Source organism: Nocardiopsis mangrovi, from assembly GCF_042653925.1.
Lineage (GTDB): Bacteria > Actinomycetota > Actinomycetes > Streptosporangiales > Streptosporangiaceae > Nocardiopsis_B > Nocardiopsis_B mangrovi.
Genome location: NZ_JBHSFQ010000024.1, coordinates 1 through 57671, shown reverse-complemented (window position 1 = coordinate 57671; position 57671 = coordinate 1). Strand labels below are relative to the sequence as shown.

The following is a 57671-nucleotide window of genomic DNA, read 5'->3' as shown; positions in this document are numbered from 1 at the left end:
TCTGCTGTCTACCTATATAAACCGTTCGCGGGTAGGCTGCCCCATGAGCGCGCTCTGGAGGGGGCGCGGCTCCGGCCGAGCCGAGGGGCGCCGCCCGCACGCGCCCCGCGAGCGGGCGGGAGCACCTTCACCGACGGGTGCCGTCGGTCCGACACAGCCGGAGGACACAGGTGAGCATCGACGTGGCCGCCGAACCGCACCGCATCAGCGATGTCCGCATCACCCCGGTCGCCTTCCGCGACCTGCCCCTGCTCAACACGGTCGGCGTCCACGAACCGCTCGCGCTGCGCGCGATCGTGGAGGTCGTCACCGACTCGGGGCTCACCGGCCTCGGCGAGACCTACGGCGACGCCGGGCACCTCGACCGCCTGCGCGCCGCCGCGTCGGCGATCACCGGCGTGGACGTGTGGCACGTGCACGAGATCGCGTGCCGCATCCGCCGCGCGCTGTCCGGCGACCGCGGCACCGCCGGGCACGGCATGAGCGGGATGGTCACCGGCAGCAGCACCGCCGACCGGGTCCTCTCCCCTTTCGAGGTCGCCTGCCTGGACATCCAGGGCAAGGCGATCGGCCGTCCCGTGAGCGATCTGCTCGGGGGCGCCGTGCGCGACCGCGTCGACTACAGCGCCTACCTCTTCTACAAGTGGGCCGGCCACCCCGGCGCCGAGGACGACGCCTGGGGCGCGGCGCTGGACCCGGACCAGATCGTCGCGCAGGCGCAGCGCATGATCGGCGAATACGGCTTCGGCGCGATCAAGCTCAAGGGCGGCGTCTTCCACCCCGACGAGGAGGCCGAGGCGATCCTCGCCCTCCGCAAGGCGTTCCCCGACCACCCGCTGCGGGTGGACCCCAACGGGGCGTGGAGCGTCGAGACCTCGATCCGCGTAGGCGCCGCGCTCGACGGCGTGATCGAGTACCTGGAGGACCCGACCACCGGCATCGACGGCATGGCCCGGGTCGCCCGCGACGTGGCGATGCCGCTGGCCACGAACATGTGCGTGGTGGCGTTCGACCACGTCAAGCCCGCCGTCGCCCAGGACGCCGTCCAGGTCGTCCTGTCCGACCACCACTTCTGGGGCGGGCTCGGCCGCTCGCGCGCGCTGGGCGACATCTGCGCCACGTTCGGGCTGGGCCTGTCCATGCACTCCAACTCCCACCTGGGTATCAGCCTCGCCGCGATGACCCACCTGGCCGCGGCCACCCCTGACCTGACCTACGCCTGCGACACGCACTGGCCGTGGAAGGACCCCGCCGACGACGTGATCGTCCCCGGCGCGCTCACCTTCTCCGGCGGCGCGGTCGCGGTGCCGACCGCGCCGGGCCTGGGGGTCGAGCTCGACCGCGACGCACTGGCCCGGCTGCACGAGCGCTACCTCGCCGGCGGCATCCGCGAGCGCGACGACACCGGGTACATGCGCCGGTTCGAGCCCGCCTTCGACCCCACCGCCCCGCGGTGGTGACCCGCACACGGGCCCGCCGGACCGGCGGGGGCGGTGCCCGATGAGGATCGTGCTCACCAACCCGCTCCTGATCCCGTTCCGCGACGAGCTGACCCGCAACGGCGGCGACGGCCACGACTGGGAGTTCCTCGCGGGCCGCCCCGACGACGAGGTCGTCGACCGGCTGCGCGAGGCGGACGTGCTGGTGGGCTCCCGGGTGACGCCCGCCATGGCCGCGGCCGCGCGGCGGCTGCGGCTCGTGCACGTGAACGGCGCCGGGGTCGACCGGATCGCGTTCGACGCGCTCGCGCCCGGGGTCATCGTGTGCAACACCTTCCACCACGGGAGCTCGATCGCCGAGCACGTGGTCATGGTGGCGCTGATGCTGTCCCGGCGGGTGCGGCGCGCCGACGCGCTCATGCGCGAGGGGCGGTGGGAGTCCGTCGCGCTGGACCCCGCCGTCCCCCTCGGCGACACGCTCGCGGGCCGCACGGTCGGGGTCATCGGGCTGGGCGAGATCGGCACCGCGGTCGTGCGGGCGACGACGGCGCTGGGCATGCGCGCACGCGCGGTCCGGCGCACCCCCGGAGCCCCGCTGCCCGAGGGCGTCCGGGTGGACCGCGTCGACGGCGACGACGGCCTGCCCGACCTGCTCGCCGGATCCGACGTGGTCGTGGTGACGGTCCCGCTGTCGGCGGCGACCACCGGGCTGATCGGCGCACCGGAACTGGCGCTGATGCGGCCGGACGCGCTGCTCGTCAATGTCGCGCGCGGCCCCATCGTCGACGAGGAGGCCCTCTACGACGCGCTCGCCTCCGGGAGCATCGGGGGCGCGGCGCTGGACGTGTGGTGGAGCCACCCCAACGACGGCGGCGGGGCACGCGGGTACACGCGGCCGTTCGACACGCTCGACAACGTCGTGATGACCCCGCACCACTCCGGGCACACCCGCACGACGTTCGCCGGCCGGGCGGCGGAGATCGCCGCCAACATCGCCCGGCTGGACGAAGGCCGCCCGCTGGTGAACATCGTCACGGCGAGCCGATGAGCGAGCGGAGGCGGTGCTGACACCCGCCGAAGGCCCACCGCAGCACCGCCGAAGCAGAGCGAAGAGGCGAGCGTGACCAAGCGACACCCTCACGGCGAGCCGATGAGCGAGCGGAGGCGGTGCTGACACCCGCCGAAGGCCCACCGCAGCACCGCCCAAGCAGAGCCAAGAGCCGAGCGTGACCAAGCGACACCCTCACGGCGAGCCCGTGAGCGAGCGGAGGCGGCGCTGACACCCGCCGAAGGCCCACCGCAGCACCGCCGAAGCAGAGCGAAGAGGCGAGCGTGACCAAGCGACACCCTCACGGCGAGCCGATGAGCGAGCGGAGGCGGCGCTGACACCCGCCGAAGGCCCACCGCAGCACCGCCCAAGCAGAGCCAAGAGGCGAGCGTGGCCAGGTGGGATGCGCGCGCCGCGGCCTGACTGACGCCCTCCTCCCGCCCGACGCTCGTGGAGCGTCGGGCGGGAGCGGCGGCTGACGGCGTTGGAGACGGCCCCCTGGGCCGTCTCCAACGTCCCCAACGTCCGCGTCGTCCGCCGTGCCGGGCCGCCTCCCCGGAGCTCAGGCGGGGGCGGCGTCCAGCGGGAAGTGGCAGAGCCCTTCGTGCCGCTCCAGCGCGTCGCCGTCGTCGCGGCGGGCCACCGGCGGGGCCTCGGCCGCGCAGCGGTCCGTCGCCTGCCAGCAGCGCGTGCGGAACCTGCACCCCGACGGCGGGTCCAGCGGCGACGGGAGCTCGCCCTCCAGCAGGATGCGGCGCGACCCCGCCTCGGGCGACGCGCCCAGCGACGGCGCCGCCGACATGAGCGCCTTGGTGTAGGGGTGCAGCGGCCGGTCGAAGACGCTCTCGGTGGGCCCGTGCTCGATGACCTTGCCGAGGTACATCACCGAGACCCGGTCGGCCACGTGCCGCACCACCGACAGGTCGTGCGAGATGAACACGTAGGACACGCCCAGGCGCTCCTGGAGGTCGGCGAGGAGATTGAGGACCTGCGCCTGGACGGAGAGGTCCAGCGCCGAGACCGGTTCGTCGCACACGATCAGGTCGGGCCCCAGCGCGAGCGCGCGGGCGATCCCGAGCCGCTGGCGCTGCCCGCCGGAGAACTCGCCTGGGTAGCGGTGGGCGTCCCCGGCGCGCAGGCCGACGAGGTCGAGGAGTTCGCGCACCCGCTTGTCCTTGTCGGCGGGGGCGGCGTCGCGGTGGGTGCGCCACGGCTCGCCGATGATGTCCGATGCCGTCATCCGCGCGTTGAGGGAGGCGAACGGGTCCTGGAACACCATTTGGACGCGGCGCCGCCAGGCGAGGAGGTCGCGGCCGCGCAGCGCGAAGGGGTCGGTCCCCTCGAAGCGGACGGTGCCGTCGTCGGGGCGTTCGAGCATGAGCAGGACGCGCGCGAGCGTCGACTTCCCGCAGCCGGACTCGCCGACGAGGCCGAGGGTCTCCCCGCGGCCGACGCGCAGGTCGACGCCGTCCAGGGCGGTCAGCCGGGCCGACCCGCGGGCGCCGGCCACGCGGAAGGACTTGCGCAGACCGGTCGCCTCCAGCAGCGGCGCGGCCGTGTCCGGTGCGGTGCCCGCGGCTGTGGCGGATGCTGTGTCAGGCACGGGCGAGCTCCTCGGAGAAGTGGCAGGCGGCGGCCCGCGACGGGCCGACGGGCGCGGGTAGCGGACGGCTCTCGGCGCACGCCTCGCGCGCCATCGGGCAGCGGGCCTGGAACACGCAGCCGGCCGGGATCGCGCTGAGTTCGGGCGGGCTGCCCGGGATCGAGCGCAGCGACTGCCCCTTCTCGACGTGCTCGGGGACCGAGTCGAGCAGGCCGCGCGTGTAGGGGTGGCGCGGGTGTGCGAAGACCTCGCCGACGGGCCCCGTCTCGACCACCGTCCCCGCGTACATGACCGCGACGTCGTCGGCGTGCTCGGCGACGACGGCGAGGTCGTGGGTGATGAGCACGACGGCCATCTCGTGCTCGGTCCGCAGGTCGGCGAGCAGCTGCATGACCTGTGCCTGCACGGTGACGTCGAGCGCCGTTGTCGGCTCGTCGGCGATCAGCACATCCGGGCTGAGCGCCACCGCCATGGCGATGAGCAGCCGCTGGCGCATCCCGCCCGAGAACTGGTGCGGGTAGGACCGCGCACGGGCGCGCGGCTCCGGGATGCCGACGGCCGCCATCAGTTCGATCGCCTTCTCCCGGGCGGCGCGGCGGGACAGGCCCCGGTGGATGCGGAAGGGCTCGCCGAGCTGCGCGCCGACGGTCTGCACCGGGTTCATCGCGGTCAGCGCGTCCTGGAACACGATGGACAGCACGGGACCGGCGAGCTTCTTGCGCGCGGCCGGGCCGAGCCGCAGCAGGTCGGTGCCGCCCACCCGGATCGCGCCGCCGGACACGCGGGCGACGGGGTCGAGCAGCCCGGCGACCGCCAGAGCGGTCATGGACTTGCCGCACCCCGACTCGCCGAGCAGCGCCAGCGTCCGCCCTTTGCGGACGGAGAAGCTGATGCCGTCGACGGCGCGGAGCGTGCCCGCGGGGGTGGTGAGGTCGACGCTCAGCCCGTCGACCTCCAGGGCGGGCCCGGCCGCCGCTCCCCCGCCGGGAGCGGGGGCGGCGGCGGGGCTGGTGGACGCGGTCATGCGCGGATCCCTCCTCGGTTCCCGCGGGAACCCTTGGTGCGGGGCGTGGTCAGCCGCCAGCGCTGCGCGGGGTCGGTGGCCAGGCGCGCCCACGCGGCGAGCACCGTCGCCGAGACCGTGGTGACCACGATCGCCACGCCGGGCAGCACGGCGATCCACCAGGCGGTCTGGAGGTACTGGCGGCCCTGGGCGACCATCAGCCCCCAGCTGACGTCCGGCGGCTGGATGCCGATCCCGAGGAAGCTCAGCGAGGACTCGGTGAGCATGACGAAGCAGAAGTCGAGCGTGGCGACGGTCAGCAGGGTGGGCAGGGTGATGGGCAGGATGTGCCGGTAGATGGTCGGCCAGCTGCCCGCGCCGAAGGTGCGCGCGGCGTCGACGAACAGCCGGCTCTTCAGCTCCGTCGCCTCGGCGCGGGCGGTGCGCAGGTAGACGGGGATGCGCGCGAGCGCCAGGATCAGCACCAGGTTGGCGACGCTGGGGGCGAACACGTACAGCACGACCACGGCCAGCAGCAGCGAGGGGAAGCTCAGGATGACGTCGGCGACGCGCATCGCGACGTTCTCCCGGAACCCGCCGTGGTAGCCCGCCCACATCCCGATCGCCGAGCCGATCACCAGCGAGCACAGAACCGCGGGGACCGCGACGGACAGGGTCGTGCCGGCCGCCTCGATGAGCCGGGCGAGCATGCTGCGCCCCAGCACGTCGGTGCCGAGCAGGCCGAAGAAGCCGTGGTCGAGCGATGGCGGGCGCAGCGACGCGCCGAGGTCCTGGCGCCGGGCGCGGTCGCCGATGAGCAGCGGGCCGAGCAGGGCGGTCAGCGCCACGAGGCCGAGCAGCACGGCGGCGGCGGCCGCGAAGCGGTCCTTGCCGAGCAGCGTCCACCAGCGCGCCGGGCGCTTGGCCGCGGGCGCCGTCTCGGCGGGAGGGAGATGCGGGGAGGTCATCCGGGGCTCCTCGGGCTCAGGCCGGGACGGCGTGGCGCACACGCGCGTCGAGCAGGGCGTAACAGGCGTCGATGAGGATGTTGAGCACGAAGATCGTCACCGCGGTGAGCAGGACGGCGGCCTGGAGCACCGCGAAGTCGCGCTGGAGGATGGAGTCGATCATCAGCTTGCCGATGCCGGGCCAGCCGAAGATCGTCTCGACGACGACCGCGCCGTTGACCAGGCCGATCGTGAGGTCGCCGGCGACGGTGAGCGCGGGCATGGCCGCGTTGCGCAGCGCGTGGCCGAACACCACCCGCTTCTCGCTCGCCCCCTTGCTGCGGGCGACCTTGGTGTAGGGCGCGGCCAGCGCCGCGACCATCGCGCCGCGCACGACCTGCACGAGCACGCCGAACGGGCGGATGAGCAGCGTGGCGATGGGCAGCACCCACACCTCGGGGCCGCCGGTGACGCCCGATGTGGGCAGCCAGCCGAGGGTCACGCCGAACACGAGCACGCCCATGATCGCGAACCAGAAGTCGGGGATGCTGGCCGCCGTCATGGACAGGAAGCTGCACGCGCGGTCGGCGAGGGAGTTGGGCCGGTAGGCGGCCAGGCAGCCGATCAGGACCGCGCCGGCGATCGCGATGAGCATGGTCACCGCCGCCAGTTGCAGGGTCGCGGGGAAGGCCGCGAGCACCATCTCGGCCGCGGACTGCCCGGTGCGCAGAGAGGTGCCGAAGTCGAGCTGGACGATCTGGGTGAGGTAGTCCCACAGCTGGACGGCGACGGGCTGGTCGAAGCCGTTGGCGGCGGAGAACTCGGCCCGTTGCTCGGGGGTGGCGCTCAGCGGCAGGTAGAGGTTGACGGGGTCGCCGGTCAGCCGTGCCAGGCAGAACACGCCCAGCACCACAAACAGCAGGGGGATCGCGCTGGAGACGACCCGTGTGCGCAGGAAGGCGAGCATGTCAGGATCCCTCCTGGTCGGCCGGCCGCACCTCGGACAGACGCAGTTCGTCGCCGCTCGCGGAGTTCGGCTCGTACCGGACCGCGCCCGATATCCCCATGAGGCCCCGCATGTGGGCCAGGTGGGCGTACTGGGCGATGTCGTCGTTCTGGGCGGCGAGGACGTCGGCGAGGGCGTCGGCGCGCTCGGGGCCGGAGAGCGCGCTCGCGTCGGCGATGCGTTCGTCCATGTCGGCGGTGCCGAACGTCGACTGGGCGCCCTCGCTCAGCAGGTACTGGCTTGCGGTGAACGCCGCGTCGCCGGTCTGGTTGCCGTGCATGATGAGCAGCGCGACCGGTCCGGCGTCCTCGGGCATCGGCCGGAGCTGGTACTGCAGGTGGGCGGCGGTGTCCAGCATGGTGATCTCCACGTTCAGGCCGACCTCCGCCAGCTGGTACTGGAGCGCTTCGGCGGTCTCGGCGACCCGCGGGAACTGGCCGTTGCGGGCGATCAGGGAGATCCGGCGGTCGACCGGCACGCCGTCGGCGGCGGCCTCCTCGATGAGGGCGCGGGCGGCGTCGGGATCGGGGGTGGTGGGCGCCAGTTCGTCGTTGTAGCCGACCACGCCGTCCGGGACGAGCTGCGCCGCGGGTTCGGCGAGCCCGTCGAAGAGGGTGTCGCTGATGGCCTGGCGCTCGATGGCCAGGTCGATCGCCCTGCGCACCCGGATGTCGTCGAGCGGGGCCTCACGGCCGTCGAGCCGCAGCGCGGTGGTCTCGTTGTTGGGGTAGGCCACCGAGTTGTCCTCGGTCGCGTCCTCGGGGTTGAGCGCCGTGGCGAGGTCGGCCTCCCCCTTGGTGATCATCGCGGCGCGCACGGCCGGCTCCGACCGCCACACGTAGCGGGCCTCCGGGAACGCGGGCGCCTCGCCCCAGTAGTCGTCGTTGCGGCGCAGGGAGATCGAGACGCCGGTCTCCCAGTCCTCGATGGCGTAGGGGCCGGTGCCGACGGGCTCGCGCACCTTCGCGTCGGTGGCGGTGGTGCGGGGGACGACCTCGATGAAGCTGAGGCGCAGCGGCAGGATGGGGTCGGGGTCCTCGGTGGTGACGGTCAGCGTGGTCTCGCCGGTGGCCGCCACCTCCACGTCCTTGCCGTCGAAGACGTAGCCGTCCACGTTGCAGGCGAGGTCGGAGTTGACCGCGCGGTCGATGGAGAACGCGGCGTCCTCGGCGGTGAACGGCTGCCCGTCGTGGAACGTGACGCCGGATCGGACCTCCAGGGCCCAGGTGGTGGGCTCCGTCTGCTCCCACTCGGTGGCCAGCAGGGGTTGGAGTTCGCCGCTCTCCGGATCGCGTTCGATGAGCGGTTCGCTGATGTTGGAGCGGACCACGACACCGGTCGAGGTCAGGGACGCCTCACAGGGCTCCAGGGTCGGGGGCTCCTGGGCGAGGACCACCCGCAGCGTGGTGCCGGCGGTGCCGGTGGATCCGGTCGCGTCGCTGTTGGCCACGGTGCAGCCGGCGGTCGGGACCAGGGCGGTCAGCGCAGCGAGGGCGGCGAGCGTCCGCGATCGCCCGCCGCGCAGCCGGGGAGGTGCGGTTGACTGCATCGTCTCTCCGATGGTCGGGCGTCACAACCCGAGCGGCACGGGCGGACGGTTGGGGGCGCGTGTGCCGGGAGAGCGGGTGACCCGGCACGTCGGCGGGCCCAGCCACAGTGTGTCCCGGAACACCCATGTGGTCTGCATTTGTAGACGGCACCCCGGGCGCCCGTCAAGAGGCCGCCGCTCCCGTCTCGGTCAGCGAGAGCAGCGCGTCGAGCACCGGGTTGGCGTGGTACGTGCGCCAGACGCAGTGGGTCTCGACGAGGTTGGGCGCCAGCCCGTCGATCTCGGTGAACGCCAGGTTGGGCAGCCGCAGGCGGGCACCGGACCGCGGCACGATCCCCACCCCCATACCGGCGTTGACCAGCGCCAACAGGCTGTGCACCTGCTCCACCTGCTGCACGTAGCGCGGCTCGACGCCCGCGTCGTGGAAGGCGCTGATGACGAGCTCGTGCAGGTAGCGCGCCGCGATGGGGGTGTAGGTGACGACGTCGTACCGGCCGATGTCCGCCAGGTCGGGCGGACGGCGCAGGCCGGTGAGCGGATGGTCGCGCGGGCAGGCGAGGATCAGGCTCTCGGTGTGCACCCGGCGGGCGCTGAGCAGCTCGGACGCCGGAAGTCCGCGGACCAGGCCCACGTGGAGACGGTCCGTGAGCAGGGCGTCCACCTGGTCCCGGCTGACCATCTCGGTCAGGGTCAGCTCGACATCGGGCAGCCGCTCCTTGACCGTGGTGAGCCAGGACCCCAGCACGGTCAGCGCCGACACCGCGGTGAACCCGATGTGCAGCGCGCCGGCCGTGCCCCGGGCGGCGTTGCGCGCCGTCAGCGGCGCCGCCTCGGCGAGCCCCAGCATCCGCCGCGCGTCTTGCAGGAACGCCTCCCCCGCGGGGGTCAGCTCGACCGTGCGCGAGGCGCGTATCAGCAGGTCGACTCCCAGGGCGTGTTCGAGTTTCTGGATCTGCCGGCTCAACGGCGGCTGGGTCATGTTCAGCCGCTGCGCGGCGCGGCCGAAGTGGCGCTCATCGGCCACCGCCACGAACCCGCGCAGCTGATCGAGGGTGAAACGGCCGGGCATCGAGGGCTCCTCACGATCGTCTTTGCTGAAAAGGTATCAAGGGATGCATTATTCGACTTGGACAGGTATTGGCGGTGTCCCTAGGCTTCGAACCGAGTTCACCGACGATCCGGAGACCGCCTCATGACGCTGTTCGCCCCTGAAGAACTGAGATCCGTCCTCGGATCGGGCCTGCTCTCATTCCCCGTCACCCACGCCCGCGACGACTTCACCTTCGACGAGGACGCCTACCGCGGGCACCTGGAACGGCAGGGCGCGTTCGGCTCCTCCGGGGTCTTCGCAGCGGGCGGCACAGGTGAGTTCTTCTCCCTCACCCCCGACGAGGTGGGCCGTGTCGTGCGCGCCGCGGTCGCCGCCACCCCCGACGGCAAACCCGTCGTCGCCCCCGCGGGCTACGGCACGGCGCAGGCGGTCGCCATGGCGCGCGACGCCGAAGCCGCCGGAGCGCACGGCGTCTTCCTGCTCCCGCCCTACCTCACGGAGCTGACGCAGGAGGGGCTGGTCGCCCACGTCCGCGCCGTCTGCGCCGCGACCGGCCTCGGCGTCGTCGTGTACCACCGGGCCAACGCCGCCTTCGGCTTCGACGCCGTGCAGGAGCTGGCGGACACCTGCCCGAACTTCATCGGCTTCAAGGACGGGGTCGGCAGCGTCGACCTGATGACCGCCATCCACGCCCGCCTCGGCGACCGCCTGCTGTCGATCGGCGGCCTGCCCACCGCCGAGACCTACGCGCTGCCGTACCTGGAGATGGGCGTCACCACCTACTCCTCGGCGATCTTCAACTTCATCCCGGAGTTCGCCCTCGACTTCTACACCGCGGTCCGCGCGCGCGACGCCGCGGCCGTGTACCGCAAGCTCAACCAGTTCGTCCTGCCCTACCTGGACATCCGCAACCGGCGGGCCGGGTACGCGGTGTCGATCGTGAAGGCCGGGCTCACGGTGACCGGCCGGCCCTCCGGGCCGGTGCGCCCGCCGCTGACGGACCTCACCGAGGCCGAGCACGCCGAACTGAAGGCGCTCGTCGACGGGGTGGTGAACGCATGACCGCGGAGACCGGAACGGCCGTCCTGACCGGCGCGATGCTGATCGGCGACGCCGACGTCCACGTCACCGGGGCCGGCGAGGCCCACGGCACCGACCCCGCCACCGGCGAGCGGCTGTCCCCCGGCTACGGCCAGGGCGGCGCCGCCGAGGCGGGCCGCGCCGCCGAGCTGGCCCACGCGGCCTTCGACACCTACCGCCGCACCTCCCCCGAGGTGCGCGCCGGGTTCCTGGAGGCCATCGCCGACAACATCGACACGCTCGGCGACACCCTCGTCCGGCGCGTCATGGCCGAATCCGGGCTGCCCGAACCGCGCGTCCGGAGCGAGCGGGCGCGCACCGTCGGGCAGCTCCGGCTGTTCGCCTCCGTTGTCCGCGCGGGCGGCTGGCTGGGCGTCCGGGTCGACGCCGGCGATCCCGCCCGGTCCCCTCTGCCAAAGCCCGACCTGCGGCAGCGCAAGGTGCCGCTCGGCCCCGTGGCGGTCTTCGCCGCCTCCAACTTCCCGCTGGCGTTCTCGGTCGCGGGCGGCGACACCGCGTCCGCGCTCGCCGCCGGCGCCCCGGTCGTCGTCAAGGCCCACAACGCGCATCCAGGGACCTCGGAGCTGGTCGGCCGCGCCATCCGCGACGCGGTGCGCGCGCACGACCTGCCCGAGGGAACGTTCTCGCTGCTGTTCGGCTCCGGCAGTGAACTGGGGACGGCCCTGGTGCGGCACCCCCGCATCGCGGCCGTCGGATTCACCGGGTCCCGCTCCGGCGGGCTCGCGCTCAGCGCCGCCGCCGCGGCCCGGCCCGTGCCGATCCCGGTGTTCGCCGAGATGTCCAGCGTCAACCCGGTCGTGGTGCTGCCCGGTGCGCTCGCCGAGAACGGCGCGGCGCTCGGCACCGCCTTCGCCGCCTCGCTCACCACCGGCGCCGGCCAGCTCTGCACCAGCCCGGGTCTGGTCTTCGCGGTCGGCGACGCCGACGCCTTCCTGACCGCGGCCGGGGAGGCCGTCGGCGCGGCCGCGGCCGCGCCCATGCTGACCGACGGGATCCGCCGCGCCTACGACGAGGGCGGGGCGGCGCTGGCCGCGCGCCCCGGCGTCACCGAGATCGCCCGGGGCGCGGTCGACGACACCATCGCCGCCTGCGGCCGGGCCCGCCTCTACGCCACCGACGGCGCGACGTTCCTGTCCGACGACGCGCTCCAGGCGGAGGTCTTCGGCGCGACCTCGCTGGTGGTCCGGGTGCGCGACCTCGCGCAACTGCACGAGATCCTCGGCACCCTCGAAGGCCAGCTCACCGCCACCGTGCACGCCACCGCCGCCGACCACCCGGCGACCGCCGACCTGCTGCCGAGGCTGGAGCTGCTGGCGGGGCGGGTGCTGTTCGGCGGCTGGCCCACCGGGGTCGAGGTCGGGCACGCGGTGGTCCACGGCGGGCCCTTCCCCGCCACCTCCGCTCCCGCCACCACGTCGGTCGGCACCCTCGCCATCGAGCGGTTCCTGCGCCCGGTCAGCTACCAGGACGTGCCGCAGGAGCTGCTCCCGGAGGAGCTGCGCGACGGCAACCCCGCGGGGGTGCCGCGCCTGGTCGACGGCGTACCGGAGGCCGGCGGGCGGTGACGCCCCGGGGCTCCTCCCCCTCTCTCCGCGCCGGCCGCCCTCACCGGGCGGCCGGCGCGTTTTTCCACCACCGCCGCGCACGGGCGCGGCGACAGTGCTCGACCAGTCGAGAAGGTGTCGTGACATGACCGCCCAGAAGCGCACCGTCCTCCAGATGTGCCCGCTGCTGCCCTCCCTGGAGTCGGAGCTGGCGTCCTACGACACGGTCCGGCTGCACGAGCTCGCCGACCCCGCGGGGTTCCTCGCCGAGCACGGGCCGGAGGTCGTCGCCGCCGTCACCAGCGCGCGGGTCGGGGTCCCCGACGACGTCATGGACGCGCTGCCGGGCCTCAAGGCGATCGTCCACTTCGGTGTCGGCTATGAGACCACCGACGTCGTCCGGGCCCGCGCCCGCGGGATCGACGTCAGCAACACCCCCGATGTGCTCACCGACTGCGTCGCCGACCTCGCCGTGGGCGGGCTGATCGACGTCATGCGCCGGCTCGCCGCCGCCGACCGCTATGTGCGCCGCGGCGAGTGGACCCCGGGCGGCTATCCGCTCGCCACCCGGGTGACCGGCAAGCGGGTGGGGATCCTCGGCCTCGGCCGGATCGGCCGGGCGATCGCCGCGCGGCTGGAGGGGTTCGGGGTCGAGATCAGTTACCACTCGCGCCGCCCGGTCGACGGCGCGGCCTACCGCTACGCCGGCTCGGCGCAGGAGCTCGCCGCCGGCGCCGACGCGCTCATCGTCGCCACATCGGGCGGTGACGGCACGCGCGGCCTCGTCTCGGCCGCGGTGCTCGACGCGCTCGGGCCTCAGGGGTACCTGGTCAACGTGGCGCGCGGCAGTGTGGTCGACGAGCCCGCGCTGGTCGCGGCGCTGACCGAAGGGCGGATCGCGGGCGCGGCACTAGACGTGTTCGCCGACGAGCCGAACGTCCCCGGCCCGCTGCTGGACCTCGACTCGGTGCTCCTCCTCCCGCACATCGCCAGCGCCACCCATGAGACCCGTGAGGCGATGGGCGCGCTGGCCTTCGCCAATCTGCGGCGGTTCATGGCCGAGGGCGTCCTCCACACCCCCGTTCCCCGCTGACCCGCACGCTCCCCTGACCGGCTCCATCGGCGTATCCGCGCGGGTGCCCGGCGTCACCGCCGACCCTGTGGTCAGGTAGGGTGCCCCAGAACCCGGACATAACACCCACTTGGTGTGTTGTGCCCTCACATGGGCACACAATCCCCGGTCCGGGGGCGGAGTACGACGGAGCGCACTGGTGGAACTGGAATTCGAGCAGGTACTGGGCACACCTGCCCTGCTGTCGATCGCCGGGGGCGCCGTGCTCGCCCTGCTGGCGCTGATCATCTGGCTGAAGGTCCACCCGCTGCTCGCCCTGGTCGGGGTCAGCCTGGTCACCGCGTTCGCCGCCGGCATCCCCGCCGAATCCGTCATGGACGTGCTCATCGCCGGGTTCGGCGACACCATGGGCGAGGTCGCGCTCCTCGTCGGCCTCGGCGCGATGTTCGCGCGGGTCGTCGAGATCAGCGGCGGCGCCAAGGCGCTCTCCGATTCGCTCATCGGCCGGTTCGGCGAGGAGCGCGCCCCGCTCGCCCTGGGGATCGCGTCGCTCCTGTTCGGCATCCCCATCTTCTTCGACGCGGCGTTCATGGTGATGCTGCCGATCGTCTTCTCCGTCGCGCGGCGCCTGGGCGGCGGCGTGCTCATGTACGCGCTGCCCGCGGGCGCGGCGCTGACGACCATGCACGTCCTGCTGCCCCCGCACCCCGGGGCGGTCGCGGCGACCGTCTTCCTCGGCGCCGATGTCGGCCTGGTCCTCCTGCTCGGCCTGCTGGTGGGCGTGCCCACCTGGTACATCAGCGGGTACCTGTACGGGGTCTGGATCGGCCGCCGCATCGTGCTGCCGGTCCCCGAGATCCTCGTCGGCGGACCCCAGGCGCGGCCCGAGGACGAGGAGGGCCGCCGCCCGCCCCGCCCGGCGGCGATCCTGGGCCTCCTGGCGCTCCCCTTGGCGCTGATCTTCATGAACACCGGGCTCAGCACCGCCGTGGACACCGGCGTGCTGCCCGAGACGGCCTGGATCTCCGTGCTCACCGTGCTCGGGTCCACCCCGATCGCCCTGCTGATCACGGTATTCGTCGCCATGTACGTGCTGGGCACGCGGCGCGGGTACGGCCGCGGCTTCCTCGAGGACCTCTTCGACAACGCCCTCAAGCCGATCGCACCGGTCATCCTGATCACCGGCGCCGGCGGGATGTTCGGCGGGGTGCTGCTGGCCAGCGGCATCGGCGACGCTCTGGCGGAGACCCTGCGCGGGATCGGCCTGCCGCTGATCGTGTCGACGTTCGTCATCGCCGCGCTGCTGCGCATCGCGCTGGGCACCGCCACGGTCGCGATCACGACGTCGGCCGGGCTGCTGAGCGCGTCCATCCTCGCGGCCGACCTCAACCCGGTGCAGGCCGCGGCCATGGTCATCGCGCTGGCCGGCGGCTCCTCGGTCGTCTCCCACGTCAACGACGCCAGCTTCTGGCTGATCGGCCGCCTGCTGGGGATGGACGTGATCACGACCTTCAAGACGTGGACGGTCATCAAGACCCTGGTCGGCGTGGTCGCCTTCGGGTTCGCGTCCCTCATCTACGTCGTGGCGTCCTGAAGGCGGCCGGGAAGCCCCGTCCTCCGTGGTTCAATTCCGGCATGCCTCCCGAAACGACCGCGCCCCCGCCTGGGCGCCGACGCTTCCGCAAGCGCTTCGCGGCGGGGACGGCCGTGCTGTGCACGGCGGCGTTCATGTGGGTCAACAACACCGATGTTCTGGCGTACCACTCCGCCGGGGAGCGCGGTGTGCTCGCGCACCGCGGCCTCGGCCAGACGTTCGGCCACGAGGGCGTAGGGAACGACACGTGCACGGCGGAGCGAATCCACGAGCCGGAGCACGACTTCCTGGAGAACACCGTCCGCGGGATGCGCGCCGCGTTCGACGCGGGCGCCGACCAGGTCGAGTTCGACGTCCACATGACCGCCGACGACCGCTTCGCCGTCTTCCACGACTGGGAGCTCGACTGCCGGACCGATCTCAGCGGCACGACCCGCGACTTCACCCTGGCGGAGCTGAAGCGGGCCGACATCGGCTACGGGTACACGGCGGACGGCGGCGGGACGTATCCGTTCCGCGGGGCCGGCGTCGGGCTGATGCCGTCGCTGGACGAGGTGCTGGCGGAGTTCCCGGAGGGCGACCTGCTCCTCCACATCAAGAGCGACGACCCCGCCGAAGGCGGACTGCTGGCCGACCGGCTCTCCGCGCTGCCCGCGGAGCGCCTCGCCGGCCTCACGGTCTACGGAGGCGACGCCCCGATCGCGGCACTGCGCGAGCGGCTGCCGGAGCTGCGGGTCATGTCCAAGGACATGATGATGGACTGCCTGCTCGCCTACGAGGCGGTCGGGTGGACCGGGCACGTGCCGTCGTCCTGCTCGGGGATGCAGCTGCACATCCCCGAGGGGTACGGCCCCTGGCTCTGGGGCTGGCCGGCCCGGTTCACCCAGCGCATGGCCGCGGCCGACACCCGCGTGGTGGTCGTCGCCGGTTCGGGCGGCTTCTCCGAGGGCTTCGACGACATCGGGTCGCTGGAGCGCGTCCCCGACGGCTTCACCGGGCTGGTGTGGACCAACCGCGCCGACGAGACCGCCGCCGCGATCCGGGACCGCAGCGGATGACCACCGCTCCCCGCCGCTGCTGACGGCCGGGCGGATGCCGAACGGGTTCCGGCCCCGCGGACGCCGGCCGGCCGATTCGCCGGTTCATCGATGCATCGGCGTGCGGGCTTGTCGACTTCTCCGTCCGGCGCTCAGGACGCCTCCTCCGCGGCGGCGGGCCGGGCGCGGGCGAGTTCCGCGCGGATCGCCTCGGTGTGCTCGCCGACGTCGGGGACCGGCCCCATGGCCGGCTCCTCGCCGTCAATGTCGATCGGGGGCTTGAGAGCGGGGATCGTGCCCGCGGGCGAGGGCACCCGGGTCCACCGGCCGCGCGCGGCCAGCTGCGGGTGCGCGGCGAACTCCTCGGGGGTGCGCAACCGGGCGTTGGCGATCCCCGCGGCGTCCAGGCGGGCCAGCGCCCCGGCGGCGTCCAGCCCGGCGAAGCCGGCCTCGATGACCGCGCTCAGCTCGCGCTCGTTGGCGACGCGGCCGGGGTTGGCGGCGAACCGCGGGTCGTCGGCCAGTCCCGGGTCGCCGAGCACGGTCGCGCACAGGGCCCGCCACTCGCGGTCGTTCTGCACGCTGAGGAAGACCCGCGACCCGTCGCCGACTCCGAACGGCCCGTAGGGGGCGATGGCGGCGTGCCGGGCCCCGGTCCGGGGCGGAGCGGCCCCGGACTGCGCGTAGTAGAGCGGGAAGCCCATCCACTCGCCCAGCGCCTCCAGCATGGAGATGTCGAGGACGGCCCCCTCGCCCGTGTGCTCGCGGCGGAACAGGGCGGTCAGGATGCCCGAGAAGGCGTACATCGCGGCGGCGATGTCGGCCACCGGAATGCCGGCCTTGGCGGGCTCCGCCTCGGTGCCGGTGACCGAGACGACCCCCGCCTCGCACTGCACGAGCAGGTCGTAGGCCTTCTTGTGCGCGTAGGGGCCCTCGGTGCCGTAGCCGGAGATGCCGCAGGTGATGAGCCGGGGCGCGGCGGCCCGCAGCGCCTCGGCGCCGAGCCCCATCCGCGCGGCGGCGCCGGGGGCGAGGTTCTGCACGAAAACGTCGGCGCCCAGGACGAGCGCGCGCATCGTCGCGGCGTCGCCGGGGTCCTTGAGGTCGAGGACGACGCTCTCCTTGCCCCGGTTGGCCCATACGAAGTGGCTGGAGAGCCCGTTCACGGTGGTGTCGTGGTGCCGGGCGAAGTCGCCGCCGGGACGCTCCACCTTGATCACCCGGGCCCCCAGGTCGGCCAGGTGCCGGGTCGCCAGTGGAGCGGCGATGGCCTGTTCGACCGAGACCACGGTGACGCCTTCGAGCGCGCGCATGCGTTCGCAACCCCCTTCGCCGGCCGTGGCCGGTGCGGTGTCGCCGCGCGGTCCGTCGGACCCCGGTGAGCGGCGCCACTCGGGGAGAATAATTTATAAAAAACACCAGAACAAGGGCCGGACCGAAAGCTAGAGTGACGCCATGACGCTGGAGCAGGTGCGCACGCCGACCAAGGCCGAAGCGGCGTACGAGGCGCTGCGCGACGCCATCCGGTCGGGTGACCTCCCGCCCGGGCACCGGCTCCGGTTGCAGCAGACGGCCCGGGAGCTGGGGATGAGCCTCACCCCCGTCCGCGAGGCGATCCGGCTCCTGGCCGCGCACGGCCTCGTGGAGCAGCAGGCCAACCTCGGCGCCGTGGTGAGCCGGTTCGGGCGCGACTCCGCCGAGGAGATCTACCGGCTGCGGCTGGTCCTCGAACCGATGGCGGCCGAACTCGCGGCGGAACGGGCCACCGCGGAGGACCTGGCGGAGATCGGCACGGCCCTCGACCGCATCACGCGGGCACTGGCCGCCGACCGCCCCTACGACATCCCGGAGCTCAACGCCGCCTTCCACCGCGCCGTCTACCGGGCCGCCCGCTCCCCCTACCTGCTGGAGTTCATCGACCGGCTGTGGAACGGCGTACCGTTCCAGGCGATTTCGCTGGCGGGCCGCCACGAGACATCGGCCCGCCAGCACCGTGAGATCCTCGCGGCCCTGCGCGACCGCAACGGCGAACAGGCGGCGCGCCTCATGCACGCGCACATCGCCGAGGCGTCCGCCGAGACCCTGCGCCGCCTCGACCCCGCCCAGCAGCCCCGCCCCGCCACCTGACGCGACCCCGGAGCCCGCCCGCGCACCCGCACGAGCCACACGTCGCTCGGGCCGCGCGACAGGGCGGGCCGCCCGTTCAGGCGGCCCGGCCGGGGCGGTGGTCAGGTGTCGAGGGCTCCGCGGTGCCGGCGGGTGACCGGGGGGAGGACCGACCACGGGAAGTCGATCCACCGGTCGGTGCGCCGCCAGACGTACGCGCACTTCACCGCGGACCGCGGCTTCTCGTAGATCACCGCGCTGCGGACCTCGGCGACGTGCTCGGCGCAGAAGTCGTGGACGAGCTTCAGCGTCGTGCCGGTGTCGGCGACGTCGTCGGCGACCAGCACCCTCCGCCGGCTCAGGTCCACCGTGCTGGGAACGGGCGGCAGAACGACCGGCAGGTCCAGGGTCTCCCCCACCCCGGTGTAGAACTCGACGTTCATCACGTGCAGGTTCTTCACGTCCAGCGCGTACCCGAGCCCGCCGGCCACGAACAGGCCGCCGCGCGCGATCGACAGGATGATGTCCGGCTCGAACCCGTCATCGGCGACCTGCCGCGCCAATTCGCGCACGGCGGTGCCGAACAGCTCATAGGTCAGGACCTCGCGCTCGCCGGTCATCGGTACCCCCACGGTCGTCGGCCGTCGGGGCCCGCCGCCGGAATGGCCGGTCCGGGTACCGGCGGCCGCCCCCGTCCCACCTACTATCCTGCCCCCACACCCCCGCCGGGCCTACGGCGGCCGGGCGCGCGGCGGCCGGAGTTCCGCGAACCCGTGGTGGATCGGGTGTCCACGGGGGAGAATGCACAGTACGCGCCACCGGCGGTCCGGGCGCGCGCCTCAGTGCCGGCGGCGTGTGCGACCCCCGAGAGGAGGGCGGATGATCCCCGCCGACCACCCCGGAGACGACGACGCGCGCCGGGTCGCGGAGGCGACGTGGAATGCGCTGTTCGCGGCGGATATGAAGCGCCTGGTCCGGGCGGCCAGAGAAAATGATCACGAGAAGTCCGACGAGATCCGCCGCCGCTATTCGAAAGAGTAGCGATTCGGACCGCTCCCTTTGCAGGTGACGGCGTGTTACCCTCCGCCGAACCGCATTTCCGCCGCCGGCTCGGGAGCACCATGAAACTCACCCTGCTCGCCAAGGACCCCACCTGCTGGGACAGAAACTGTCCGTCCGTTTACGTCGACGAATCGGGCGGACTCGTCGTCCAAGGCGTCCAGCTCAGCGACGCCGACCTGCGGGATCTGCGCGATCCCGGCTCCGGCGAGACCGCCGTCCGCATCGACCCGGCCATCGTCGCCGAGGCCATGGCGCGGTACGCGACGGAAAGGCAGCGGTGACAGGACATTCCCCGGAACGGGGACATTCCGCGGAATACCCCATTTCACCGGACGAATTCGGAGATTGCTTTTCGGGTTTTCAGTCCACGGCCTTCCGGTTGGAAACCCTCCAGGACTACAGCGCCGCCGATGAACCCGCCTTCCGGAAATTCCTCGCGGGCGAATCCGCCCCTCCGCCCGGCACCGGGTCGTGGCCGGACGAGGTCCGGTCCGGAATCGACCGCGGCCTGCGCTACGACCGGGTCCACGTGGTCACCGAGCCCCTGTCGGACTACGTCCGGTTCGAATGCGCGTGGGGCTACCGTCGCAGCGTGCGGGCGGGGGAGAACATCCGCATCCTCCCCGTGCCCGAAGGCGGGTGGCCCGACGGACTCCCGCACCTGGACTACTGGCTCTTCGATTCCGCCACACTCGTTCGCATGGACTACTCCCCCGACCACCGGACCATCACCCGCGTGGCGGTGAGCGACCCGGAGCAGATCGCCGCCGCCAACGCGTGGCGCGAACGCGCCATGCGCCTATCGGTCCCCTTCACCGAATACGCGGCCCGCTTCGACGACGCCATGCTCCCCCTCGGCGCACGATGACGCGGGACGACACCGGCGGCCCCGGGCCGGCCGGCCGCGCGGGGGACGGCTCCGGCAACGGGCCCGGCAATACGCTGCGGGGCGACGCCGGGGCGGTCGTCCAGGCGGGGGCGATCCACGGCGACGTACACGTCACCGCGGCCGGCGTCACCGGCACCGCCGTCCCGCGGCAATTGCCGATGGCGGCCGCCGGGTTCGTCAACCGCGGCGCCGAGATCGCCCGGTTGGACGCCCTGCTGCCCACCCCCGGGGACGACCCGCCACACGGCCCCGGTGCCGCCGCCGTCGTCATCTCCGCGATCGGCGGCACTCCCGGTGTCGGCAAGACGGCGCTGGCGGTCCACTGGGCGCACAGGGTGCGGGCGCACTTCCCGGACGGCGACCTGTACGCCGATCTGCGCGGCCACGGGCCCGGCCGGCGTCTCGGCCCCTCCGAGACGCCGGCCTCGTTCCTGCACGCCCTCGACGTCCCGCCGGACCGCATCCCCATCGACCTCGACGGCCGGGCGGCCCTGTACCGCTCGCGGCTCGACGGCAAGCGGATGCTCATCGTCATCGACGACGCCGTGTCCGCCGACCAGGTCCGCCCGCTCCTGCCCGCCGCAGCGGGCTGCATGGCCGTGGTCACCGGCCGCACCAGGCTCTCCGGGCTCGTCGCGCGGGACGGCGCGCGTCCCATGACCGTCGGCACCCTGTCGGCCCCTGCCGCGCTGGACCTGCTCAGGGGCACCGTGGCTGACGGGCGGATCGACGACGAGCCCGAGGCCGCACGAGCCCTGGTCGCCCACTGCGCGGGTCTCCCGCTGGCGCTGCGCATCGCCGCGGAGAGGCTCCTCGACCGCGCCGGCGAACCGGTGAGCGCACTGGTCGCCGACCTCGCGGCCGAGGACCGGCGCCTCGACGCTCTCGGCGCCGGCGACGACGAGTTGAGCGATGTCCGGGCCGTGTTCTCCGCTTCCTATTCCGGCCTGTCCCCCGACACCGCGCGGCTGTTCCGCCACCTCGGGCCGCACCCCGGCGCCGAGTTCGGCGCGGAGGTCTGCGCCGCTGTGTCAGGGTTCTCGCCCCGGCACACCGCCGCCGTGGTCGACCGGCTGGTGCGCGCGAACCTCGTGCAGCGGGTCGGCCGCGACCGGTACCGGCTCCACGACCTGCTGCGCCTCTATGCGATCGAGCGGTTCCGCGCGGACGAGGGCCCGGGCGCGGCGGAGGCCGTCGTCCGGCGCTACGGGCTCTGGTACCTGGCCACCGCGCGCAACGCCGTCCGCGTCGTGCACCCGGGCTACCCTCCGGTCGACGACCCCGGGGGCGACGCACCCGTGAGCCCGTTGGTCTTCGACACGGTCGCCGCCGCACTCTCCTGGTTCGAGCGGGACCGGCCCAACCTCGTGGGGTCGGTGAACGCCGCGGTCGGGACCGGGCAGCTCGACCTCGCCTGGCGCATCCCGGCCACGGCGGGCGGGCTGTTCGGACGGCACGGACACCGGGAGGAGTGGCGCGACATCCACCGGCAGGGCGCCGACGCCGCCCGCGCGGCCGGCGACCCCTTCGGCACGGGACGCAACCTCCTCGGCCTCGGGGAGGCCGAATGGGTGCTCGGCCGGACCGACGCCGCGCTGGAGACCTATGACGCGGCGCTCGCGGCCAATCGCGAGGCGGGGGACGGCTGGGGTGAAGGGTTCGCGCTGCGCATCAGCGGCCAATTGCGCTGGGAACGCGACCGTGACGGCCACGCGCCCGAACTGATCCGGCGGGCGGTCACCGTCTTCCGGGCCATCGGCGAGCGCCGCGGCGAGGGCATGGCGCTGCTGAGCCTGGCCGGATGCGACCGCGACGTGGGACGGCTCGACGAGGCGCTGGCCGCCTGCCGAGCGGCCATCGGCATCTTCACCGGCATCGGCGACCGGTGGACCATCGCCTGGGCGCGGTGCTCGACCGGCTCCGTGCTGCACGCGATGGGCCGCCGTCCCGAGGCCGTCGCCGAGTACCTCGCGGCGGCCGCCGAGTTCCGGGAACTCCAGGATCGGGACAGCGAGGCGGCGGCCCTGATCGGCGCCGGAGACGCCTACGCCGCCGACGGCGACCCGGAAGGTGCCCGGACCCATCTCGGCGCGGCCCTGGACCTCCTCAGCGCCGAGGACGACCCCCGTGTGCCCGAGGTCGAGGCCAAGCTCGCCGCGCTGCGCTGACATCCCCGGCGCCCCTTGGCCGGTTGCGGCCACACGGACGTCATGGCCGGCGCGTCTCCCGGCGGCACGGCCGAACGTAGCTTCTTGGCATGGACAGGGATGATTTGTCACCGGCCGAGGCCGGCCTGGTGGCCGCGGTGGAGGACGGCCGGGTGCTGGAGGCCGGTACTGCGCCCGGAGAAGGAGAAGGGGCGGCGCGGACGGGAGATCCCGGATACGAGATCCGCGCCGAGGTCATCCGGGACATTCTGCGCGGGCGGCTGGCGGCGGACCCGGACCCCCGCGGCGTGCGGGTGCGGGGCGCGCGCATCGTCGGCGAACTGGATCTGGACAACGTGTCCGCGCAGGTCGGCCTCGCCCTGATGGCATGCCGGGTGGCGGAACCGATGAGCGCGCGTGATGCCGTCCTGCCGTGGCTGACGCTGATCGGTACGCACCTGCCGTCCCTGCACGCCGACCGTTGCGAGATCACCGGGAGCGTGCTCCTGAGGGACGCGGTGGTGGACGGCGAGGGGGAGCCGGGGGCCGTGCGGTTCGTGGGCGCGCGGATCGACGGCCAACTGTCCTGCAGCGGGGCGCGGTTCACCAACCCCACCGGACCCGCCCTGCGGGTCGATGGCGGCCGGATCGACGGGGGCGTGTTCCTCCGGCGCGGTTTCCGTGCCCAGGGGATGGGACCGATCGCCGTGCTGGTCCTGGACAGCGCCGATATCGGCGCGATGGTGGACTTCGACGACGCCCGGGTGCGCAACCCCGACGGGCCGGCGCTGGACCTGGACGGTGCGACGCTGCGGGGGCTGCTCCTTCCCGAGGGCGCGCTGTGCGCCTCCTCCGACGGCGGCGACGACGGGGATCCGGAGGCGTGGCGGGCCGACGGGTCGCTGCGGCTGGACGGGTGCACCTACCGGCAGCTGATCGGCGGCGGGGCGCCGCCGGACACGTAGCTGCGATGGCTGCGGTAGCGGACCCCCGCCTATGCCCCTCAGCCCTACCAGCAGCTGGCCGCCCACCACCGCGCCGGAGGCCACGAGCGCGAAGCCCGGGCGCGTGCTGATCGCCCAGCAGGACGACGCGCTGGCGCGGGGTCCGGTGACGGGGTGGCGTGCGCGGGCGGCTCACCGGTCGCTGCGCTGGCTGGTCGGGTACGGGTGCCAGTCCTGGCGGGCCGTGGTGGGGCTGTGCGTCGTCGTCGGCCTGGCGGTCCTGCTGGGGCTGGGCTCGGGATGGGTGCCGATCGCCGACGGGCGTGCCGTGGCCGGCCGCACCGAGCAGACCTCCGACCCGGGCGGGGCGTGCTCGGTGGTGGAGCGGGTGGGGCTCGGGCTCCACTACGGGCTGCCCCTGGTCGCACCGGGTATGCAGAGCACGTGTTCCCTGGATACGGCCAGCCGCCGCGGCCAGGTCCTCACGGTGGCGGGCTGGGCGCTGCAACTGGGCGGGTGGGCGTTCGCCATCCTGGTCGTGGCCGGGTATACGGGCCTGCTGCGCAAGACCTGAGCCCGCCGCCGGCCGCGCGAGCGGCGGCGCGGCGCCCGGAGCCGCGCAGGGCGCCGCGAAACGCCGAAGGCCGACCGCCCCGAGGGGCGGTCGGCCTTCCTAGCCGTTCGACCGAGCGCCTGCCTGGGCAAACGCTGGGCCTGCGCGGTGGAGGAGGGATTTGAACCCTCGAAGGGTTGCCCCTTACTCGCTTTCGAGGCGAGCGCCATCGGCCACTAGGCGACTCCACCGCGGACCACTCTACCGGAAACGTCGCCGGGAGAAGAAATCGATAAGGACCGCGCCGCAGCGCTCGGCGAGGCGCGGGGACACGAGGTCGGGGGGGATGACCTCGGGGCGGTGGTTGAGGCGGCGGTCCCGGACGACGTCCCAGAGGGATCCGACCGCCCCGGCCTTGGGGTCGCGCGCGCCGTAGACCAGGCGCGCCACACGCGCCTGGACGAGCGCTCCGGCGCACATCGTGCACGGCTCCAGGGTGACCGCGAGCGTGCAGCCCGTGAGGCGCCACGACCCCGTGTGGCGCGCGGCGGCGCGCAGCGCCAGCACCTCGGCGTGGGCCGTGGGGTCGCCCGTGGCCTCGCGCTCGTTGTGGCCGGCGCCGATGACGGCGCCGCCGGGGTCGAGCACGACCGCGCCCACGGGGACGTCGCCGCTGCCGGCGGTGGCGGCGCTCTCGTCGAGGGCCAGGCGCAGGGCGGCGTCGATCGCCGCCCTGCCGGTCAAGCCGGCCGTTCCCGTACCCGGGCCCGGCGCGTCCGCCTCGTCCGCGTCCGGTCCCGGCGCTCCCGTGTCCGCGCCGGGTGCTCGCGGTCCGGGGGCCGGCTCCTCAGGGCCGGTCATAGGCGGAGGGCGTCGAGGCGCTCGGCGAATCCGGCGCGCTGGGAGAGCTCCTCCAGGACGTCGCCGGGGAGCAGGCCCTCGCTCAGGGTGAGCGCGACGAGCTCCTCGGCCGGGATCCCGAGATCGGCGAGGAGGGTGTCGTCTCCGCCGGGGACGGGGTAGGGCTTCTGGCCGGTGCCCTCTGCCTGCTCGGGCGCCCGGATCGCGCCGGTGTCGAGCAGGATCGCGGCCACCGGGTGCTCGTGCACGACGCGGACGTCGGACAGGAACACCCGGGGGTCGCCGTGGTCGTCGACCCGGACCACGGCGAACCACTCGTCGTCGGCTTCGAGCATCAGCACCATGGTGCCCTCGACGGCGCCGGGGTCGTGCGCCGCGACGACGTCGCGCATCAGATCGGCGATGTCATCGATACCGTCCACCTGCGCCACCTCGGCCTCGGCCCCCCACCACCCACCGGCGGAGCGGGAAAAGACCGCTGAGAAGATCGACACCGAACGCTCTCCCGTCCTTTCTCACGGGCTCCCGCCGGAGGAATCCTTACCCCATCCCGTCGACGGCACGCTGGAACGCCTGCTGGAATCCGAGCCGCTCGGAGATGCTCGCGAGCACTTCGTCCGGGTACAGGTCGAGATCCCCCGCCAGCGCCCCCAACTCCATCTCGTCCAAGCCGAGGTCGGCGAGGATCGACAGGTCACCCGCCGGCAGCACCTGGTCCAGGTCCTCGTCGTCGGGGACGTCGATGTCGAGGTACTCCAGCACGTCGCGCGCCACCGGCCAGTCGACCGACGCCGTGACGTCGGAGAGGAACAGGCTGACGTCGTCGCGCCCGTAGACGCGGATGATCACGAAGAAGTCGTCGCCGACCGACACCAGCCCGATCGCTCCGCTGATGCTGGGCTGCTGGCGCAGCGCGTGCAGTAACCCCTTGAGGTCCAGGGTGAGGGCCTCGGGGAGCAGGTAGACATCCCAGACGTCCTCTTCCCTATAGGCGACGGCCGCGAAGTCACCGGTTCCGTCTTCGTCATGTTCGAGATCCGTCATCGTCACCCCACCAGCCCGGCCGTGATCCGGCCAGGATCGCAGATCGCCCGGTGCGGCGTCATCGTAGCGGCCACGCCCGTCCATGACCCGGTCTCCCCGCGGGGAGCTGTCTCCGTGATAGAAGTCCGCGCTCACACGTCCTATTAGAACGGACTTCCCGACGCGGGCAGAACGCTATGGCCGACCCGGCCCACATTCGCGCACCGCGGCGGGCCTCCCGGACCTGCGGCGGACCGCCGGCCGGTGCTCGGCCACCGGTGCCCGGCGCCGCTAGACTCGGACGCCGATTCCCCCTCGTTTGCCCAGCTCACCCGGAGTATCCATATGCAGACCCTCGTCGTCGACCACCCGCTCGTCGCGCACAAGCTCACGACCCTGCGCGATGTCCGCACCGATTCGCCCACCTTCCGCCGGCTGACCGACGAACTGGTGACGCTGCTCGCCTACGAGGCGACCCGGGACGTGCGGGTGGCCCAGGTGACCGTCGACACCCCGCTGGTCTCCACGACCGGCACCCAGCTCACCCGGCCGACCCCGCTGGTGGTGCCGATCCTGCGCGCCGGGCTGGGCATGCTCGACGGCATGACGCGGCTGCTGCCGACCGCCGAGGTCGGCTTCCTGGGGATGGCGCGCGACGAGGCCACCCTGCAGCCGGCCACCTACGCCGACCGGCTGCCGCAGGACCTCTCGGGCAGACAGTGCTACGTCCTCGACCCGATGCTGGCGACCGGCGGCACCCTCGCCGCCGCGTTCCGCCTCCTCGTGGAGCGCGGAGCCGACCACATCACCGCGATCTGCCTCCTGGCCGCGCCCGAGGGCCTGACGGCCGTCGAGGAGAAGCTGGACGCCGGCCTGGACCGCGACCACGGCGCCACCCTGCGGGTCGTGACCGCCGCTGTGGACGAGCGCCTGAACGAGAACGGCTTCATCCTGCCGGGGCTCGGCGACGCGGGCGACCGGCTGTACGGGCTCGTCTGAATCGCCTACCGAGCGGATGGCCCCGGCGGCCCCGCGCGCCCGACCGGAAACCTCCGGTCGGGCGCTTTTTTGTATCTTTCCGGATCTCGCTGAATGAATGTCCGAAAGTCGGGAACCACCACAGCAGACCCCCTGGTCCCCCGTCTCTCACGGCCGGGTCCGGACGACATCCGCGTATTCGAATGACCGAATTCGAACCGGATCCCGGGCGCGATACGTGAGAGGAACACGAGGTGCCGGGACCATGACCGAACCGACCGACCATCCACCCGCTGACCTTGGTTTTCCAGCGAAGCACCAGGGCCGAACCGCCGTCGGCCCCGCCCCCCGGGCCGCCACGCACGCAGGCCCGCGGGCACGGAGCGCCCGTCATCACCCTGTCCCCTCAAGGAGTGAGATGCCTGAGAAGAGCACCGCCCCGCCCCGCGACTTCGCGCCCGTTCTCGCTCGGCTGAACACCGAGTTCGCCGGCGTGCACCTGGAGGCCACCGTGTCCCGGTGCGTCGACGCCGCCCGCCAAGGGGCCTTGGACGTCACCGGCCGGGCAACCCCTGACCTGGTGGAACGGATCGCCCGGCAGCACCTCCAGGTGCTCGCCCTCGCCTTCGCCGAACGACGCTGACCCCGCCACCCGCGTGACGAGCACCACATCTCGCCCACCGGCAACGCCACGCCGATGACCGGTATCCGGCTTTACGCGCTTGGACGCGGGTGTAAGAATCACCTTGGGTCAGTGGGTCAGCCGCATTCTTGGGGAGTCGGTCATGGCGAAGTTGAAGAAATGGCTGGGGTATGCCCTCATAGCCTTCGTCGCGTTTTATCTGCTCACTCAGCCCGAAAGCGCTGCGGGAGTCATCGAGACCGGTCTGGGGGGTCTGATGTCCGCTGCCGAATCACTGTCCCGCTTCGTCAACGCGCTGAGCGTGTAGGGGTCGCGCGGCCATGAGGCTCGTAGCTCCGCCCAACCGCGCTCCGGCGTCGGTCAACCGGTACCTGCTGCCCTACGAGCAGGACGTGGTCACGATCCGGCGGCACCCCGCGATCCTGATCACGCCCGTTGCCGCAGTGCTCGGCTCGCTGATCTTCGCGGGCATCCTCAGCAACACCCCGATCACCAACAGCTCAGCCGCGCTCGCCGTCATCTGGTGGGTGTGGCTGCTGATCCTGGTCTGGTTCGTGTGGCGGGTGGCGGAGTGGTCGGTCGACTACTTCGTCATCACGTCACAGCGGCTCCTGCTGACCACCGGGCTGATCACCCGGCAGGTCAACATGATGCCGCTCGGCAAGGTCACGGACATGCGCTTCGAGCGCACGCTCATGGGCCGGTTCCTCGGCTACGGCACCTTCGTCATGGAGTCCGCCGGTCAGGACCAGGCACTGAGCAGGATCAACTTCGTGCCCTACCCGGAGCAGCTCTACCTTGAGGTGGTCGGGCTGATCTTCAAGGATCCCGACGGATAGTCAGTACGTTCTCCGACCTACATGGCCCGAAGCGCCCGCCGACCGGCGGGCGCTTCTTTCTGTTCACCTTCCGTTCACCTTGGCGGCCCGAAGTGCGCCCAAACCACCGTGCACACCGGCATCACCGGGCGATCCCGATACATCCGAATTGACTTCAAGGTGAACAAAGGGTTAACGTAAGGGCTCTCACAGACGAACGAAGGGGGTGCCGCATGGCTCGCAAGGTCATCTCGGCGTCGCAGACCAGCCGCCCCGCTCCGACCCGTCGCCGTTCGCGCAGCCTCGCGGGGCGCAGGGCCGGCGGGCCCGCCCGCGGCACCTGGACCGCCACGGCACCGCAGCAGCAGCCCGTCACCGACGACGACCCGGGCACGCTGCCCTCCGGCCGTCCCACGATGAGCTGGATCCTGGTCACCGACGCCGACGGCCGGACCCGTCCCGAAGCCCAGTGGGTCTGACCCGGGACACCGCGCACAGAGGGGCCGGCCACGGTGTGGCCGGCCCCTCTCCGCTGCGGCCCCCACTCACCGGCACAGCGGAAGCCGCTCGGTCAACGCGTTGATTCCTGCTCGACCGGCTCAGCGGGCGCAGGGAGATGGCGGGGTTCCGGACATCGGTGATCTTCCAGAGCACCCGCACCGCGGTCCTGGACCGGCCGCCCGACGCGGCGCCGCCCGCACACGGCGCGTCATCCGCGCGGAGCGCGCCACCGGAGCGGCCGCACCGCTCGTCGACATGCGGACAGGTCCCCCTGCCGACATGCCGCCGGACCGATGAGAACGGCACACCGGGTGCGGTCCGACCGCGGGCCGCACCCCGCCACCCGCCGCCGGATGACACCCGCCGTTTCGGCCCGGCTCCGGGAGGGACGGCGGATCACCCTATCGAAATGTCGACAAATCGATGGACCGGCCGCGCCCGGTCCAGGGAGCGGGCGGGATCGACAGGCCGACGAAACCGCGTGTCGACGAATCAGCCGGGCGCCATGTCGACGAATCGGCTGTAGTGGCCCTGGAAGGCGACGGTCACGGTGGCGGTGGGGCCGTTTCGGTGCTTGGCCACGATGAGGTCGGCCTCGCCCGCGCGGGGGGACTCCTTCTCGTGGACGTCCTCCCGGTAGAGCAGGATGACCATGTCGGCGTCCTGCTCGATGCTCCCACTCTCGCGAAGGTCACTGACCTGCGGCTTCTTATCGGTGCGCTGTTCCGGGCCACGGTTGAGCTGCGATAGCGCGATCACCGGGACCTCCAGCTCCTTCGCCAGGAGCTTGAGCGACCGGGACATCTCCGAGACCTCCTGCTGGCGGCTCTCGACCCGGCCGGGCGAACTCATGAGCTGGAGGTAGTCGACGATCACCAGCTTGAGGTCGTGCTGCTGCTTGAGGCGCCGGCACTTGGCCCGGATCTCCATCATCGACATGTTCGGGGAGTCGTCGATGAACAGCGGCGCCCCGGCGACCTCCCCCATGCGGCGCGCCAGACGCGCCCAGTCGTCATCGGTCATGAGCCCCGACCGCATGGTGTGCAGCGGCACCCGCGCCTCGGCCGAGAGCAGCCGCATGACGATCTCGTTGCGCCCCATCTCCAGGCTGAAGAAGACACTGGTCAACTGATGCTTGATCGACGCCGCCCGAGCGAAATCCAAGGCCAGGGTGGATTTGCCCACTGCCGGTCTCGCCGCGATGATGATCATTTGGCCGGGGTGGAGGCCGTTGGAGAGCTGGTCGAAGTCGGTGAAACCCGTGGGGACGCCGGTCATGGAGCCGTCGTGGGCCGAGATGGCCTCGATCTCGTCGAGGGCCCCGGGCATGATGTCGCTCAGCGGGAGGTAGTCCTCGCCGGTGCGTTTCTCGGCGACCTTGTAGATCTCGGCTTGGGCGTGGTCGACGAGGTCGTCGACCTCGCCGTCGCCGGCGTAGCCGATCTGGGCGATGCGGGTGCCGACCTCGACCAGGCGGCGCAGCACCGCGCGGTCGGAGACGATGCGCGCGTAGTACCCGGCGTTGGCGGCCGTGGGGATGGCCTCGGTCAGGGTGTGCAGGTAGGGGGCGCCGCCGACCCGGGTGATCTCGCCCCGCTTGGTGAGTTCGGCGTTGATCGAGATGGCGTCGACGGGCTCGCCCCGGGAGAACAGGTCGACCACGGCGTCGAAGATGATCTGGTGGGCCGGCCGGTAGAAGTCGGCCGAGCGCACGATCTCGACGACCTGGGTGATGGCCTCCTTCGAGAGCAGCATGCCGCCCAGGACGCTCTGCTCGGCCATGATGTCGTGCGGTGGCGTGCGCTCGAACCCGCGCTCCTCCGGCGGATGATCGACAACGCTCACGAGCAACTCCCCCTGCTTCACGGCCGGCACGTTCAGCATGCCTCCTTGGATTGTCCCGACTGAACGACCCCGGGCGCAAAGCGGCCTGTGGACAGAGCTGGGGAGATCCTGTGGACGAATGGGGCGATTCTGCGGATACCATGTGCACACCGGCTGTGGATAACTTCGCGGGCACCACCGAATCGCCCCTGTGACCAGCGAAAACGCTGTGCACCGCCTGTGTATTCAAGAAAGTCCGCGAGTTGCTTTCCACAAGTTATCCACAGCCCCGGCGCACGGCGGTGGATAACCCCCCGTCCACACCCTCGAACACCTGTCCGCTACCGTGGCAAGGCCATGCCCAGACTGCTTTCGGCGCCGCCGTTCCGGCACCCGCGCGACCGCGAGATCTTCGCGCTCGCCGTCCCCACGTTCTTCGCCCTCGTCTCCGAGCCGCTGCTGCTCCTCACCGACTCCGCCATCGTCGGCACCCTGGGCACCGAGGCGCTCGGCGGCCTGGGCATCGCCGGCCAGGCCCTGATGACGCTGGCCAACCTGTGCGTCTTCCTCGCCTACGGCACGACCTCGGCCGTCGCCCGGCACTTCGGGGCGGGCGACATCCCCTCCGGCCTGCGCAACGGGATCGACGGGCTGTGGCTGGCCGCCATCATCGGCGCGGCGATCGTCGCCGTGGGGTTCCCCTCCGCCCCATTGCTGGTCGACGCGCTGGGCGCATCCGACGCGGTCGCCCCCTACGCCCTCACCTACCTGCGCATCAGCCTGATCAGCATCCCCGCGCTGCTCATCATCATGGCCGGCACCGGCGTGCTGCGCGGCCTGCACGACGCCCGGACCCCGCTGGTCGTGGCCGTCGCCGCCAACGTCGCCAACCTGGTGCTCGGGATCCTCTTCGTCCTCGTGCTCGAATGGGGCATCGCGGGCTCCGCCTGGGCCACGGTGATCGCGCAGAGCGCCGGCGCCGCCGTCTACATCCGGGTGGTGGTGCGGGCGGCGCGCCGCAACGGCGTGCCGGTCACGCCCAGCCGGCGCGGGCTCAAGGAGTCCGCCACCGCCGGGTTCGCCCTGTTCGTGCGGACGCTGGCGCTGCGGGTGGCGCTGGTGGTCACCACGGCCGTCGCCGCACGCCTGGGCGACCCCGAGATCGCCGCGCACCAGGTGGCGTTCCAGGTGTGGTCGCTGCTGGTCTTCGCGCTGGACGCCATCGCGATCGCCGGGCAGGCGATCATCGGCCGCTATCTCGGCTCGGCCGACGCGGCGGGGGCGCGCGCCGCGACCCGCCGCATGGTCGAGTGGGGGGTGCTGGCGGGGGTGGTGTTCGCGCTCGCGGTGCTGCTCGTGCGCCCGTGGGTGCCGCTGCCGTTCACGTCGGACCCCCGGGTCCACGCGCTCATTCTGAGCGCGCTGGTCGTGGTGGCCCTCCTGCAACCCGTGAGCGGGGTCGTGATGGTGCTCGACGGCGTCCTCATGGGCGCCGGCGACCAGCGCTACCTGGCCTGGGCGAGCACGTGGGCCCTGGTGGCCTTCCTGCCGTTCGCCGCGCTGGTGCTGTGGGGCACGCCGGAGGGGTCCGAGCACCGGCTGACCGCCCTGTGGGTGGCGTTCGGGGTGTGGATGGCCGGGCGCGGGGTCACGCTCGCCCTGCGCGCCCGCGGGGGCGCGTGGCTGATCACCGGTGCCACGCGTCCCCGATGAGCCGCACCCCCGTCAATCGAGGTCGCCCACTGCCGGGCCGTGCTGGAACGGTGCCACCCGCTCGTCCGAGGGAACAGCGGGAAAGCCCGGCAGATGCGCGGCCGGGACGTCCTCGGCCCGCTGCGGCACCCGCAGGCCGAGCGTGCGCAGCCGGGCCGACGTGCCGCTGCGCAGCTCCGGCAGCATCTTGTAGAGGCCGTCCCCGGGGCAGGCCGTAACGTTGTAGTCGCGGTGTCCGACGATCGCCTGCGCGGGGTTCAGCCCGTAGACGGCGCAGAGCCAGGCGCAGGTCGCGATGAGCGACTCCAGGAGCGCGTCGGTGGGCGCCGACGAGGTGTAGGTGCCCTCGTTCTCGATGCCGAGGGCGTGCGAGTTGTGGTCGGCGACGTGGGCTCCGACCACATGGCCGCCGTCGCGGATCGCGGGCAGCGTGCGGTTGCGGCCCTCCATGATGTGCCCGCCCCGGCTGATGGTCAGCTGCTGGCCGATGTCGGCCCACCCGTTGGTGTCCATGTGGAAGCGCTGGATGGACCGCGACAGCGCCGCGGCGTGCGAGGTCGAGTAGTCGGTGCTGTTGGACGTCGCGGTGTGGTGCACGACGATGCGGTCGGGCCCGTTCGCGAGCACCTGCGCGCCGCTCTTGGCCGCGCGTGCCCCCCATTCGGCGCGGGTATAGACCCGTGGGGCCGTGGCGGCCAGCGCGTCGGGCGCCCCTCCCAGGTCAGCCGCTCCTGCCAGCAGCGCCGCGCCCGCGGTGACGGCCGCACCGCGCAGCACCGTCCGACGACTCACCGCTGAGTCCTGTCCTTCGGGTACGCACATCGCGGTCCCCATCCTTCCTGTGGATCCACCACCCCACAGGCAAAGATAAGTGACAAATGGTGACCAAAGAATCACTTTGAGCAATACGGCGTGTCTTGCCCCTGATCAGCCCGATCGCGGCCGGGCCGGAGCGCCGCCGAAACGATGATCCCGGCCCCCTTGCACGGGAACCGGGATCATCGGAAAGCGGGTCGGCCGGACGACGGCCGATCCGCGGGGGCCGACGGCTAGGCGCCGACGACCTCGACCGCGATCGTGGCCGTGACCTCCGGGTGGAGGCGGACCTCGACCTTGTGGTCGCCCACGGACTTGATCGGGTTGCGGATCTCGATCCGGCGCTTGTCGACCGCGGGGCCGCCGGACGCCTTGACGGCGTCGGCGACGTCGGACGCGGTGACCGAGCCGAACAGCCGGCCGCCCTCGCCCGCGCGCTGGGTGAGCGTGACGCTCAGCGCGCCGAGCCGGCCGGCGATCTGCTTGGCGTCGTCCAGGCTGCGGATGTCACGGGCGGCACGGGCCCGGCGGATCGAATCGATCTGCTTCTGCCCGCCCCGGGTCCACCGGATGGCGAACCCGCGCGGCAGCAGGTAGTTGCGGCCGTAGCCGTCCTTCACCTCGACGACGTCGCCCGGGGCGCCGAGACCGTTGACCTCGTGGGTCAGAATCAGCTTCACGACTAAACCTCCTCGGAGTTCCCCGTTAGCGAGCGGTGCTGGTGTAGGGCAGCAGCGCCATCTCGCGGGCGTTCTTGATCGCCGTGGCGACATCGCGCTGGTGCTGCGTGCAGTTGCCGGTCACGCGGCGGGCACGGATCTTGCCGCGGTCGGAGATGAACTTGCGCAGCAGAGTCGTGTCCTTGTAGTCGATGTAGGACAGCTTCTCCTGACAGAACAGGCAAACCTTCTTCTTGGGCTTGCGTGCTGCCGGCTTCGCCATCGTGGTGCTCCTTTGCAAGAGCCCCGGATTCCCCGGGGATGGTCAATCGGACAGAAATACCAGGTTGTCAGAACGGCGGTTCGTCGGAGAACCCTCCGCCGCCGCCCCCGAATCCCCCGCTGTTGCCGCCGCCACCGGTCGCCCAGGGGTCGTCGGCGGGAGGACCCGAACGGCCGCCCTGGGGACCGCCGTAGCCGCCCCCCTGGTTGCCGTAGCCTCCGCCGCCGCCCTGCTGCGGGCCGCCGCCGAAGCCGCCACCGCCGCCGCCGAACCCGCCGCCTTGGCCGCCGCCCTGCCGCTGCACCTTGGCCACCTTGGCGGTGGCACTGCGCAGCGCGGGGCCGACCTCTTCGACGTCGATCTCGAAGACGGTGCGCTTCTCGCCTTCCTTGGTCTCGTACTGCCGCTGTTTGAGCCGGCCCTGCACGATCACGCGCATGCCGCGCTGGAGGCTTTCGGCCACGTTCTCCGCGTACTGCCGCCAGACGGAGCACGTGAGGAACATGGACTCGCCGTCTTTCCACTCGCCGCTCTGGCGATCGAACATCCGCGGGGTGGAGGCCACGCGGAAGTTCGCGACCGCGGCCCCGCTGGGGGTGAATCGCAGTTCAGGGTCGTCGACCAGGTTGCCGACGAGCGTGATCTGGGTTTCGCCTGCCATGGGTTGGCTCCGGATTGAGGTAGTCGGATCAGGCGTGGTGGCGCGGTGCGCCGGCGCGGAGGCGCCGGAGGGGTCAGTGCGCCTCGGGCCGCAGGACCTTGGTGCGCAGGACGGCCTCGGTCAGGTTGAGCTGGCGGTCGAGCTCCTTGACCGTCGCGGGCTCGGCGGTGAGGTCGATCACCGCGTAGATGCCGTCGGCGTTCTTGGCGATGTCGTAGGAGAGGCGGCGCTTCCCCCAGACGTCGACCTTCTCGACGGAGCCGCCATCGTTGCGGACGACACCCAGGAACTGCTCGAGCGACGGGGAGACCGTGCGCTCGTCGAGGTTGGGGTCGAGGATGACCATGACTTCGTAACGACGCATAGGCGTTCGTACCTCCTCTGGACTGTCGCGGCCATGGTCTCTCCATGGCAGGAGGGCAATTAGCCAGACGGAAGCAAAGGCTACCAGGCGTCAAGTCGTGGATTCGCCGCCGCGCAGGTTGTCCACAACCACGAGCGCACCCACCGTGACCACGGTCAACGAGCGGGCGACGGACACCACCGCGTACCCCTCGATTGGGAGGCCGCCCGCGACGCCTTCGGCCGCGAGGCTGTGGTGCAGCAGGTGCTGCCAGATCCCGAAGAAGTAGCCGACCTCGGCGATCTGCCAGAGCCCGAAGGCCGCCACACCGGTCCAGGCGGGCAGCCGGCGCGGCCAGGCGAGCGCGGCCAGGGGCAGCAGCCACAGCACGAACTGCGGCGACCACACCTTGTTCGTGACCAGGAAGGCGGCGACCACGAGGAACACCAGCTGCTCCAGGGGCGGCCGGCGGCGCGCGAACACCCCCAGCGCGGCGACGAGGGCACAGGCCGCCACCAGGGAGAGGGTCCCGGTGGTGTTGACGAGTTCGGTGTCGGCGGAGTCGAACAGGCCGAAGCTCCCGAGCAGGTAGTACGCCGACCCCCAGTCGGCGCCGCGCTCGCTGCTGAAGCGGAAGAACGTGGCCCAGCCGTCGGGCGCCGCCAGCAGGACGGGCACGTTGACGGCCGCCCACGCCGCCACCGCGCCGCCGAGGGGCCGCAGCAGGTCGCCCACCGCCGGCCCCGGCTCCTTGCGCCACCATGCCCGCACCACCAGGACGAACAGGGGCCCGAAGACCAGGAAGGGGTAGAACTTGGCCGCGGTGGCCAGGCCGATCAGCGCCCCGCCGGCCCACTGCCGCCCGCGCGCGTACGCGGTCAGGCCGCCCATGAGCAGGGCCACCGCGAGCAGGTCCCAGTTGATGTAGGCGGCCAGCATCGCCGCGGGGACCAGGGCGGTGAAGCCTCCGGCGAGCAGGGCGGCCCGCCGGTCGAAGGGCCGCTCGACCGGCCCGGGCAGGAGGCTCCCGCGCCCGGCGAGGTAGCCGGTGCACAGCACGACGGCGGCCATGCAGCCCGCCATCACCAGCGCGGTGGCGTCGAAGTAGGCGTAGGCCCGCTCGGTCTGGCCGGGCAGCCACGCCACCGCCCGGCCCAGGAGGTGCATGAGCCCCCCGGTGAGAACGGGGTACTCGATCTCCCTGTCCAGATAGGGGACGACGCCCTCGTCCAGGCCGTCGCGGTAGTACAGCGGGAAGACGTCGCTGTAGCACGCGTACTCGTACTGGCCGCCGTACAGCCACGCGCCGCCGAACCGGCACGGTGCTTTGGCGAGGTAGCCCAGGGCGGCACCGATCACGGCGAACGCGGTCAGGGCGACCCAGGGCATATCGGAACGGCCGGGGAAACGCCGCGTGCCGGCGACGGGATCGTCGCCGGCACGGGCGTGCCCGGGTTCACCGGACGTGAAGGTCACGCGTGTCCTCTACCTGTCACTCGCGCCGGTATCCCCAGGGGAAGCCGTCGTCTTCCTCTTCGTCCTCACCCGGAGGGTTGCCGTTGCCCGGGTCGGGCGACTCCTCGGGGTTCTCCTCTTCGCAGTCCGGCGCGGGAATCGGCGTCTCGCACTCCGGACGGCCTGTGGGCTCACCGGACGGGTCCGGCGACTCGCTCGGCGACGGGTCCGCCGACGGCGATTCGGTGGGCTGCCCGGTCGCCTCCTCCGAGGGGCTCGGCGAGGGCTCGACCGGCATGCCGTAGCTGCCCTCCTCGCCCATCCACACGGGCTCGGGGAACTGCCTGACCTCCTGGCCCTCCATCGCGACGGTCATGAACTCGCGCCACACCTCGGCCGAGGTCGAACCACCGTAGACGTTGTCGACGCCGGGGATCACCAGCTCCTGGCCGTCGCTGCGGCTCAATCCCACAGAGGTGGCCAGCTGGGGGGTGTAGCCGACGAACCAGGCGGACGCCGCGTTCTCCGAGGTACCCGTCTTGCCCGCGACGGGACGGCCGTCGGGGAGCGCCGCGGCGTCGCCACCGCCCTCCTCCACGACCTGGGTCATGGCGTAGGTGGCGTCGGCGGCGGCGTCGGCGCTGAACGCCCGGCTGCCGCTCTCCAGCTCTTCGGCGTCGTTGGGCTCGACCGGGTTGCCTTCGGCGTCGAGGACCTCGGTCACCATGTGCCGCGGCATGTGCACGCCTTCGTTGGCGAAGGTGGCGAACCCGGACGCCTGGTCGGCCGCCGTGACGCGGTAGGTGCCCAGGGCGATGTTGGGGCCCATCTCGGCGGTCGTGAACGCGTTCTCGGAGACGCCGGCCGCCCCCGCGATGTCGACGATCGGCTGCGAGCCGGTCTCGATCGCGAGCTGGACGTAACTGGTGTTGACCGAGCGGGCGGTGGACTTGACCATGTCCACCGGCCCCCAGTCGCGGTTGCTGTCGTTCTGGATCGGCTGGGCGACGCCCTCGAACTCCTGGGGGGAGTCGCCGTTGAACATGCTGCGCAGTCCGATGCCCTGTTCCAGGCCGGCGGCGAGCACGTAGGGCTTGAACGCCGACCCCGCCTGCGCGTCCAGCGTGAGCGAGTTGTTGGGGTCCGTCGAGAAGTCGTCGCCGCCGTGGAACGCCTTGATCTCGCCCGTGGCGGGGTCGATCGCCGTGAGGCCGAAGACGGTCTCCTCGGGCATTTCCGGCAGCGTCTCGTCGAACACGGTGTCGGCGGCGTCCATGAGGTTCTGGTCCAGGGAGGTCGTGACCTGGAAGCCCTGCGTGGAGACCTGCGAGGTGTCGAGGCCGTAGCGGTTCGCGAGCTCGTCGCGCACCGCGTTCATGATGTAGCCGCGGTAGCCCGACAGGTTCTCGCCGATGTCGTACTCGACGACCTCGGGGTACTCCAGCTCATCGGCCTCGGACTGGCTGATGCCGAGGTCGGCGTTGTCCCCGTTCATCTCGACCATGCCGTTGACGACGTAGTCCCAGCGGCCGCGCAGTTCCTCCTCCTTGGGCGAACCGGGCTCCATGTTCTCGAAGTTGCCGGGCTGCTGGATGATCGCGCCGAGCAGCGCGGCCTCGGAGGCGTCGAGGTCCTCCATGTTCTTGTTGAAGTACGCCTGCGAGGCGGCCTGCACCCCGTAGGCGTTGCGGCCGAAGTAGATGGTGTTCAGGTACTGGGTGAGGATCTGGTCGGGATCCATCAGCTGGCCGGCCTTGATGGCGATCATGATCTCCCGCAGCTTGCGCATGTAGCTGCGCTCCTGCGACAGGCCGTCGTAGTAGTTGCGGGCCATCTGCTGGGTGATCGTCGAACCGCCGCCCGCGCTGCCGGCGGAGAGCACGGCACGCATGGTGCCGCTGATCGAGATGCCGGGCTCCTCGTAGAAGTTGCGCTGCTCGGCCGCGAGCACGCCGTTGACGATGTTCGGCGACTCGGCGAGCTGCTCCTCCGTGATCATCACCCGGTTGACCTCGCCGGTGGTCAGCGCCTCCTCGCCGTCGGCGTAGGAGATGCTCGTGGCGGCGAGGATGGCGCCCTCCTGCGAGTCCATGGTGCGGGGGTCCTCGGTCATCGCATAGGCGATGCCGAGCCCCGCGACGCCCAGGACGAAGCAGACGCCGCCGGCGATCAGCGCGGGCTTCCACGCCTTGGCGAAGAAGCGCTTCACGGGTCCGCGGTCGTCGTGGTCGTCGCCGCCGCGCGACGGCGGCCTGCGGCGGCCTCCGCCGCCCCCGCCGGCGCCCCGGCGGCCGCCCTCGGCGCGCGCACCGTGCGCGGCCCCGCGGCGGCCGCCCTCGGGGGGCCGGCGGCGGTCGTCGTCGGCGCGGCGGCGTCCGCCTTCGCGGCGGCCCTCGGAGCGGGCCCCCTCTGCGCGGGCGTCCACGCGGGTCTCATCGCCCCGGGAACGCCCCGATCTCGTGTCATCGGGCCGCCGGCGCTGCGGGCGTTGGGGAGGATCGTCGTCCCAGAAACCGCCACCGCCACCGTCGTCGTCCCGTGCCCTGCGGCGACCGGCGGCGCGTTCGTCCTCGGCCGGGCCTCGGGCCCCGCGCCTGCCGCCGTTGCCGCGTGCGTCATCGGCCGGACCGTTGGCCCGGCGACGTCCGCCTGCGCTCCGTCGTCTTTCGGTACTCACGCGTCCTCGTTTGCTTCTCAGCGGCCGATCGGCCTTTTCGACTCGGGTAGGAGAGGGGGGCGATCATCCCCGGGGGAAGGGGGATGCGGTCCGGATGGCCGGTCCTGTGGACTCCACTCCGGGTACCCGGAGGGTGCCGTCCACCCCGTCTTAGGACGCCTCACCCGCTGGTGAGGTTTTCGCCCGGTCGTCAAGGGCGTGGTCCCGGTAGGGACACGCCCCGCGAAGCGGCGGGGTTCGACCGTGCCGGAGACGTCGTCCTGGTCCTCCTCCTGTCGACGACCCGTCTGGACTTTCTTCGGATGCTTCGGAGCGAGCGCCCCGGTCGAGCGCGGGACGCGCCGACCACGGCGCTTCGGGGTCCACCCGGACCCTAGTACGCGGGAACACCGGAGCGGCCACGTGCCGGGCACCCGTCACGGTAGAGCGATCCCGCCATATAGCACAACCCAGCCGTGAGAGTACCGGCCGCGATGGATTCGTACATCACGTTCGGCGACCGCGGGCGGACCGCGCGCGGCGGACCCGCCGGGCCGGAGCCGGTCCCCGTCTCCACGACCGACCACGGTACCCCCAGGCCACCCTGCCGGCCGCCCGTTCCGGAGACCCCTGGTGCGCGGTGACCGAGTGTTAGAAAGGCAACAGGCGGCCGATGTATCGACTAGATATAGTCAGACGCGGATAAACCGCCTATAGGTTCATGTTCTTCGCATGTGCGGCGGATCGGGGGAACAGAACCGGTGCGCGGTCGGCTGTTCCCGTTGGAAGCGGCCGGGACCGGGCGGCTGCGCCGCCCCGGCGGCGGGCAACGGGCAGGATCGGAGGACCGGATGAGTACCCACAGGGCCAGGGTCCTGGAACTCGCCGTCCTCGGCCACCTCGCGGCGGCGCCGATGCACGGGTACCAGCTCCGCAAGCGGCTCGACTGCGAGCTCGGCCCGTTCCGCACGTTCTCCTACGGCTCCCTCTACCCGTGCCTCAAGGAGATGCTGCGCTCCGGGTACGTCGCGGCGGCCTCGGGCGGGCGGCCGCCCGCCGGGAGCCGCCCCCGCATCGTCTACCGGCTCACCGACGACGGCGCCGAACGGCTGCACCGCCTCCTCTCCGAGAGCGCGCCCGCCGCGGACGACGACGAGTGCTTCGGCGTGCACTTCACCCTGCTGGGCCGGGTGCCGCCCGAGGTGCGGCTGCGCGTCCTGAACGCCCGGCGCGGCCGGCTCCTGGAACGGCTGGCCTGCCTGCGCGGGCGCCTGGCCGACTCCCCCGAATCGCTCGACCCCTATGTCCACGAGCTCAACCGCCACCGCGCGGAGGCGATCGAATCCGAGATCGGCTGGCTGGAGGGCCTGATCCGGCGCGGGACGCATCCCGGCCGCACCCGTGCCGCGACTGGCGACGGCCCGCCGGGGCCGCCGCCCCACCCGGCCGGCCGTCCTCCGGCCCGGAACGGCCGCTGACCCCGCGGCCTCGGCCGGGGCGCGCCGCGCCCCGGCCGAGGCCGCCCCCTGACCCCCCGGGACACCGGGGACCCCCCGCAACACCGCTCTTGCGAGCACACCGATTGCAGTAGACGAGAAGGAGCAAGGACCAATGGGTTCGGTACGCGTGGCCGTCGTGGGCGTAGGCAACTGTGCGGCATCCCTCGTCCAAGGCGTGCGGTACTACTCCGACGCCGATCCCGGCGCCCGGGTCCCGGGCCTCATGCACGTGATGTTCGGCCCGTACCACGTGCGCGACGTCGAGTTCGTGGCCGCCTTCGACGTGGACGCCAAGAAGGTCGGCCAGGACCTGGCCGACGCCATCGGCGCCAGCGAGAACAACACGATCAAGATCTGCGACGTCCCGCCGACCGGCGTGACCGTGCAGCGCGGCCCCACGTTCGACGGGCTGGGGACGTACTACCGCGAGACGATCGAGGAGTCCGCCGAGGACGCCGTGGACGTCGTCGCCGCGCTCAAGGCCGCGCGGGCCGACGTGCTGGTCTGCTACCTCCCCGTGGGCTCGGAGGAGGCCGACCTCTTCTACGCCCAGTGCGCCATCGACGCCGGGGTCGCGTTCGTCAACGCGCTGCCCGTCTTCATCGCCTCCGACCCCGAGTGGGCCGAGAAGTTCACCCGGGCCGGCGTGCCCATCGTCGGCGACGACATCAAGTCGCAGGTGGGCGCGACGATCACGCACCGGGTGCTGTCGAAGCTGTTCGAGGACCGCGGCGTGGTGGTGGACCGCACCTACCAGCTCAACTTCGGCGGCAACATGGACTTCAAGAACATGCTGGAGCGCGAGCGGCTGGAGTCCAAGAAGATCTCCAAGACCCAGTCGGTGACCTCGCAGATCCCGCACGAGCTCAACGCCGGGTCGGTGCACATCGGTCCCTCCGACCACGTGCCGTGGCTCGACGACCGCAAGTTCGCCTACATCCGCCTGGAGGGGCGCGCCTTCGGCGACGTGCCGCTCAGCCTGGAGTACAAGCTGGAGGTCTGGGACTCCCCCAACTCCGCCGGGATCATCATCGACGCGATCCGCGCCGCCAAGATCGCCAAGGACCGCGGGATCGGCGGCCCCATCCTCTCGGCGTCCTCCTACTTCATGAAGTCCCCGCCCGAGCAGTACAGCGACGAGCACGCCCACGACCTGGTCGAGCGGTTCATCACCGGAGAGGCGGAGCGCTAAGGCGCCCCCTCCGCCCGGGGCCCGCGGCGCGGGCCCCCTTCTCCCCTCCATCGGGGCCGCCGCCGGGCGGCGGCCCCGATGCACCGGTGTTCCCGGCGACACATCGACGAAGCGGTGAATCCGCGAGTCGACGAGTCGGCACCGCGGCCGCGCGCGCTCCCTCCTTCGGGATCGCCGCAGGTCGGGCGCATACGCTTACCCGGTGTCCTTCTTCGGTGACCTCCGCGACGTGCTCCAGGGCCCCCGGTTCCGCCGGCTGTTCGCGACGCGCGTCGTCGCGCAGTTCGCCGACGGCGTGTACCAGGCCGGGCTGGCGGGCTACGTCTTCTTCGCCCCGGAGCGGCACACGACGGCGGCCGAGGCCGCCCTCGCCTTCGCCGTCCTGCTGCTGCCGTTCTCGGTGGTCGGCCCGTTCGCCGGGGTGCTCATCGACCGGTGGCCCCGCCGCCAGGTCCTGGCGGTCTCGGCCCTGGCGAAGGCGGTCCTGGCCGCGCTCACGGCCGCCCTGGTGGCGGCGGGGACCGACGGGCCGCTCTTCCTCGCCGCCGCGCTGTGCCTGCTGAGCGTCAACCGCTTCTTCCTCGCCGCGCTGTCGGCGGCGCTGCCGCACGTGGTGCCGCGGGAGAAGCTGCTGATGGCCAACGCGGTGACGCCCACGTGCGGCACGTTCGCCGTGTTCCTCGGGGCCGGGGCGGGAGCCGGGCTGCGGCTGCTCGGGGGCGAGGGCGACGGCGGGACCGCGCTCATCCTGCTGGGGGCGGCCGCGGTCTTCGGCGGCTCATCGGCGGCCGCGCTCACCCTCGGCCGCCGCGAACTCGGTCCCGGTCTCGCCGGCCGGGGGCCCGGGCCGCGCGCCGCGGTGCGGGGCATCGCGTCGGGGCTCGCGGAGGGCGCCCGGCACATCCTGGCCCGGCGCCCGGCCCGGTCCGGGCTGGCCACCATCGCCGGGACCCGCTTCGTGTTCGGCCTCTCCACGCTGATGACCCTGCTGCTCTACAACAACACCTTCACCGAGGGGGGCGTGGCCGGGCTGGCCGGGTTCTCGGTCGCCCTCGCCGCGTCGGGGGCGGGCTTCTTCGCCGGCGCCGTCGCCACACCGTGGGCCGCCGCGCGCGTCGGGACCGGCGCGTGGCTGGCGGGCCTGCTGGCGATGGGCGCGACGGCCCTCCCCGCGTTCGCGCTGCCGTTCTCCCCGGCGCTGTTCCCGGTGGCGGCGTTCGCGCTGGGCGTGGTCGCGCAGGGGGTGAAGGTGTCGGTCGACACGCTGGTTCAGCGACATGTCGACGACGCGTTCCGCGGCCGCGTGTTCTCGGTGTACGACATGCTCTTCAACACGGCGTTCGTCGCGGCGGCCGGGGTGGCGGCGGTGGTGGTCCCGCCGTCGGGGGTGAGCTCCGCGGCGGTGGTGGCCATGGGAGCGGCCTGTGGCCTGATGAGCGCCTGGTGGGCGGTCGCCGCCCGGACCGCGATCGACGCGCCCGCCGGGCGGCCCGGCGACGCGGAGAATACGGAGCCCGTCATTGGCGACGGCGAACGGAAATAGGAATTCGTTTCAAATCACGGAATGGGAATTCCGATCACCGGCGCCGCGGGATCACGGACGCCATCGCGCGGACGCCGTGGAAAGTCGGATCACCGCCCCTTGCGCGCGATGGGCCCGAACGCCGCCACCACCGCACCGAGGGAGAACATCGCCGCCTGGTCCTCGTCCATGTGGAATATCCCCGAGGGAATTTTCACCTTGTACGGCTTCTCCTCATGGGGCTTGACCTCAAGGCCGTCGATGATCCCCTGTGCGTAGAGCATCAACAGCGCTTCGTGGATTTTTCCAGGACGATCTTCGGGAGACGATGCCCAAAACGACATACACCAACCGTAAACCAGTGCCCCGGCCCGTACAACGACAACGGCAGAAGGCGCGGAATGAAATGTTGGTGACGCATGTCGCGCAGGAACCGGGTGATCCGCCGGAACCGGCGTCCAACACGGGAATCGGCATTACCGTACGTATTGCCGCGCCCCGGAACCGTTCCGGCCGCCGCCCGCCCGCCGGCACGCCGACAAGGCGGCATGTCGACACGCGGCCGGTCCGGCTCCGGCGGGGCCGTCAGTCGCCGTGGCGCTCCGCCCAGGAGCGCAGCTCGGCGGCCGCGGCCTCCTTGCCCATCGGGCCGTTCTCCAGGCGCAGCTCCAGCAGGAACCGCCACGCCTTGCCGATCACCGGCCCCGGGCCCACGTCCAGGATCTCCTGGATCTCATTGCCGTCGAGGTCGGGCCGGATGCTGTTCAGCTCCTCCTCCTCGGCCAGCCGCTCGATCCGGCGCTCGATGTCGTCGTAGGCCCGCGCCAGCGACGCGGCCTTGCGCCGGTTGCGCGTGGTGCAGTCGGCCCGGGTCAGCACGTGCAGCCGCTCCAGCAGTGGCCCGGCGTCGCGCGCGTACCTGCGGACCGCGGAATCCGTCCACTCGCCCTTGCCGTAGCCGTGGAAGCGCAGGTGCAGGGCGACGAGCCGGCCGACGTCGGCCACCACGTCCTTGGGGAAGCGCAGCGCGGACAGCCGGCTCTTGCTCATGGACGCCCCCACCACCTCGTGGTGGTGGAACGTCACCCGGCCGCCGGACTCGAACGCCCGCGTCTTGGGCTTGCCCACGTCGTGCAGCAGGGCGGCGAGCCGCAGCACGAGGTCGGGTTCCATCCCCCGCTGCCTTTCCAGGGCGATGGCCTGGTCGAGCACCGTCAGCGAGTGCTCGTAGACGTCCTTGTGCCGGTGGTGCTCGTCGATCTCCAGCCGCATCCGCGGGACCTCCGGCAGGACATGGTCGGCGATGCCCAGGTCCACCATCAGCTCGATCCCGCGCCGCGGGTCGGGGCTCAGGAGCAGCTTGACGAGTTCGTCGCGCACGCGCTCGGCCGAGACGATGCTCAGGCGGTCGGCCATCCCGGCGGCCGCCTCGGCGACCTCGGGGGCGAGCGCGAAGCCGAGCTGCGCCGCGAACCGGACCGCGCGCATGATGCGCAGCGGGTCGTCGGTGAAGGAGTCCTGCGGCCGCCCCGGGGTGCGCAGCAGCCCCGCCTTGAGGTCGGCCAGACCGCCGAACGGGTCGGTGAAGGCGTGCCCCGGCAGGCGCACCGCCATGGCGTTGACGGTGAAGTCGCGCCGCACCAGGTCCCCGCGCAGCGACGTCCCGTAGCTGACCTCGGGCTTGCGGGACTTGGGGCGGTAGGACTCGCTGCGGTAGGTCGTGATCTCGACCTGGAGCCCCTTCTTGCGCAACCCGACGGTGCCGAAGTCGATGCCGACCGTCCAGACGGAATCGGCCCACCCCTCGACCAGCCGCAGGACGGTCTGGGGGACGGCGTCGGTGGTGAGGTCGAAATCGTGGACCGGGCGCCCGATCAGGGCGTCGCGGACGGGCCCGCCCACGAGGGCCAGCTCGTGCCCCGCGGCGGCGAAGCGCTCGCCGAGTTCCTCCGTGACCGTGTCGATCGACGCGAACAGTTCGGTGATCGCCGCCTGCTGCTCCGCCGTCAATTCGCCGGCGGCCGGGGACGACGCCGCGACCGCGGCATCGGGGACGTTGCGGGGGTTCTCACCTGGAAGCGCAGTGTTCGGCACACCACCAGAGGGTAGGTGTCGCGGACCCGTGGTGCGAATCGGCGGTGAGCGGGCGGCGGCGCCGTTCTCCCGCGGCGCGGGCCGTCGCGCTTCGGGACGACCCCTCTGAGGGGGTATCGTTCAGATCAGTCCGGCGCGGCACCGCTTCCCCCACGCGACCGCCGCGTTACCCGATCGAGAGGCCGCGGCGTCCAACGGTTCGGTCGCATCCTGTCGGCCACCAGTCAACCGATTCGGAAAACTCTTCTGGCGTGCGTCGATTTGCTCACGTAGGCGCGGTCGCGGCCACGACCGTCGTCCTGATACCGGCACTGGCCGCGTTCGATCATGCTCAGGCACCGGCACTCGCCGTCCCCCTTGAGGACTCCGACGACAGCACCCCGCTGATCATCGAGGAGATCACGCCCACCGCGGTCGAGGACGACAGCACGGTCCGGGTGTCCGGCCAGATCACCAACACCACCGACGACCCCCTGGACGAGGTCACCGTCCGGCTGCGCTACGGCACGACCCCCTTCGGCTCGCGGTCGGAACTGGACGACTACGCCGACAACGGCGGCGACCTGCTCGCCTCCGGGCCCACCGAGAAGGTCGACGGCCCGATCGAGCCCGGCGAGTCCGCCGATTACACGGTCGAGGCCGACGCCGGGGACCTCGGCCTCGGCTCGTTCGGCGTCTACCCGCTGTCCGTCGAGGCGCTCGACCCCTCCGGCGGCGCGCTGGGCGACCAGCACACCTTCCTGCCCTACCGAGGCGGCTCCGCGCCCGACCCGGTCGGCATCGCCTGGGTGTGGCCGCTCATGGGCACCCCGCAGCGCGCCGGGAACGACACCTACCTCAGCGACGGCCTCGCCGAGAGCGTCGGCCCCGAGGGCCGGCTCGGCCGGCTGTTGACCGCCGGGGCGCAGGACGAGGCCATCACCCTGGAGCCGCCCGCGACCCCGTCGCCGGTGGTCTCGGACGACGCCACCGGCGCCACCCCCGGCGACGACGCGGAAGGCGACGCCCCCGACGGCGACGGCGCCCCGCGCTCCACCGGCGAAAGCGACCGTGTCCCCGTCACCTGGGCGGTCGACCCCGGTCTGCTCGACGACGTCGCCCGCCTCACCGAGGGCCCCTACGAGGTCGTGACCGATCCCGGCGAGGCCGGCGGCGACTCCGACGACGCCGCGCCCGCCACCGAGACCATGGACCCCAGCCTCAACGCCCGGGTCTGGCTGGACCAGGCACGCACCGCGCTGGGCGGCGAGCCGCTGATCGCCACCCCCTACGCCGCGCCCGACATCGCGGCCCTGCTCCGCGCCGACCTGGGCGCCGACGCCGAGGCCGCCGTCCCGCTGGGCGAGGAAACGCTCCAGCGGATCCTCGGCCAAGGCGCCGACGACGCCTACGCCTGGCCGGCGGGCGGGGTGATGGACAGCGCCACCCGCGAGTTCTACACCGAGCAGGGCGCCACGCGCTTCCTGCTCAGCGACTCCGCGATGCCCGCCCAGCAGTGGTCCACCGCGACCCCCACCGCCGAGGCGACTCTGCCGCTGCCCGGCGACGAGGACGGCACCGCCCTGGTCGCCGACAGCGGCCTCACCGCCGTTCTGGGGCGGGACAGCACGGGCCCCGGGCGGGCGGCGCTCGCCCAGCAGAGGTTCGCCGCCGAGACCGCGATGATCAGCGCCGAGGACCCCGGGACCGACCGCACGATCGTGGCCGCCCCGCCCACCGACTGGGCCCCGTCGGCCGCCTTCGCCGAAGGCGTGCTCCAGGCGAGCGACGACCTCCCCTGGCTCGAGCCGGCCGCCCTGGACGACGTCGAGGCCGACCCCGACGCGCAAGCGCAGCGGAGGGACCTCGTCTACCCGGAGCGCGCGCTCGACCGCGAGCTGAGCGGCGACCACCTCGACGAGGTCGCCGGGATCCGGCGCGACGTCCGGCTCTTCAACAGCATCCTGGAGGACGACTCCGACCCGTTCCGCCCGGCGATCCTGCGGCTGGAGGCCGCCGCCTGGCGCGAGGACGACGAGCTCGCCGCCACCACCCGGGCGCTCGTGGCCGGCCAGGTGCAGGAGGACATGGGCAAGGTCCGGATCATCCCCGGCGAGCCCGTGACCCTGGCCAGCAAGACGGGCACCATCGGCATCCTCGTCGCCAACGACCTGGAGGACCACACCGTCCGGCTCAAGCTGTCGATGCTGTCGACCAACCCGGAGCGGCTGAGCGTCGAGGGCGGCAACGGCACGATGGAGATCGGCCCCGGCGGCAAGACGACCGTGTACGTCCCGCTGTCGGCGCGCATCAACGGCCGCACCGTCCTCCAGCTGAGCCTGCACAACACCGAGGGCGAGCCGGTCTCCGGGGAGCAGGCGCTCGACGTCAACGCCACCGGGCTGGGCAACCAGGCGCTGCTGATCAGCGGTGTCGGGGCGCTGGTGCTGGTCGTGGCGCTGGCCCCACGGGCGCTGCGCAAGTGGGCGCGCACCAGGGCCGCCGGCGCCGCGCCCGATCCCGACGGCGCGTCCGGCGACGGCTCCGCCTCCGCGGGGGGCGGCGACGACACGCCCGCCCCGAAGGACGACGACAAGGGCGGGGCCTGACCGCGGGCGAGGCCGTCGCCGCATCCCGCACGCCTCACCACGCGCACACCTTTTCGAAAGGACCGATGACGGTGGCCACCGACACCGCGAACGGCAGTGACGACACCGCGACCTCCGGCGCGTCATCCGGATCCCCCGGCTCGGGCGGCATGATGCGCTCCAGCGTGGTCATGGCGATCGGCACCATGGTGTCGCGGGTGACCGGGTTCGTGAAGGTGATCGTGCTCGCGGCGGCGCTGGGCACCCAGCTCCTCGGCGACGCCTACAACACCGCCAACACCATCCCGTTCATCGTCAACGACCTGCTCATCGGCGGGCTCATCGCGAGCGTCATCGTGCCGCTGCTGGTCAAGCGGCGCAAGAGCGACGACGACGGCGGCGTGAAGACGGAGAACCGGCTGTTCACCGCCGCCGTGCTGCTGCTGTTCGCCGTCACCGCGATCATGGTCGCCGCGGCCGGCCCCATCACCCGCCTCTACCTCGGCGACGCCGACCCCCGCCAGGCCGAGGTCGCGGTCTACCTGGCGCGGTTCCTGCTCGCCCAGATCTTCTTCGTCGGCCTCAGCGGCCTGGTCAGCGGGATGCTGAACACCCGTTCGCGCTTCGGCTCCCCGGTGTGGGCGCCGGTGCTGAACAACATCGTGGTCATCGGCGTCGGCGCGCTGTTCCTCTGGGTGGCCGGCGTCGGCCGCACCGTCGAGACCGTCACCGACGGCCAACTGGTGCTGCTGGGCGCGGGCACCGCGGCCGGGATGGCCGCGCAGACCGTCGTGCTGATGGGCTCGCTGTGGCGCACCGGGTTCCGCTGGCGCCCGCGGCTGGACCTGCGCGGGTCCGGGCTCGGCGAGGCGGTGGGCTCCGCCGGCTGGATGTTCATGTACACCTGCATGACCCAGATCGGCTTCCTCATCACCGCCAACGTCGTCAACCGGGCGGGCGCGGAGAGCATCCTCCAGGGCTACGACGTCGGCGCCGGCATCACCGCCTACAACTACGCCTACCAGCTGTTCCAGCTGCCCTACGCGATCATCGCCGTCTCGCTGATCACCGTGCTGCTCCCCCAGATGAGCGGGCACGCCGCGGACGAGAACTGGGACGAGGTGCGCTCCGGGTTCTCCCGCACGCTGCGCGTCTCCGCGCTGGTCCTGGTCCCGCTGGGGCTGGCCCTCGCCCTGTACGCCGTGCCGGTGTCGACCCTGGTGTTCGCGCGGGGCAACACGTCGCCGTCGGACGCGGCCGGGATCGGCCTGGTGCTGGCCGTGATGGCGCTGGGCCTGGTGCCGTTCACCGTCTTCCAGCTGATGCTGCGCGTGTTCTACGCGCTGGGCGACACCCGCACCCCCGCCCTCATCGGCGTCGCCAACGTGGCCGTCCACGGTGCGCTGGCCCTCACCGCGTACGCGGTGCTGCCGCCCGACCGGGTGGTCATCGGCGTGGCCGCCGCGTTCATGCTGTCCTTCCTCTCCGGCCTCACCATCGCGGGGATCGTCCTCAGCCGCCGCCTGGGCGGGCTTGACGGGCGGCACACGATTGGAACATTGTTGCGGCTGCACTTGGCCGCGGTCCCGAGCGTCGCCGTCGGCATCGGTGTTCTCTGGTTCTTCACCGATCGCTTCGGCACGGGGCTGGCCACGAACATCGGCGCCCCCGTCGTCGGCTGCCTGCTCGGGGGCCTGCTGTTCGTGCTCTTCGCCTGGATCCTGCGGGTGCGTGAACTCACGTCGGTCGCGGGCCTGGTGCGCGCCCGACTGGGGCGGTAACCGCCCCTCCCCCTCCGGACGCCGCGTCCTCCCTGCCCCCGGCACGCGGTGTTCCTCCGCACACCACAGGAAGATCGTCAGAGCCGTGCCGAACGACCACCCCCAGAGCAAGGATCGTCCGCACAGACGCCTCCTCCTCCCCGAGGAGGTGCTCGACGCCGTCGAGCGCTCGGAGCCTGATACCGAGCCCGAATCCGGCCTGGTCACCAGGCGCGATCCCAGCGACATCGGAGACCTCGGCACCGCGGACCGCCCGGGTGAGGAGGGCAACGAGATCGGGGGTGCGGCCCACGCCGCGCCGCCCGACCTGATGCGCTCCAGCGCGGTCATGGCGATCGGCACGGTGGTGTCGCGCGCGACCGGGTTCATCCGCACGATCGTGCTGGCGGCGGCGCTGGGCACCCAGCTCCTCGGCGACGCCTACCAGACCGCGAACATGGTCCCCTTCGCGGTCTACGACCTGCTGATCGGCGGCCTGCTGGCCAGCGTCTTCGTCCCGTTCCTGGTCAAGCGGAAGAAGTCCGACCCCGACGGCGGCAACGCCACCGAGCAGCGCCTGTTCACGGTGGCGCTGCTGGCGCTGGCCGCGCTGACGGTGGTCACCGTCTTCGCCGCCGAGTGGCTGATCCGGATCTACGCCGGGGAGTTCACGCAGGCGCAGCACGAGGTCGCCACGCTGCTGGCGCGGTTCATGCTCTGCCAGATCTTCTTCATCGGCGCCAGCGGCGTCGCCAGCGCGATGCTGAACAGCCGCAACCACTTCGGCGCCCCCATGTGGGCGCCGGTGCTGAACAACCTGATCATCATCGCGGTCGGCGCGATGTTCCTGGTCGTGACCGGCCCGGGCAGCACCCCCGAGTCGATCACCGACGCCGAGACCTCGATGCTGGGCCTGGGCACGACCCTGGGCCAAGTGCTCCAGTGCGTGGTGCTCATCTGGGCGCTGTTCGCCGCCGGGTTCCGCTGGCGCCCGCGGCTGGACCTGCGCGGCTCCGGGCTCGGCGAGGCGATGCGTACCGCCGCGTGGATGCTGGTCTACATCGGGGTGGCGCAGGCCGGCCTGCTCGTCACCACCAACGTCGCCACCCGGGCGGGGGTCCGGGCGGCCGAGGCCGGCGAGTCCGTCGCGGGCGCGGGCATCACCGCCTACCAGTTCGCGTCGATGCTGTTCCAGCTCCCCTACGCGATCATCGCCGTCTCGGTGATCACGGCGCTGCTGCCGCGGATGAGCGCGCACGTCGCCGACGGCCGCAGGGACCTCGTCCGGTCGGACTTCTCGCGCGGGTTCCGGCTGTCGGCGGTGCTGATCGTGCCGATCTCGGTGGCGATGGTCGTCTTCGCCATCCCGTTCTGCGTGCTGATCTACGCGCGGGGCAGCACATCGGTGCACGACGCCCAGAGCATCGGGCTGATCCTGATGGTGTTCTCGGTGATGCTCATCCCGTTCACGCTGTTCCAGCTACTGATGCGGGTCTACTACGCGCTGGGCGACACCAGGACGCCGTCGATCATCGCGCTGCCCGCCGAGGCCGCCCACGCCACGGTGGCGATCTCCCTGCTGTTCGTGGCGCCGCCCGGGCTCATCGTGGTGCTGCTGCCGGTGGCCTACGGCCTCTACTACATCGTCGGCTCGATCCTGGCCTGGCAGGGGCTGCGCAAGCGGATGAACGGGCTCGACGGGCGCCGGGTGCTGCGGACGCTGGTCCTGCTGCACGTGGCCTCGGTCCCCAGCGCGGTGTTCGGGGTGGCGATGATCCTGGCCTTCGGGCTGCTGCCGGGCACGGTCCTGCCGTCGCTGCTGGCCATGGCCGCAGGGGGTGTGATCGGAGCCGCGCTGTTCATCCTGGTCGCCAAGCGCATGGGGGTGACAGAAGTCACAACCTTCTTGGACATGGTCCGGAGCCGCCTGCTACGTCGCTGATCACCAGGACCGAGTGACCGAGTGTAATCGACGTAAGGACCCCTATGCGTGTCGAGTCCGGTGTACTTGTCCTCCAGGGGCGCCGCTCAAGCGTCCTAGCATGGAACAGCTGTTCTCTGCCGCCACACCCGTGTTATCCGAGCTGCCCGAAGGGAGGTTGGGGACAGACGACATGGCCGGACACCCCTTGGGCTCCCCTCGGCGCGCGGGTCGCACCGCGGATCCCTCCGTCCGGCCGCGGCGTCCGTCACTCCCGGCATGAGCACCTTCATGATTGAGCCCGGCGCGCGGCTCGCGGGCCGTTACCGACTCGACGAACTGGTGAGCGAGACCGGCGGCGCCACCCTGTGGAAGGCCACCGACGAGACGCTCGCCCGGCTGGTCGCCGTCTGGACGTTCGCCGAGGGCTTCCCCCGCACCGCCGAGGTCGTGCGGGCCGCCCGCGCCACCAGCCGCGTGGCCGACTCCCGCGTCACACAGGTCTTCGACGCCGACGACAGCGGGCCCACGGCCTACGTCGTCGAGGAATGGGTGGTCGGCCAGTCGCTGACCGACCTGCTCGCGCAGGGCCCGCTCGAACCCGACCGTGCCGCCGGCCTCGTCGCCGAGGCCGCCGAGACCCTGGCCACCGCACACGCCACGGGGCTTTACCACCTGCACCTGACCCCCGGCAAGCTCATGTGGAGCGTCGGGGGCGCGGTCAAGGTGACCGGAATCGGCGTCGACGCCGCCCTGCACGGGATCACCTCGCCCGACCCCGCCTGCCACGACGCCCAAGGGCTGGGCAAGCTGCTCTACGCCGCCCTGACCGCCCACTGGCCCGACGGCCCCCAGAGCGGCCTGCGCCCCGCGCCGGTCGTCTCCGGCCGGCCCTGCCAGCCCAGCCAGATCCGGGCCGGCGTTCCCGAGCGCCTCAACGAGATCGTGTGCCGGGCGGCGTTCCAGACACCGATGCGCGGCGGGCCGCTGACCAGCGCCCGCGAGATCGCCGACGCCCTGGCCGACGTCCCGCGCCTGGTGCCCCTCCCGCTCGCGCCGCACACGCCCACCGCGCCGGAGCCCGAAAAGGGCACCTCGCGGCACACCGGCGAGTTCGGCGCGCAGGCCGCGCCCCCGGCTCCGCCGTCGCGGCGGGCCTACCGGTCTTCGGACCACCAGGGCGGCTCCGGTGTCGGGTCGTCGCGGCTGATCCGCGTCCTCATCGGGGTGATCGGCGCGCTCGTGTTCGCGGCCGTCGTGATCCTCGCGTGGAACATCGGCAGCAGCATGAGCGGCGACGGCGACGGCGCGGTCCCGTCGGACGACGGCGGCACCGCGGCCGAGGAGCCCGAGGAGCTGGCCGTCCTCGAACCCGCCGGGGCCGACGGCTTCGACCCCGATCCCGGCGACGGCGAGGAGCACGGCGACCGCGCGCCCAACGCCATCGACGGCGATCCCGCAACGGCGTGGAACACCCAGACCTACCAGGGCCCGGACTTCGGCAACCTCAAGAGCGGCGTCGGCCTGATCCTCGACATGGGCGACCCCGCCGAGGTGCACGAGGCGACGCTCAACCTCGGGTCCGGCTCCCACGACCTCGAGATCCTGGTCGGCGACGCGGCCGACATGTCACAACTCGAAAGCGTTGCGGCCGAGAGCGGCGTCAGCGGCGAAATCGACGTTAAGCTGGCTGACCCGGCCGAGGGTCGCTATGTCGTCATATGGTTCACTGACGTGCCCCAGGACGGCGACGGCTACCGGGGGACGATCAACGAGGTCGAGCTGCGCGGGAAAACGTGACAACGGTGATGGACGCGGTTCAGGAACTCCCCGACAAGGAGTTGTTGTCCAGGCACGCTCAAGGTGACGATCAGGCGTTCGGGGAACTCGTGCGCCGCCACCGCGAGCGCATGTGGGCTGTCGCGATCCGTGTCCTGGGCGATTCCGAGGAGGCGTCCGACGCCCTCCAGGACGCCTTCCTGTCCGCGTTCCGCGGCGCCCACCGGTTCCGGGGCGAGGCCCAGGTCAGCACCTGGCTGCACCGCATCGTCATCAACGCCTGCCACGACCGCATGCGCCGCAAGATGGTGCGCCCCGCCGTCCCCACCGATGACGCCACCCTCGACGTGCTCTCCAACGAGCGCGTCAAGGGGATCACCCCCGACCCCACCGGGCGCAGCGACTCCGCCATGGACGTGCACGCGGCGCTGGCCCGGCTGCCCGCCGAGCAGCGCCTGGCCCTGGTCCTCGTCGACATGATGGGCTACCGGGTCGACGAGGCCGCCGAAATCCTCGAAGTGGCGTCCGGCACGGTCAAGAGCCGGTGCGCCCGCGGGCGGGCGCGACTTCTGCCATATCTGGCCCATCTGAGGAACCCTGAACGCTCCCGGGACGTCACATCCCCGAGAGGAGGTGACAGGACATCGTGACGTCTCATGTGGACGCGGACACTCTCGCCTTGTCGGCCGAAGGGCTCCTGGAGGACCAGGAAGAGCGATCCGTCCGAGAACACGTGGCCGAATGCGCCGAGTGCGCCGAGCAACTGACGGAGTTGGCCGGGGTCTCGCGGATTCTGGCGGAGGTGCCCGCCCCCCCACTGCCGGACACCGTCGCGGCCCGTCTCGACGACGCCCTGCGCGCCGAGGCCGATGCCCGCCGCAGCCGCCTCTCGGGAGCGGTCCCGGTTCCCACGGCCCCCGCGGCGGCGGGCGGCAACGTGGTCCCGCTGCGCTCCCGCTTCGGCTCCGGCCGCTGGCTGCCCTACCTCGCGGCCGCCGCGGCGGCGGTCGTCGTGATCGGCGGCGGCGCCGCCGTCGTCCGCGGCGCGCTGGCCCCCGATGCGGGCACACCCACCGCGGCGGCCCCCGACGGCCAGCAGAGCGACCAGCCGGACCCCGACGCCGCGCAGCCCTACCGCCCGCTCATGCTGGAGACCGGCACCCGCTACACCGACGACGACCTCGCCGACCAGGCATCCGGCGTCCTCGCCGACACCGAGTCCGTGGTGGCCGAGGACGCCCCTGAGAGCGATACCGGCGGGTCGGAGCCCATGTCCCAGGCCGAATCCCCGGCCATCCCCTCCGAGGTCGCCTCGTGCGTTCACAGCCTCTCCGGGGAGGGCGCGCGGCGCCCCGAGCTGATCGACCGCGCGGAGTTCCGGCCCTCGGGCGACGACTCCGGCGCCGAGGACGCGTGGGTGGTGTACCTGGCGGCAGAGCCCGGCGACGCCCCGGCCGCGGGGTCCTATGACGTCGTCGTGCTCTCGGCCGGCTGCACCGGCGGCGGCGACCCCGCCGACCACGTCCTGGCCGAGACCACCGTCTCCGCCCCCGAGTAGTCTCCGCAGGCCGCCGGGGCCGGGCGCGGCGGGCCGCGCCCGGCCCTTCGGTCCACCGGGAATGGGTCGCGCCTACCATCTGTTGGTAGAGACGACTTCCCCCGAGGGTCGAGCACGACCCTCCGAGTGAACCGAAGGGCCGGCCAGCGTGAGCGACGTCCGCAACGTAATCATCATCGGATCGGGGCCCGCGGGCTATACCGCGGCCGTGTACGCGGCGCGCGCCGAGCTGCGACCGCTCGTGTTCGAGGGGTCGATCACCGCGGGCGGCGCGCTGATGAACACCACCGAGGTCGAGAACTTCCCCGGCTTCCCCGATGGCATCATGGGCCCCGACCTCATGGACAACATGCGCAAGCAGGCCGAGCGCTTCGGAGCGGAGCTGATCGCCGACGACGTCACCGAGGTCGACCTCGCCGCCACCCCCAAGGTCGTGAAGGTGGGCGACGACTCCTACCTCGCGCACACCGTGATCGTGGCCACCGGGTCCGGCTACCGCAAGCTGAACGTCCCCGGCGAGGAGCGGTTCTCCGGGCGCGGCACCTCGTGGTGCGCCACCTGCGACGGCTTCTTCTTCCGCGACCAGGACATCGCGGTCGTGGGCGGCGGCGACACCGCCATGGAGGAGGCGACGTTCCTCACCCGGTTCGCCCGCTCGGTCACCGTGATCCACCGCCGCGGCGAACTCCGCGCCAGCAAGATCATGCAGGACCGCGCCCGCGCCAACGACAAGATCAAGTTCCTCTGGAACACCGAGGTCGTCGAGGTCCTGGGCGATACGAAGGTGCACTCGGTGCGGCTGCGCGACACCGTGTCCGGCGAGGAGAGCGGCCTGGACGTCACCGGGCTGTTCATCGCGATCGGCCACGACCCGCGCGTGGAGCTGTTCGAGGGCCAGCTCGACCTCGACTCCGAGGGCTACCTCGCGGTCGCGGCCCCCACCACCAAGACCAACATTCCCGGCGTCTTCGCCTGCGGCGACGTCGTCGACCACAGCTACCGCCAGGCCATCACGGCCGCCGGCACCGGGTGCGCCGCGTCGCTCGACGCGGAACGCCATCTCGCCGAGCTCGGCAACTGACACCGGTCCCGGACCGCCCGGACCGAACGAACGCACGACCGAACCACGAGGAGTTCCGCCATGGCCCTGACCAAGGTGACCGACGCCAATTTCGAAGCGGAAGTACTGAAGAGCGACAAGCCGGTCCTGGTCGACTTCTGGGCCGAATGGTGCGGTCCCTGCAAGCAGGTCGCCCCGATCCTGGAGGAGATCGCGGCCCAGCACGGCGACAAGCTCAAGATCGTCAAGCTGAACACCGACGAGAACCCCAACATCACCCGCGAGTACCAGGTCATGCAGATCCCGACCATGAACGTCTTCAAGGACGGCGAGGTCGTCAAGCAGATCATGGGCGCCAAGCCCCGGCGCCTCCTGGAGAAGGACCTCGCGGAGTTCATCTGATCCGCACGGATCCGCCCGCGGGCGGATCCGCTGGAGCGGCCCGCCGGTCGGTGATCGGCGGGCCGCTCGCGCGTTCCCCCGCGGGCGCGGCCGCCGGCGCCGAGCGGCGCCGGCGGCAGGGCCCTATGCGCCGTCCCCTCCCCGCTCACCCGTGTCGCCGGTGAGGACCACGGTGCGGAACTCGGCCGCCGCGAACGACGCCGCCGCCTCGCGCACCTCGTCCGGGCCCACCTCGCGCAGCGCCGTGCCGGCCTCCGTGAGCCATCGCGGTCCCCGCTGCTCGGAGACGGTCGCGGCGAGCACGTCGGCCAGGGCCTCCGGAGACGCGAACGCCAGCGGCAGCTGGGCCGTGCAGTAGTCGCGCACGGCGGCCACCTCCGCGTCGGTGGGCGGTTCGGTCGCCGCTCCGCGGAGCACGGCCCGCATGTCCTCGGCCACGCCGGCGAGCCGGTCCGCGGGCACCGCGGCACGGGCGAAGATCCGCGGCCGGCCGAGCAGGACGTCGCGCCCGGCGTGCACCATGTACCCCTTGCCATCCCTGCGCACCGCCCCCTGGACCAGGCGCGACGCGTAATGGCCGCCGAGGGCGGCCGTGGCCAGGTGCCGGGCCGGCTCGGCGGGCCCGGCCCGGTCCTCCGCCGCCCACAGGGTCACATGGGCGGTCCGCCCCGACGCCGGGACCAGCAGCGGCTCGTCGGCCCCGGACGGGTCGGGCGCAGCGGGCAGCCCGCCCGGCAGTGCCCACCACGGGCCGAGGGCGGTGCGGGCCAGCGGGGGCACACCGTCCGGGTCGATCGGGCCCACCACCACCAGGAGCGCCCCGTCCGGGCCGGGCACGCGTGCCGGGGCGGCGTCGGAGGTCGCCACGCCGGCGAGGCACAATGCCCTGATCACGGCGTCGGAGAACGCGTCCGGAGCCCCTGCCGGGCCGGCCGGGGGCAGATCGGGCCAGGGCCCCGGGTCGGCCGCGAGCACGGAGCCGAGCGCGGCCAGCCACTCGGGCACGCGCCCGGGTGGCGCGGCGCCGGCGGCGTTCAGCCACTCCCCGTCGGCGCTCACGTCCAGGACCGTCCCCCGCGGGGCGCCGCCCCGGTCTCCGAGCAGGGCCGCCAGCCACCGGGCCAGCCGCCGGTCCCGGCCGGGCCGCGCCCAGACCCGCGCTCCCAACGGGATGCGCAGGCGCAGTTCGACCACTGGGACGCGGTCGTCGCGCACCGCCACGACGCGCAGGCGCCCGTCCACCCGCGTGTCCGCGAGCACCATGGGCGCGGGCCCGGCCCCGGCGCGTCCGGCGGGCGGGGTACGCCGGGTGCCCGGCAGCGGCGGACGGTCGGCGGCCCGGCCGCCGGCCGCGTCGCCGCGACGCGGCTCGGCCTCCGGGTCCGCGG

The 57671-nt window shown here is 72.5% G+C and carries 52 protein-coding genes, 1 tRNA gene and 1 pseudogene; 31 read left to right on the top strand and 23 right to left on the bottom strand.

The features are described 5' to 3' along the window. Positions 1–170 precede the first annotated feature (170 nt). Together ACFO4E_RS21440 and ACFO4E_RS21435 are read left to right on the top strand one after the other, a co-directional pair. On the top strand, positions 171–1460 hold the full coding sequence (locus ACFO4E_RS21440; RefSeq protein WP_378577533.1) for a glucarate dehydratase family protein: 1290 nt from the start codon (positions 171–173) through the stop codon (positions 1458–1460). 40 nt (positions 1461–1500) lie between these two features. Then, positions 1501–2487, top strand: a complete 987-nt coding sequence (locus ACFO4E_RS21435) for a 2-hydroxyacid dehydrogenase (protein WP_378577531.1) — start codon at positions 1501–1503, stop codon at positions 2485–2487. Between the two features lie 562 nt (positions 2488–3049). Here the strand turns inward: ACFO4E_RS21435 and ACFO4E_RS21430 are convergent. The 6 genes from ACFO4E_RS21430 to ACFO4E_RS21405 form a co-directional block, all read right to left on the bottom strand. After that, on the bottom strand, positions 3050–4090 hold the full coding sequence (locus ACFO4E_RS21430; protein WP_378577529.1) for an ABC transporter ATP-binding protein: 1041 nt from the start codon (positions 4088–4090) through the stop codon (positions 3050–3052). Then, the gene (locus ACFO4E_RS21425; RefSeq protein ID WP_378577527.1) at positions 4083–5114 is read right to left on the bottom strand and encodes an ABC transporter ATP-binding protein; all 1032 of its coding nucleotides are present in this window, start codon (positions 5112–5114) and stop codon (positions 4083–4085) included. Before ACFO4E_RS21425 ends, ACFO4E_RS21430 begins: the two co-directional genes overlap by 8 nt. Beyond that, complete coding sequence (locus ACFO4E_RS21420; protein WP_378577525.1) at positions 5111–6061, bottom strand: ABC transporter permease; 951 nt, start codon at positions 6059–6061, stop codon at positions 5111–5113. Before ACFO4E_RS21420 ends, ACFO4E_RS21425 begins: the two co-directional genes overlap by 4 nt. Before the next feature lie 16 nt (positions 6062–6077). Then, the gene (locus ACFO4E_RS21415; protein WP_378577523.1) at positions 6078–7007 is read right to left on the bottom strand and encodes an ABC transporter permease; all 930 of its coding nucleotides are present in this window, start codon (positions 7005–7007) and stop codon (positions 6078–6080) included. Between the two features lies 1 nt (position 7008). Then, positions 7009–8595 carry an ABC transporter substrate-binding protein gene (locus tag ACFO4E_RS21410; RefSeq protein ID WP_378577521.1) on the bottom strand — a complete coding sequence of 529 codons (1587 nt, stop codon included), beginning with the start codon at positions 8593–8595 and terminating at the stop codon, positions 7009–7011. 163 nt (positions 8596–8758) lie between these two features. Continuing rightward, positions 8759–9664 carry a LysR family transcriptional regulator gene (locus tag ACFO4E_RS21405; RefSeq protein WP_378577519.1) on the bottom strand — a complete coding sequence of 302 codons (906 nt, stop codon included), beginning with the start codon at positions 9662–9664 and terminating at the stop codon, positions 8759–8761. Between the two features lie 123 nt (positions 9665–9787). Here ACFO4E_RS21405 and kdgD point away from each other — a divergent pair, with 123 nt between their 5' ends. The 5 genes from kdgD (at position 9788) to ACFO4E_RS21380 (ending at position 16015) form a co-directional block, all read left to right on the top strand. Then, complete coding sequence (kdgD, locus tag ACFO4E_RS21400; RefSeq protein ID WP_378577518.1) at positions 9788–10708, top strand: 5-dehydro-4-deoxyglucarate dehydratase; 921 nt, start codon at positions 9788–9790, stop codon at positions 10706–10708. Next, entirely contained in the window at positions 10705–12312 is a 1608-nt protein-coding gene (locus ACFO4E_RS21395; RefSeq protein ID WP_378577516.1) for an aldehyde dehydrogenase (NADP(+)), read from the top strand. The genes kdgD and ACFO4E_RS21395 overlap by 4 nt, the downstream gene beginning before the upstream one ends. 124 nt (positions 12313–12436) lie before the next feature. Further along, positions 12437–13384, top strand: coding sequence for a 2-hydroxyacid dehydrogenase (locus tag ACFO4E_RS21390; protein WP_378577514.1), 948 nt, complete (start codon positions 12437–12439; stop codon positions 13382–13384). 178 nt (positions 13385–13562) lie between these two features. After that, complete coding sequence (locus tag ACFO4E_RS21385; protein ID WP_378577512.1) at positions 13563–14957, top strand: GntP family permease; 1395 nt, start codon at positions 13563–13565, stop codon at positions 14955–14957. Between the two features lie 41 nt (positions 14958–14998). Beyond that, on the top strand, positions 14999–16015 hold the full coding sequence (locus tag ACFO4E_RS21380; RefSeq protein WP_378577510.1) for a glycerophosphodiester phosphodiesterase family protein: 1017 nt from the start codon (positions 14999–15001) through the stop codon (positions 16013–16015). Positions 16016–16146: 131 nt separating this feature from the next. On the opposite strand, the gene ACFO4E_RS21375 is transcribed toward ACFO4E_RS21380, so the two are convergent. Next, a complete protein-coding gene (locus tag ACFO4E_RS21375; RefSeq protein ID WP_378577508.1) occupies positions 16147–17307 on the bottom strand; it encodes a CaiB/BaiF CoA transferase family protein in 1161 nt (386 codons plus the stop codon). Positions 17308–17449: 142 nt separating this feature from the next. Between ACFO4E_RS21375 and ACFO4E_RS21370 the strand changes: the two genes are divergently transcribed. Beyond that, a complete protein-coding gene (locus tag ACFO4E_RS21370) occupies positions 17450–18121 on the top strand; it encodes a GntR family transcriptional regulator (protein ID WP_378577506.1) in 672 nt (223 codons plus the stop codon). A gap of 101 nt (positions 18122–18222) precedes the next feature. On the opposite strand, the gene ACFO4E_RS21365 is transcribed toward ACFO4E_RS21370, so the two are convergent. Further along, positions 18223–18720: a phosphoribosyltransferase gene (locus ACFO4E_RS21365; RefSeq protein ID WP_378577504.1), complete on the bottom strand. Its 498-nt coding sequence runs from the start codon at positions 18718–18720 to the stop codon at positions 18223–18225. A 259-nt stretch (positions 18721–18979) separates the two neighbouring features. On the opposite strand from ACFO4E_RS21365, the gene ACFO4E_RS21360 reads away from it, so the two are divergent. The 6 genes from ACFO4E_RS21360 to ACFO4E_RS21335 all read left to right on the top strand — a co-directional run bounded on the left by ACFO4E_RS21360 (position 18980) and on the right by ACFO4E_RS21335 (position 23716). After that, a complete protein-coding gene (locus ACFO4E_RS21360; RefSeq protein WP_378577502.1) occupies positions 18980–19141 on the top strand; it encodes a hypothetical protein in 162 nt (53 codons plus the stop codon). 80 nt (positions 19142–19221) lie between these two features. After that, on the top strand, positions 19222–19443 hold the full coding sequence (locus ACFO4E_RS21355; RefSeq protein WP_378577500.1) for a hypothetical protein: 222 nt from the start codon (positions 19222–19224) through the stop codon (positions 19441–19443). Next, complete coding sequence (locus ACFO4E_RS21350; RefSeq protein WP_378577498.1) at positions 19440–20030, top strand: DUF6879 family protein; 591 nt, start codon at positions 19440–19442, stop codon at positions 20028–20030. The genes ACFO4E_RS21355 and ACFO4E_RS21350 overlap by 4 nt, the downstream gene beginning before the upstream one ends. Beyond that, complete coding sequence (locus tag ACFO4E_RS21345; RefSeq protein WP_378577496.1) at positions 20027–22219, top strand: ATP-binding protein; 2193 nt, start codon at positions 20027–20029, stop codon at positions 22217–22219. Before ACFO4E_RS21350 ends, ACFO4E_RS21345 begins: the two co-directional genes overlap by 4 nt. Before the next feature lie 89 nt (positions 22220–22308). After that, positions 22309–23163, top strand: coding sequence for a hypothetical protein (locus ACFO4E_RS21340; RefSeq protein ID WP_378577494.1), 855 nt, complete (start codon positions 22309–22311; stop codon positions 23161–23163). A 31-nt stretch (positions 23164–23194) separates the two neighbouring features. Beyond that, entirely contained in the window at positions 23195–23716 is a 522-nt protein-coding gene (locus tag ACFO4E_RS21335; RefSeq protein WP_378577492.1) for a hypothetical protein, read from the top strand. A 145-nt stretch (positions 23717–23861) separates the two neighbouring features. Here ACFO4E_RS21335 and ACFO4E_RS21330 read toward each other — a convergent pair. From ACFO4E_RS21330 to ACFO4E_RS21315, 4 genes are all read right to left on the bottom strand, one after another. Next, a tRNA-Ser gene (locus ACFO4E_RS21330) sits at positions 23862–23946 on the bottom strand. Between the two features lie 10 nt (positions 23947–23956). Further along, positions 23957–24439, bottom strand: a complete 483-nt coding sequence (locus tag ACFO4E_RS21325) for a nucleoside deaminase (RefSeq protein WP_378577490.1) — start codon at positions 24437–24439, stop codon at positions 23957–23959. 113 nt (positions 24440–24552) lie between these two features. Next, entirely contained in the window at positions 24553–25050 is a 498-nt protein-coding gene (locus ACFO4E_RS21320; protein WP_378577488.1) for a tRNA adenosine deaminase-associated protein, read from the bottom strand. 46 nt (positions 25051–25096) lie between these two features. Further along, a complete protein-coding gene (locus ACFO4E_RS21315) occupies positions 25097–25600 on the bottom strand; it encodes a tRNA adenosine deaminase-associated protein (protein WP_378577486.1) in 504 nt (167 codons plus the stop codon). Positions 25601–25924: 324 nt separating this feature from the next. Here ACFO4E_RS21315 and upp point away from each other — a divergent pair, with 324 nt between their 5' ends. From upp to ACFO4E_RS21290, 5 genes are all read left to right on the top strand, one after another. Then, positions 25925–26578 carry a uracil phosphoribosyltransferase gene (upp, locus tag ACFO4E_RS21310; RefSeq protein WP_378577484.1) on the top strand — a complete coding sequence of 218 codons (654 nt, stop codon included), beginning with the start codon at positions 25925–25927 and terminating at the stop codon, positions 26576–26578. A 397-nt stretch (positions 26579–26975) separates the two neighbouring features. Next, on the top strand, positions 26976–27200 hold the full coding sequence (locus ACFO4E_RS21305; protein ID WP_378577482.1) for a hypothetical protein: 225 nt from the start codon (positions 26976–26978) through the stop codon (positions 27198–27200). Between the two features lie 142 nt (positions 27201–27342). Further along, a complete protein-coding gene (locus tag ACFO4E_RS21300) occupies positions 27343–27507 on the top strand; it encodes a hypothetical protein (RefSeq protein WP_378535281.1) in 165 nt (54 codons plus the stop codon). Positions 27508–27520: 13 nt separating this feature from the next. Then, complete coding sequence (locus ACFO4E_RS21295) at positions 27521–28039, top strand: PH domain-containing protein (protein WP_378535279.1); 519 nt, start codon at positions 27521–27523, stop codon at positions 28037–28039. Between the two features lie 212 nt (positions 28040–28251). Continuing rightward, positions 28252–28497 (top strand): hypothetical protein, encoded by a 246-nt coding sequence (locus ACFO4E_RS21290; RefSeq protein WP_378577480.1) that lies wholly within the window; start codon positions 28252–28254, stop codon positions 28495–28497. Positions 28498–29011: 514 nt separating this feature from the next. Here ACFO4E_RS21290 and dnaB read toward each other — a convergent pair. Next, complete coding sequence (dnaB, locus tag ACFO4E_RS21285; protein WP_378577613.1) at positions 29012–30364, bottom strand: replicative DNA helicase; 1353 nt, start codon at positions 30362–30364, stop codon at positions 29012–29014. Positions 30365–30700: 336 nt separating this feature from the next. Here dnaB and ACFO4E_RS21280 point away from each other — a divergent pair, with 336 nt between their 5' ends. Then, positions 30701–32056 carry an MATE family efflux transporter gene (locus ACFO4E_RS21280; RefSeq protein ID WP_378577478.1) on the top strand — a complete coding sequence of 452 codons (1356 nt, stop codon included), beginning with the start codon at positions 30701–30703 and terminating at the stop codon, positions 32054–32056. Between the two features lie 12 nt (positions 32057–32068). On the opposite strand, the gene ACFO4E_RS21275 is transcribed toward ACFO4E_RS21280, so the two are convergent. The 7 genes from ACFO4E_RS21275 to ACFO4E_RS21245 all read right to left on the bottom strand — a co-directional run bounded on the left by ACFO4E_RS21275 (position 32069) and on the right by ACFO4E_RS21245 (position 38698). Beyond that, positions 32069–32878, bottom strand: coding sequence for a peptidoglycan recognition protein family protein (locus ACFO4E_RS21275; protein WP_378577476.1), 810 nt, complete (start codon positions 32876–32878; stop codon positions 32069–32071). A gap of 227 nt (positions 32879–33105) precedes the next feature. Next, complete coding sequence (gene rplI, locus ACFO4E_RS21270; protein ID WP_378577474.1) at positions 33106–33552, bottom strand: 50S ribosomal protein L9; 447 nt, start codon at positions 33550–33552, stop codon at positions 33106–33108. A gap of 25 nt (positions 33553–33577) precedes the next feature. Beyond that, positions 33578–33814, bottom strand: coding sequence for a 30S ribosomal protein S18 (gene rpsR, locus ACFO4E_RS21265; RefSeq protein ID WP_017595522.1), 237 nt, complete (start codon positions 33812–33814; stop codon positions 33578–33580). Between the two features lie 67 nt (positions 33815–33881). Next, positions 33882–34475, bottom strand: coding sequence for a single-stranded DNA-binding protein (locus ACFO4E_RS21260; protein WP_378577472.1), 594 nt, complete (start codon positions 34473–34475; stop codon positions 33882–33884). Positions 34476–34548: 73 nt separating this feature from the next. Then, the gene (gene rpsF / locus ACFO4E_RS21255; protein WP_184078504.1) at positions 34549–34839 is read right to left on the bottom strand and encodes a 30S ribosomal protein S6; all 291 of its coding nucleotides are present in this window, start codon (positions 34837–34839) and stop codon (positions 34549–34551) included. Between the two features lie 90 nt (positions 34840–34929). Continuing rightward, a complete protein-coding gene (locus ACFO4E_RS21250; RefSeq protein ID WP_378577470.1) occupies positions 34930–36294 on the bottom strand; it encodes a glycosyltransferase family 87 protein in 1365 nt (454 codons plus the stop codon). A gap of 16 nt (positions 36295–36310) precedes the next feature. After that, positions 36311–38698, bottom strand: a complete 2388-nt coding sequence (locus ACFO4E_RS21245; protein ID WP_378577468.1) for a transglycosylase domain-containing protein — start codon at positions 38696–38698, stop codon at positions 36311–36313. Positions 38699–39780: 1082 nt separating this feature from the next. Here ACFO4E_RS21245 and ACFO4E_RS21240 point away from each other — a divergent pair. From ACFO4E_RS21240 to ACFO4E_RS21230, 3 genes are all read left to right on the top strand, one after another. Further along, positions 39781–40407, top strand: a complete 627-nt coding sequence (locus ACFO4E_RS21240; RefSeq protein WP_378577466.1) for a PadR family transcriptional regulator — start codon at positions 39781–39783, stop codon at positions 40405–40407. 133 nt (positions 40408–40540) lie between these two features. Then, on the top strand, positions 40541–41620 hold the full coding sequence (locus ACFO4E_RS21235) for an inositol-3-phosphate synthase (RefSeq protein WP_378577464.1): 1080 nt from the start codon (positions 40541–40543) through the stop codon (positions 41618–41620). Positions 41621–41822: 202 nt separating this feature from the next. Continuing rightward, positions 41823–43163, top strand: coding sequence for an MFS transporter (locus ACFO4E_RS21230; RefSeq protein WP_378577462.1), 1341 nt, complete (start codon positions 41823–41825; stop codon positions 43161–43163). A gap of 89 nt (positions 43164–43252) precedes the next feature. Here the strand turns inward: ACFO4E_RS21230 and ACFO4E_RS21225 are convergent, their stop codons facing one another. Both ACFO4E_RS21225 and ACFO4E_RS21220 read right to left on the bottom strand, forming a co-directional pair. Next, entirely contained in the window at positions 43253–43426 is a 174-nt protein-coding gene (locus tag ACFO4E_RS21225) for a hypothetical protein (protein WP_378535250.1), read from the bottom strand. Positions 43427–43727: 301 nt separating this feature from the next. Then, the gene (locus ACFO4E_RS21220) at positions 43728–45236 is read right to left on the bottom strand and encodes a CCA tRNA nucleotidyltransferase (RefSeq protein WP_378577460.1); all 1509 of its coding nucleotides are present in this window, start codon (positions 45234–45236) and stop codon (positions 43728–43730) included. A gap of 251 nt (positions 45237–45487) precedes the next feature. Here ACFO4E_RS21220 and ACFO4E_RS21215 point away from each other — a divergent pair, with 251 nt between their 5' ends. The 8 genes and pseudogenes from ACFO4E_RS21215 to trxA form a co-directional block, all read left to right on the top strand. Next, positions 45488–47824, top strand: coding sequence for a DUF6049 family protein (locus tag ACFO4E_RS21215; RefSeq protein WP_378577458.1), 2337 nt, complete (start codon positions 45488–45490; stop codon positions 47822–47824). Between the two features lie 65 nt (positions 47825–47889). Then, a complete protein-coding gene (gene murJ / locus ACFO4E_RS21210; RefSeq protein WP_378577456.1) occupies positions 47890–49584 on the top strand; it encodes a murein biosynthesis integral membrane protein MurJ in 1695 nt (564 codons plus the stop codon). 85 nt (positions 49585–49669) lie between these two features. Then, the gene (murJ, locus tag ACFO4E_RS21205; RefSeq protein ID WP_378577454.1) at positions 49670–51505 is read left to right on the top strand and encodes a murein biosynthesis integral membrane protein MurJ; all 1836 of its coding nucleotides are present in this window, start codon (positions 49670–49672) and stop codon (positions 51503–51505) included. 258 nt (positions 51506–51763) lie between these two features. Next, positions 51764–53284, top strand: coding sequence for a protein kinase family protein (locus ACFO4E_RS21200; protein WP_378577452.1), 1521 nt, complete (start codon positions 51764–51766; stop codon positions 53282–53284). A gap of 8 nt (positions 53285–53292) precedes the next feature. Further along, positions 53293–53913: an RNA polymerase sigma factor SigM gene (gene sigM, locus ACFO4E_RS21195; RefSeq protein ID WP_378577611.1), complete on the top strand. Its 621-nt coding sequence runs from the start codon at positions 53293–53295 to the stop codon at positions 53911–53913. Continuing rightward, positions 53910–54821 (top strand): anti-sigma factor family protein, encoded by a 912-nt coding sequence (locus ACFO4E_RS21190; RefSeq protein WP_378577450.1) that lies wholly within the window; start codon positions 53910–53912, stop codon positions 54819–54821. The genes sigM and ACFO4E_RS21190 overlap by 4 nt, the downstream gene beginning before the upstream one ends. A 148-nt stretch (positions 54822–54969) precedes the next feature. Then, positions 54970–55902, top strand: a complete 933-nt coding sequence (gene trxB / locus ACFO4E_RS21185) for a thioredoxin-disulfide reductase (protein WP_378577448.1) — start codon at positions 54970–54972, stop codon at positions 55900–55902. A 48-nt stretch (positions 55903–55950) separates the two neighbouring features. After that, positions 55951–56283: pseudogene (gene trxA / locus ACFO4E_RS21180) on the top strand (thioredoxin); the annotation flags it as partial. 123 nt (positions 56284–56406) lie between these two features. Here the strand turns inward: trxA and ACFO4E_RS21175 are convergent. After that, positions 56407–57671, bottom strand: a 1265-nt coding sequence (locus tag ACFO4E_RS21175) for a M16 family metallopeptidase (RefSeq protein ID WP_378577446.1), incomplete at its 5' end; no start/stop codon positions are given.

Coding starts and splice junctions, on each gene's coding strand:
- upp (WP_378577484.1), top strand. CDS start 25,925: ATGCAGACCCTCGTCGTCGACCACCCGCTCGTCGCGCACAAGCTCACG.
- ACFO4E_RS21405 (WP_378577519.1), bottom strand. CDS start 9,664: ATGCCCGGCCGTTTCACCCTCGATCAGCTGCGCGGGTTCGTGGCGGTG.
- ACFO4E_RS21365 (WP_378577504.1), bottom strand. CDS start 18,720: ATGACCGGCGAGCGCGAGGTCCTGACCTATGAGCTGTTCGGCACCGCC.
- ACFO4E_RS21280 (WP_378577478.1), top strand. CDS start 30,701: ATGCCCAGACTGCTTTCGGCGCCGCCGTTCCGGCACCCGCGCGACCGC.
- ACFO4E_RS21335 (WP_378577492.1), top strand. CDS start 23,195: ATGCCCCTCAGCCCTACCAGCAGCTGGCCGCCCACCACCGCGCCGGAG.
- ACFO4E_RS21435 (WP_378577531.1), top strand. CDS start 1,501: ATGAGGATCGTGCTCACCAACCCGCTCCTGATCCCGTTCCGCGACGAG.
- ACFO4E_RS21360 (WP_378577502.1), top strand. CDS start 18,980: ATGATCCCCGCCGACCACCCCGGAGACGACGACGCGCGCCGGGTCGCG.
- ACFO4E_RS21375 (WP_378577508.1), bottom strand. CDS start 17,307: ATGCGCGCGCTCGAAGGCGTCACCGTGGTCTCGGTCGAACAGGCCATC.
- ACFO4E_RS21370 (WP_378577506.1), top strand. CDS start 17,450: ATGACGCTGGAGCAGGTGCGCACGCCGACCAAGGCCGAAGCGGCGTAC.
- rpsR (WP_017595522.1), bottom strand. CDS start 33,814: ATGGCGAAGCCGGCAGCACGCAAGCCCAAGAAGAAGGTTTGCCTGTTC.
- ACFO4E_RS21225 (WP_378535250.1), bottom strand. CDS start 43,426: ATGCTCTACGCACAGGGGATCATCGACGGCCTTGAGGTCAAGCCCCAT.
- rpsF (WP_184078504.1), bottom strand. CDS start 34,839: ATGCGTCGTTACGAAGTCATGGTCATCCTCGACCCCAACCTCGACGAG.
- ACFO4E_RS21305 (WP_378577482.1), top strand. CDS start 26,976: ATGCCTGAGAAGAGCACCGCCCCGCCCCGCGACTTCGCGCCCGTTCTC.
- ACFO4E_RS21410 (WP_378577521.1), bottom strand. CDS start 8,595: ATGCAGTCAACCGCACCTCCCCGGCTGCGCGGCGGGCGATCGCGGACG.
- ACFO4E_RS21390 (WP_378577514.1), top strand. CDS start 12,437: ATGACCGCCCAGAAGCGCACCGTCCTCCAGATGTGCCCGCTGCTGCCC.
- ACFO4E_RS21295 (WP_378535279.1), top strand. CDS start 27,521: ATGAGGCTCGTAGCTCCGCCCAACCGCGCTCCGGCGTCGGTCAACCGG.
- murJ (WP_378577456.1), top strand. CDS start 47,890: ATGACGGTGGCCACCGACACCGCGAACGGCAGTGACGACACCGCGACC.
- ACFO4E_RS21200 (WP_378577452.1), top strand. CDS start 51,764: ATGAGCACCTTCATGATTGAGCCCGGCGCGCGGCTCGCGGGCCGTTAC.
- sigM (WP_378577611.1), top strand. CDS start 53,293: ATGGACGCGGTTCAGGAACTCCCCGACAAGGAGTTGTTGTCCAGGCAC.
- ACFO4E_RS21340 (WP_378577494.1), top strand. CDS start 22,309: ATGGACAGGGATGATTTGTCACCGGCCGAGGCCGGCCTGGTGGCCGCG.
- ACFO4E_RS21420 (WP_378577525.1), bottom strand. CDS start 6,061: ATGACCTCCCCGCATCTCCCTCCCGCCGAGACGGCGCCCGCGGCCAAG.
- ACFO4E_RS21235 (WP_378577464.1), top strand. CDS start 40,541: ATGGGTTCGGTACGCGTGGCCGTCGTGGGCGTAGGCAACTGTGCGGCA.
- ACFO4E_RS21355 (WP_378577500.1), top strand. CDS start 19,222: ATGAAACTCACCCTGCTCGCCAAGGACCCCACCTGCTGGGACAGAAAC.
- ACFO4E_RS21275 (WP_378577476.1), bottom strand. CDS start 32,878: ATGTGCGTACCCGAAGGACAGGACTCAGCGGTGAGTCGTCGGACGGTG.
- ACFO4E_RS21425 (WP_378577527.1), bottom strand. CDS start 5,114: ATGACCGCGTCCACCAGCCCCGCCGCCGCCCCCGCTCCCGGCGGGGGA.
- kdgD (WP_378577518.1), top strand. CDS start 9,788: ATGACGCTGTTCGCCCCTGAAGAACTGAGATCCGTCCTCGGATCGGGC.
- ACFO4E_RS21240 (WP_378577466.1), top strand. CDS start 39,781: ATGAGTACCCACAGGGCCAGGGTCCTGGAACTCGCCGTCCTCGGCCAC.
- ACFO4E_RS21260 (WP_378577472.1), bottom strand. CDS start 34,475: ATGGCAGGCGAAACCCAGATCACGCTCGTCGGCAACCTGGTCGACGAC.
- ACFO4E_RS21380 (WP_378577510.1), top strand. CDS start 14,999: ATGCCTCCCGAAACGACCGCGCCCCCGCCTGGGCGCCGACGCTTCCGC.
- ACFO4E_RS21395 (WP_378577516.1), top strand. CDS start 10,705: ATGACCGCGGAGACCGGAACGGCCGTCCTGACCGGCGCGATGCTGATC.
- ACFO4E_RS21345 (WP_378577496.1), top strand. CDS start 20,027: ATGACGCGGGACGACACCGGCGGCCCCGGGCCGGCCGGCCGCGCGGGG.
- ACFO4E_RS21315 (WP_378577486.1), bottom strand. CDS start 25,600: ATGACGGATCTCGAACATGACGAAGACGGAACCGGTGACTTCGCGGCC.
- ACFO4E_RS21415 (WP_378577523.1), bottom strand. CDS start 7,007: ATGCTCGCCTTCCTGCGCACACGGGTCGTCTCCAGCGCGATCCCCCTG.
- ACFO4E_RS21290 (WP_378577480.1), top strand. CDS start 28,252: ATGGCTCGCAAGGTCATCTCGGCGTCGCAGACCAGCCGCCCCGCTCCG.
- ACFO4E_RS21300 (WP_378535281.1), top strand. CDS start 27,343: ATGGCGAAGTTGAAGAAATGGCTGGGGTATGCCCTCATAGCCTTCGTC.